This is a genomic window from Natronococcus occultus SP4 (genome assembly GCF_000328685.1).
Taxonomy (GTDB): Archaea; Halobacteriota; Halobacteria; order Halobacteriales; family Natrialbaceae; genus Natronococcus; species Natronococcus occultus.
In genome coordinates, this window is the sequence record NC_019974.1 from 3,565,200 (window position 1) to 3,618,792 (window position 53,593).

Annotated in this window: 62 protein-coding genes, 1 tRNA gene and 1 pseudogene (2 of these 64 only partly in view); 35 read left to right on the forward strand and 29 right to left on the reverse strand. The window is 65.5% G+C overall.

Annotated elements, in window-relative coordinates:
* From NATOC_RS17335 to NATOC_RS17355, 5 genes are all read left to right on the forward strand, one after another.
* Positions 1 to 317: the end of a sodium/proline symporter gene (locus NATOC_RS17335; protein ID WP_015322776.1), read on the forward strand. 1,282 nt of this gene lie to the left of the window's left edge; only the last 317 of its 1,599 coding nucleotides appear in the window; its start codon lies off the left edge, out of view; the stop codon is at positions 315 to 317.
* Positions 317 to 781 carry a hypothetical protein gene (locus tag NATOC_RS17340; protein WP_015322777.1) on the forward strand — a complete coding sequence of 155 codons (465 nt, stop codon included), beginning with the start codon at positions 317 to 319 and terminating at the stop codon, positions 779 to 781. Before NATOC_RS17335 ends, NATOC_RS17340 begins: the two co-directional genes overlap by 1 nt.
* A gap of 95 nt (positions 782 to 876) precedes the next feature.
* On the forward strand, positions 877 to 1,863 hold the full coding sequence (locus tag NATOC_RS17345) for a bile acid:sodium symporter (RefSeq protein ID WP_015322778.1): 987 nt from the start codon (positions 877 to 879) through the stop codon (positions 1,861 to 1,863).
* 101 nt (positions 1,864 to 1,964) lie between these two features.
* The gene (gene cmk, locus NATOC_RS17350; RefSeq protein ID WP_015322779.1) at positions 1,965 to 2,576 is read left to right on the forward strand and encodes a (d)CMP kinase; all 612 of its coding nucleotides are present in this window, start codon (positions 1,965 to 1,967) and stop codon (positions 2,574 to 2,576) included.
* 433 nt (positions 2,577 to 3,009) lie between these two features.
* The gene (locus tag NATOC_RS17355) at positions 3,010 to 4,710 is read left to right on the forward strand and encodes an acyl-CoA synthetase (RefSeq protein WP_015322780.1); all 1,701 of its coding nucleotides are present in this window, start codon (positions 3,010 to 3,012) and stop codon (positions 4,708 to 4,710) included.
* Between the two features lie 25 nt (positions 4,711 to 4,735).
* On the opposite strand, the gene guaB is transcribed toward NATOC_RS17355, so the two are convergent.
* Positions 4,736 to 6,235: an IMP dehydrogenase gene (guaB, locus tag NATOC_RS17360; protein ID WP_015322781.1), complete on the reverse strand. Its 1,500-nt coding sequence runs from the start codon at positions 6,233 to 6,235 to the stop codon at positions 4,736 to 4,738.
* 429 nt (positions 6,236 to 6,664) lie between these two features.
* Here guaB and NATOC_RS17365 point away from each other — a divergent pair, with 429 nt between their 5' ends.
* From NATOC_RS17365 to NATOC_RS17385, 7 genes are all read left to right on the forward strand, one after another.
* On the forward strand, positions 6,665 to 7,657 hold the full coding sequence (locus tag NATOC_RS17365; RefSeq protein ID WP_015322782.1) for a DUF5794 domain-containing protein: 993 nt from the start codon (positions 6,665 to 6,667) through the stop codon (positions 7,655 to 7,657).
* 44 nt (positions 7,658 to 7,701) lie between these two features.
* A tRNA-Trp gene (locus tag NATOC_RS17370) sits at positions 7,702 to 7,876 on the forward strand.
* Positions 7,877 to 8,283: 407 nt separating this feature from the next.
* Positions 8,284 to 8,883 (forward strand): hypothetical protein, encoded by a 600-nt coding sequence (locus NATOC_RS22020; RefSeq protein WP_015322783.1) that lies wholly within the window; start codon positions 8,284 to 8,286, stop codon positions 8,881 to 8,883.
* Between the two features lie 94 nt (positions 8,884 to 8,977).
* A complete protein-coding gene (locus NATOC_RS17375; RefSeq protein ID WP_015322784.1) occupies positions 8,978 to 10,072 on the forward strand; it encodes a hypothetical protein in 1,095 nt (364 codons plus the stop codon).
* Positions 10,069 to 11,196, forward strand: a complete 1,128-nt coding sequence (locus NATOC_RS17380; protein ID WP_015322785.1) for a hypothetical protein — start codon at positions 10,069 to 10,071, stop codon at positions 11,194 to 11,196. The genes NATOC_RS17375 and NATOC_RS17380 overlap by 4 nt, the downstream gene beginning before the upstream one ends.
* A gap of 485 nt (positions 11,197 to 11,681) precedes the next feature.
* Complete coding sequence (locus tag NATOC_RS22495) at positions 11,682 to 11,834, forward strand: hypothetical protein (RefSeq protein WP_015322787.1); 153 nt, start codon at positions 11,682 to 11,684, stop codon at positions 11,832 to 11,834.
* Between the two features lie 60 nt (positions 11,835 to 11,894).
* Entirely contained in the window at positions 11,895 to 12,125 is a 231-nt protein-coding gene (locus tag NATOC_RS17385) for a hypothetical protein (RefSeq protein ID WP_015322788.1), read from the forward strand.
* A 130-nt stretch (positions 12,126 to 12,255) separates the two neighbouring features.
* Here the strand turns inward: NATOC_RS17385 and NATOC_RS17390 are convergent, their stop codons facing one another.
* Entirely contained in the window at positions 12,256 to 12,459 is a 204-nt protein-coding gene (locus NATOC_RS17390) for a hypothetical protein (RefSeq protein WP_015322789.1), read from the reverse strand.
* A gap of 156 nt (positions 12,460 to 12,615) precedes the next feature.
* Here NATOC_RS17390 and NATOC_RS21345 point away from each other — a divergent pair, with 156 nt between their 5' ends.
* From NATOC_RS21345 to NATOC_RS17405, 3 genes are all read left to right on the forward strand, one after another.
* Entirely contained in the window at positions 12,616 to 15,054 is a 2,439-nt protein-coding gene (locus tag NATOC_RS21345) for an ATP-binding protein (RefSeq protein WP_015322790.1), read from the forward strand.
* A 45-nt stretch (positions 15,055 to 15,099) separates the two neighbouring features.
* On the forward strand, positions 15,100 to 15,879 hold the full coding sequence (locus NATOC_RS17400) for an enoyl-CoA hydratase/isomerase family protein (protein WP_015322791.1): 780 nt from the start codon (positions 15,100 to 15,102) through the stop codon (positions 15,877 to 15,879).
* Positions 15,880 to 16,045: 166 nt separating this feature from the next.
* Positions 16,046 to 18,298, forward strand: coding sequence for a catalase (locus NATOC_RS17405; protein ID WP_015322792.1), 2,253 nt, complete (start codon positions 16,046 to 16,048; stop codon positions 18,296 to 18,298).
* A 474-nt stretch (positions 18,299 to 18,772) separates the two neighbouring features.
* On the opposite strand, the gene NATOC_RS17410 is transcribed toward NATOC_RS17405, so the two are convergent.
* Positions 18,773 to 19,222, reverse strand: coding sequence for a hypothetical protein (locus tag NATOC_RS17410; RefSeq protein WP_015322793.1), 450 nt, complete (start codon positions 19,220 to 19,222; stop codon positions 18,773 to 18,775).
* 137 nt (positions 19,223 to 19,359) lie between these two features.
* Here NATOC_RS17410 and NATOC_RS17415 point away from each other — a divergent pair, with 137 nt between their 5' ends.
* Positions 19,360 to 20,091: a GNAT family N-acetyltransferase gene (locus NATOC_RS17415; RefSeq protein WP_015322794.1), complete on the forward strand. Its 732-nt coding sequence runs from the start codon at positions 19,360 to 19,362 to the stop codon at positions 20,089 to 20,091.
* 18 nt (positions 20,092 to 20,109) lie between these two features.
* Here the strand turns inward: NATOC_RS17415 and NATOC_RS17420 are convergent, their stop codons facing one another.
* Positions 20,110 to 20,520, reverse strand: a complete 411-nt coding sequence (locus NATOC_RS17420; RefSeq protein ID WP_015322795.1) for a DUF2267 domain-containing protein — start codon at positions 20,518 to 20,520, stop codon at positions 20,110 to 20,112.
* A 139-nt stretch (positions 20,521 to 20,659) separates the two neighbouring features.
* On the opposite strand from NATOC_RS17420, the gene NATOC_RS17425 reads away from it, so the two are divergent.
* Entirely contained in the window at positions 20,660 to 21,838 is a 1,179-nt protein-coding gene (locus NATOC_RS17425) for a redox-regulated ATPase YchF (RefSeq protein WP_015322796.1), read from the forward strand.
* A gap of 21 nt (positions 21,839 to 21,859) precedes the next feature.
* On the opposite strand, the gene NATOC_RS22500 is transcribed toward NATOC_RS17425, so the two are convergent.
* Complete coding sequence (locus NATOC_RS22500; RefSeq protein WP_015322797.1) at positions 21,860 to 22,000, reverse strand: hypothetical protein; 141 nt, start codon at positions 21,998 to 22,000, stop codon at positions 21,860 to 21,862.
* A gap of 443 nt (positions 22,001 to 22,443) precedes the next feature.
* Between NATOC_RS22500 and NATOC_RS17430 the strand changes: the two genes are divergently transcribed.
* Both NATOC_RS17430 and NATOC_RS17435 read left to right on the forward strand, forming a co-directional pair.
* Positions 22,444 to 23,103, forward strand: a complete 660-nt coding sequence (locus tag NATOC_RS17430; protein ID WP_015322798.1) for a hypothetical protein — start codon at positions 22,444 to 22,446, stop codon at positions 23,101 to 23,103.
* 148 nt (positions 23,104 to 23,251) lie between these two features.
* Complete coding sequence (locus NATOC_RS17435; RefSeq protein WP_015322799.1) at positions 23,252 to 23,518, forward strand: hypothetical protein; 267 nt, start codon at positions 23,252 to 23,254, stop codon at positions 23,516 to 23,518.
* A 72-nt stretch (positions 23,519 to 23,590) separates the two neighbouring features.
* On the opposite strand, the gene NATOC_RS17440 is transcribed toward NATOC_RS17435, so the two are convergent.
* On the reverse strand, positions 23,591 to 24,235 hold the full coding sequence (locus NATOC_RS17440; protein WP_015322800.1) for a LysE family translocator: 645 nt from the start codon (positions 24,233 to 24,235) through the stop codon (positions 23,591 to 23,593).
* A gap of 6 nt (positions 24,236 to 24,241) precedes the next feature.
* Entirely contained in the window at positions 24,242 to 25,102 is an 861-nt protein-coding gene (locus tag NATOC_RS17445; RefSeq protein ID WP_015322801.1) for a UbiA family prenyltransferase, read from the reverse strand.
* Between the two features lie 166 nt (positions 25,103 to 25,268).
* Here NATOC_RS17445 and NATOC_RS17450 point away from each other — a divergent pair, with 166 nt between their 5' ends.
* Positions 25,269 to 26,960, forward strand: coding sequence for a thiamine pyrophosphate-binding protein (locus NATOC_RS17450; protein ID WP_015322802.1), 1,692 nt, complete (start codon positions 25,269 to 25,271; stop codon positions 26,958 to 26,960).
* 57 nt (positions 26,961 to 27,017) lie between these two features.
* Positions 27,018 to 27,347, forward strand: coding sequence for a hypothetical protein (locus NATOC_RS17455; protein ID WP_015322803.1), 330 nt, complete (start codon positions 27,018 to 27,020; stop codon positions 27,345 to 27,347).
* A 45-nt stretch (positions 27,348 to 27,392) separates the two neighbouring features.
* Here the strand turns inward: NATOC_RS17455 and NATOC_RS17460 are convergent, their stop codons facing one another.
* The gene (locus NATOC_RS17460) at positions 27,393 to 28,739 is read right to left on the reverse strand and encodes a sulfatase family protein (RefSeq protein WP_015322804.1); all 1,347 of its coding nucleotides are present in this window, start codon (positions 28,737 to 28,739) and stop codon (positions 27,393 to 27,395) included.
* 146 nt (positions 28,740 to 28,885) lie between these two features.
* On the opposite strand from NATOC_RS17460, the gene NATOC_RS17465 reads away from it, so the two are divergent.
* On the forward strand, positions 28,886 to 29,893 hold the full coding sequence (locus NATOC_RS17465) for a TIGR04024 family LLM class F420-dependent oxidoreductase (protein ID WP_049888963.1): 1,008 nt from the start codon (positions 28,886 to 28,888) through the stop codon (positions 29,891 to 29,893).
* On the opposite strand, the gene NATOC_RS17470 is transcribed toward NATOC_RS17465, so the two are convergent.
* The 3 genes from NATOC_RS17470 to NATOC_RS17480 all read right to left on the reverse strand — a co-directional run bounded on the left by NATOC_RS17470 (position 29,885) and on the right by NATOC_RS17480 (position 32,811).
* Positions 29,885 to 30,748, reverse strand: a complete 864-nt coding sequence (locus NATOC_RS17470; RefSeq protein WP_015322806.1) for a methyltransferase domain-containing protein — start codon at positions 30,746 to 30,748, stop codon at positions 29,885 to 29,887. The two genes, NATOC_RS17465 and NATOC_RS17470, sit on opposite strands and share 9 nt — an antisense overlap.
* Positions 30,749 to 30,937: 189 nt before the next feature.
* Entirely contained in the window at positions 30,938 to 31,786 is an 849-nt protein-coding gene (locus NATOC_RS17475; protein WP_015322807.1) for a helix-turn-helix transcriptional regulator, read from the reverse strand.
* 59 nt (positions 31,787 to 31,845) lie between these two features.
* Positions 31,846 to 32,811 (reverse strand): NADPH:quinone reductase, encoded by a 966-nt coding sequence (locus tag NATOC_RS17480; RefSeq protein WP_049888965.1) that lies wholly within the window; start codon positions 32,809 to 32,811, stop codon positions 31,846 to 31,848.
* Positions 32,812 to 32,996: 185 nt separating this feature from the next.
* Here NATOC_RS17480 and NATOC_RS22025 point away from each other — a divergent pair, with 185 nt between their 5' ends.
* Positions 32,997 to 33,170: a hypothetical protein gene (locus NATOC_RS22025; RefSeq protein WP_015322809.1), complete on the forward strand. Its 174-nt coding sequence runs from the start codon at positions 32,997 to 32,999 to the stop codon at positions 33,168 to 33,170.
* Position 33,171: 1 nt separating this feature from the next.
* Here NATOC_RS22025 and NATOC_RS17485 read toward each other — a convergent pair whose 3' ends face one another.
* Entirely contained in the window at positions 33,172 to 34,293 is a 1,122-nt protein-coding gene (locus tag NATOC_RS17485; protein ID WP_015322810.1) for a pyridoxal phosphate-dependent aminotransferase, read from the reverse strand.
* A 166-nt stretch (positions 34,294 to 34,459) separates the two neighbouring features.
* Between NATOC_RS17485 and NATOC_RS17490 the strand changes: the two genes are divergently transcribed.
* The 3 genes from NATOC_RS17490 (at position 34,460) to NATOC_RS22030 (ending at position 35,525) form a co-directional block, all read left to right on the forward strand.
* Positions 34,460 to 34,918: a universal stress protein gene (locus NATOC_RS17490; protein WP_015322811.1), complete on the forward strand. Its 459-nt coding sequence runs from the start codon at positions 34,460 to 34,462 to the stop codon at positions 34,916 to 34,918.
* Positions 34,919 to 35,001: 83 nt separating this feature from the next.
* Positions 35,002 to 35,391, forward strand: a complete 390-nt coding sequence (locus tag NATOC_RS17495; RefSeq protein ID WP_015322812.1) for a DUF2267 domain-containing protein — start codon at positions 35,002 to 35,004, stop codon at positions 35,389 to 35,391.
* Positions 35,388 to 35,525: a hypothetical protein gene (locus NATOC_RS22030; protein ID WP_157224652.1), complete on the forward strand. Its 138-nt coding sequence runs from the start codon at positions 35,388 to 35,390 to the stop codon at positions 35,523 to 35,525. Before NATOC_RS17495 ends, NATOC_RS22030 begins: the two co-directional genes overlap by 4 nt.
* On the opposite strand, the gene NATOC_RS17500 is transcribed toward NATOC_RS22030, so the two are convergent.
* Positions 35,506 to 36,381, reverse strand: a complete 876-nt coding sequence (locus NATOC_RS17500) for a universal stress protein (RefSeq protein WP_015322813.1) — start codon at positions 36,379 to 36,381, stop codon at positions 35,506 to 35,508. The genes NATOC_RS22030 and NATOC_RS17500 overlap by 20 nt on opposite strands.
* 233 nt (positions 36,382 to 36,614) lie before the next feature.
* Here NATOC_RS17500 and NATOC_RS17505 point away from each other — a divergent pair, with 233 nt between their 5' ends.
* Complete coding sequence (locus NATOC_RS17505; RefSeq protein WP_015322814.1) at positions 36,615 to 37,364, forward strand: sugar phosphate isomerase/epimerase family protein; 750 nt, start codon at positions 36,615 to 36,617, stop codon at positions 37,362 to 37,364.
* A 63-nt stretch (positions 37,365 to 37,427) separates the two neighbouring features.
* Complete coding sequence (locus tag NATOC_RS17510) at positions 37,428 to 37,838, forward strand: hypothetical protein (protein WP_015322815.1); 411 nt, start codon at positions 37,428 to 37,430, stop codon at positions 37,836 to 37,838.
* On the opposite strand, the gene NATOC_RS17515 is transcribed toward NATOC_RS17510, so the two are convergent.
* Both NATOC_RS17515 and NATOC_RS17520 read right to left on the reverse strand, forming a co-directional pair.
* The gene (locus NATOC_RS17515; RefSeq protein ID WP_015322816.1) at positions 37,820 to 38,266 is read right to left on the reverse strand and encodes a universal stress protein; all 447 of its coding nucleotides are present in this window, start codon (positions 38,264 to 38,266) and stop codon (positions 37,820 to 37,822) included. The genes NATOC_RS17510 and NATOC_RS17515 overlap by 19 nt on opposite strands.
* A gap of 84 nt (positions 38,267 to 38,350) precedes the next feature.
* A complete protein-coding gene (locus NATOC_RS17520; RefSeq protein WP_015322817.1) occupies positions 38,351 to 39,919 on the reverse strand; it encodes an ABC1 kinase family protein in 1,569 nt (522 codons plus the stop codon).
* Between the two features lie 181 nt (positions 39,920 to 40,100).
* Between NATOC_RS17520 and NATOC_RS17525 the strand changes: the two genes are divergently transcribed.
* Positions 40,101 to 40,550, forward strand: coding sequence for a universal stress protein (locus tag NATOC_RS17525; RefSeq protein WP_049888966.1), 450 nt, complete (start codon positions 40,101 to 40,103; stop codon positions 40,548 to 40,550).
* Positions 40,551 to 40,652: 102 nt separating this feature from the next.
* Here the strand turns inward: NATOC_RS17525 and NATOC_RS22505 are convergent, their stop codons facing one another.
* Complete coding sequence (locus NATOC_RS22505; RefSeq protein ID WP_169330931.1) at positions 40,653 to 40,811, reverse strand: hypothetical protein; 159 nt, start codon at positions 40,809 to 40,811, stop codon at positions 40,653 to 40,655.
* 481 nt (positions 40,812 to 41,292) lie between these two features.
* On the opposite strand from NATOC_RS22505, the gene NATOC_RS17530 reads away from it, so the two are divergent.
* Positions 41,293 to 42,399 (forward strand): aminotransferase class V-fold PLP-dependent enzyme, encoded by a 1,107-nt coding sequence (locus NATOC_RS17530; RefSeq protein WP_015322819.1) that lies wholly within the window; start codon positions 41,293 to 41,295, stop codon positions 42,397 to 42,399.
* A gap of 3 nt (positions 42,400 to 42,402) precedes the next feature.
* Here NATOC_RS17530 and NATOC_RS23105 read toward each other — a convergent pair whose 3' ends face one another.
* The 3 genes from NATOC_RS23105 to NATOC_RS17540 all read right to left on the reverse strand — a co-directional run bounded on the left by NATOC_RS23105 (position 42,403) and on the right by NATOC_RS17540 (position 44,051).
* The gene (locus NATOC_RS23105) at positions 42,403 to 42,534 is read right to left on the reverse strand and encodes a hypothetical protein (protein WP_015322820.1); all 132 of its coding nucleotides are present in this window, start codon (positions 42,532 to 42,534) and stop codon (positions 42,403 to 42,405) included.
* 48 nt (positions 42,535 to 42,582) lie between these two features.
* A complete protein-coding gene (locus tag NATOC_RS17535; protein WP_015322821.1) occupies positions 42,583 to 43,467 on the reverse strand; it encodes a universal stress protein in 885 nt (294 codons plus the stop codon).
* Positions 43,468 to 43,616: 149 nt separating this feature from the next.
* Entirely contained in the window at positions 43,617 to 44,051 is a 435-nt protein-coding gene (locus NATOC_RS17540) for a universal stress protein (protein WP_015322822.1), read from the reverse strand.
* Positions 44,052 to 44,204: 153 nt separating this feature from the next.
* Here NATOC_RS17540 and NATOC_RS17545 point away from each other — a divergent pair, with 153 nt between their 5' ends.
* Positions 44,205 to 44,633 carry a universal stress protein gene (locus tag NATOC_RS17545; protein ID WP_015322823.1) on the forward strand — a complete coding sequence of 143 codons (429 nt, stop codon included), beginning with the start codon at positions 44,205 to 44,207 and terminating at the stop codon, positions 44,631 to 44,633.
* 6 nt (positions 44,634 to 44,639) lie between these two features.
* On the opposite strand, the gene NATOC_RS17550 is transcribed toward NATOC_RS17545, so the two are convergent.
* Positions 44,640 to 45,089: a pyridoxamine 5'-phosphate oxidase family protein gene (locus tag NATOC_RS17550; protein ID WP_015322824.1), complete on the reverse strand. Its 450-nt coding sequence runs from the start codon at positions 45,087 to 45,089 to the stop codon at positions 44,640 to 44,642.
* Positions 45,090 to 45,207: 118 nt separating this feature from the next.
* On the opposite strand from NATOC_RS17550, the gene NATOC_RS17555 reads away from it, so the two are divergent.
* Positions 45,208 to 45,693 (forward strand): universal stress protein, encoded by a 486-nt coding sequence (locus tag NATOC_RS17555; RefSeq protein WP_015322825.1) that lies wholly within the window; start codon positions 45,208 to 45,210, stop codon positions 45,691 to 45,693.
* Here NATOC_RS17555 and NATOC_RS17560 read toward each other — a convergent pair.
* Both NATOC_RS17560 and NATOC_RS17565 read right to left on the reverse strand, forming a co-directional pair.
* The gene (locus tag NATOC_RS17560; RefSeq protein WP_015322826.1) at positions 45,678 to 46,511 is read right to left on the reverse strand and encodes a universal stress protein; all 834 of its coding nucleotides are present in this window, start codon (positions 46,509 to 46,511) and stop codon (positions 45,678 to 45,680) included. The genes NATOC_RS17555 and NATOC_RS17560 overlap by 16 nt on opposite strands.
* Before the next feature lie 93 nt (positions 46,512 to 46,604).
* Positions 46,605 to 47,468, reverse strand: coding sequence for a universal stress protein (locus NATOC_RS17565; RefSeq protein WP_015322827.1), 864 nt, complete (start codon positions 47,466 to 47,468; stop codon positions 46,605 to 46,607).
* A gap of 112 nt (positions 47,469 to 47,580) precedes the next feature.
* Here NATOC_RS17565 and NATOC_RS17570 point away from each other — a divergent pair, with 112 nt between their 5' ends.
* Positions 47,581 to 48,030: a hypothetical protein gene (locus NATOC_RS17570; protein ID WP_169330932.1), complete on the forward strand. Its 450-nt coding sequence runs from the start codon at positions 47,581 to 47,583 to the stop codon at positions 48,028 to 48,030.
* A 78-nt stretch (positions 48,031 to 48,108) separates the two neighbouring features.
* On the opposite strand, the pseudogene NATOC_RS22920 reads toward NATOC_RS17570, so the two are convergent.
* The 7 genes and pseudogenes from NATOC_RS22920 to NATOC_RS17600 form a co-directional block, all read right to left on the reverse strand.
* A pseudogene (locus tag NATOC_RS22920) lies at positions 48,109 to 48,309 on the reverse strand (PKD domain-containing protein); the annotation flags it as partial.
* A 99-nt stretch (positions 48,310 to 48,408) separates the two neighbouring features.
* Positions 48,409 to 48,870, reverse strand: coding sequence for a pyridoxamine 5'-phosphate oxidase family protein (locus NATOC_RS17575; RefSeq protein WP_015322828.1), 462 nt, complete (start codon positions 48,868 to 48,870; stop codon positions 48,409 to 48,411).
* A gap of 61 nt (positions 48,871 to 48,931) precedes the next feature.
* Positions 48,932 to 49,717: an ABC transporter permease subunit gene (locus tag NATOC_RS17580; protein ID WP_015322829.1), complete on the reverse strand. Its 786-nt coding sequence runs from the start codon at positions 49,715 to 49,717 to the stop codon at positions 48,932 to 48,934.
* Complete coding sequence (locus NATOC_RS17585; RefSeq protein ID WP_015322830.1) at positions 49,710 to 50,630, reverse strand: ABC transporter ATP-binding protein; 921 nt, start codon at positions 50,628 to 50,630, stop codon at positions 49,710 to 49,712. The genes NATOC_RS17580 and NATOC_RS17585 overlap by 8 nt, the downstream gene beginning before the upstream one ends.
* A gap of 259 nt (positions 50,631 to 50,889) precedes the next feature.
* A complete protein-coding gene (locus NATOC_RS17590) occupies positions 50,890 to 51,117 on the reverse strand; it encodes a HalOD1 output domain-containing protein (protein ID WP_015322831.1) in 228 nt (75 codons plus the stop codon).
* Positions 51,117 to 51,698 carry a DsrE/DsrF/DrsH-like family protein gene (locus NATOC_RS17595; protein WP_015322832.1) on the reverse strand — a complete coding sequence of 194 codons (582 nt, stop codon included), beginning with the start codon at positions 51,696 to 51,698 and terminating at the stop codon, positions 51,117 to 51,119. The genes NATOC_RS17590 and NATOC_RS17595 overlap by 1 nt, the downstream gene beginning before the upstream one ends.
* A 1-nt stretch (position 51,699) precedes the next feature.
* Positions 51,700 to 51,945 carry a sulfurtransferase TusA family protein gene (locus tag NATOC_RS17600; protein ID WP_015322833.1) on the reverse strand — a complete coding sequence of 82 codons (246 nt, stop codon included), beginning with the start codon at positions 51,943 to 51,945 and terminating at the stop codon, positions 51,700 to 51,702.
* 250 nt (positions 51,946 to 52,195) lie between these two features.
* Between NATOC_RS17600 and NATOC_RS17605 the strand changes: the two genes are divergently transcribed.
* Entirely contained in the window at positions 52,196 to 53,389 is a 1,194-nt protein-coding gene (locus NATOC_RS17605; RefSeq protein WP_015322834.1) for an MBL fold metallo-hydrolase, read from the forward strand.
* 17 nt (positions 53,390 to 53,406) lie between these two features.
* A protein-coding gene (locus NATOC_RS17610) for a YeeE/YedE family protein (RefSeq protein WP_015322835.1) crosses the window boundary here: on the forward strand, positions 53,407 to 53,593 show its start. It continues 371 nt past the right edge of the window; the window shows 187 of its 558 coding nt (coding positions 1-187); it begins with the start codon at positions 53,407 to 53,409; the stop codon falls past the right edge of the window.

The window sequence follows — 53,593 nt, forward strand, 5'->3', positions numbered from 1 at the left end:
CCGCGTTCGTCCCGATCGTCGTCTTCGGGTTGAACTGGAAGGGAGCGACGAAGGAAGGGGCGATCGCCGCCCTCGTCGTCGGCATGCTGTACAACATCATCTACAACGTCGTGCCCGAGGCCGCGGCGATCGTCGACGCGGGCTGGCTCAACTGGATCAGCGAGAACGTCGTGATGGCGACCTACCCGTACCCCGCCGAAGTTCCCGCCGAGGCCATCTCCTTGCTCGTGACGATGGCCGTCTTCGTCTTCGTCTCGATCGCGACCCAGCGGGGTCGTGAGCTACCTGCCGACCTCCACGCCCTGTTCGAGCGCTGATGACCGACGAGGACTCGATCGCACGACTCACAAACTGGCTGCGCCGGCGCCCGAACTCGATCGAGTTCTGGGAACTGGTGCTCACCGACGAGCAGCTGCTCTGTTGTTTCGTCGGCGAGTCCTACCGCTCGATGCTGTTGCGGGCCGACATGGGCGAACGGGACCGCGCGCTGGTCGCGGACACCACCCCCGCGGAGCTGGAGGGTCTCGACGAGCGCAACTTCTCGATCCCGCTCGAGGCCCTCGAGTCGATCCGACTCGTCGTCGGGACGCGGCTCAGGCGAGCGACCCTCGAGATCGAGTGGGACGACGACGAGAAACAGCCCCACCTCGAGAAGGGGCGCCTGACCCTGTACGCCGGCCGCGACGCCGACTCCCAGCGCGACCTCGTCGCGGGGCTGGCCGACGAGCCCGCGCTTGCCGGCGTCGATGTCGCGGTCGACTCGCGGCGTCTCCCCTTCTGAGCGGGGACGTCCTCGTCGTCGCTCGGGGGACGTAACACCTCTCTCGGATCGGAGCCCCCGCGGACTGTCCCGATTTAAAATCGGATACTGTCCGCTTGAAAAGATATATAGCCGTCGTCTGGATATCCGAGTTCATCATCCGAAACGCCGCCTATCTCGGACAGCTCTTCCGATCGCAACGTTCGCTTCTCGTCGTCATCGGCGCCACCCTCGCCGGCGTCGCCTACCCCGCCCTCGCAGCACCGATCGAACCCCTGCTCCCGGCGTTCGTCGCCGGGTTAGTGTTCACCGCGTTCTACGGGTTCAGCCTCGGCGACACCACGGTCCGTTCGGTCTCCGTGCCGGTGATCGGCTCGCTGGTCTGTCTCTACTTGCTCGTCCCGATCACCCTGTACCCGATCGCCGCGGCGACCCTCTCGGGGGAGTTGCTGCTCGGCGTCCTGGTCGTCCTCTCCGCTCCGGTCGCGGCCGGCAGCTCGATCATCTGGACGCGACTCGGCGGCGGGAACACGCTCTCGGCGACGGTGACGGTGTTGGCCTCGATGCTGCTGGCCCCGCTCGCGATGCCGTCGCTGATCTCGCTGTTTGCCGACTCCGGCGTCGACGTCGCCGCTGCCGACCTCGTCGTCGAACTCGGCGCAATCGTGCTAGTGGCCGGGCTGCTCGCCTCTTTCGTCCCCGCCGACGCCGTCTCGGACGATCAGCTCGATACGTTCTCCGTCGCGACGATCGGCGCCCTGATCTACGCGAGCGTCGGTAGCTCGCCGCTGTCGGTCGAGCCGATCCAGCTCGCGGTCGTTGCCGGAATCGCGATCGCAGCGCTCGGCCTCAGCGCGGCCGTCGCCGCAGGACTGTACGCTCGCGGCGTCCGGAGCGACGACTGTATCACCGTGCTGTTCTCGGGCTCGATGAAAAACATGAGCGTCGCCGTCATGATCGGAGCGGTGCTCGGTGGCGGGACGATCGTCGCCGCCATCACCGCCTTCCACGTCGTCCAGCAGGTCGTCAGCAGCTCGATCGTCGGGCGCCTCGGGCCCGCGGGCGGCTCGGAGCCCGTTGCGACGACCCAGCCCGGCGATTAAGTGGCGCCCGACCACCGCGGATCGGATCGGATCGGATCGGCACCGCCGTCCTCGGCGCGTGAGACGCGGAGGTTTTTCACGGTGAAGAATGAGAATCCGGTATGTCCACGGGTGCGACCACAACCGTCGAGATCGACACAACACTGTTCATCACCGTCTCCGGACCGCCGGGCTGTGGCGCGACGACGCTCTGTGAACGCCTCTCCGACGCGATCGGCTGTCCGTACGTCTCCGGGGGCGACATCTTCCGGGAGCTCGCCGAGGACCGGGGGCTGAACCTCAACCAGCTGACCGCCGAGGCCGACGCCGACGACGAGATCGACCGGGCGATCGACGGGCGCCTCCAGTCGATCGCCGAGAAGTGGGGTACCGCGAACAAACCATTCATCCTCGAATCCCGGCTCGCGGGCTGGATCGCGGGCGATCGCGCGGACCTGCGGATCTGGCTCGACGCCCCCGAGGACGTCCGCCTCGAACGGATCGAGGACCGCATCGAGACCGAGCCCGAGATGCGGGTCCGGGAGGTCAGCGAGGCCGGACGCTACGAGTCCTACTACGAGATCGACATCGACGAGCGGGAGTTCTACGACCTCCAGCTCAACACCGCCCGCTGGGGGAAAGAGGGCGTGTTCCAGGTCATCCGGGCCGCCATCGAGGAGTACGACCCCGACGCCGATACGGGAGCGTTCCCGACGCCGGAGCTGGATCCGTAGTCGCTTTCGGGCACCTTCCGAAACGATACTGGGTGATCGAACCGGGATCGATCGGCAAAGCGGTCACAGTTCTCGTTATCGCCAGCTGAGAGCTTTCGCGGCTGGTTCTCGAGGAGCAGCCCACGAGGCGTTTCGAACACACGAACCGATTCGATCGAAAAATCGACGATCGGTACGAAGTCGACGCCAGTTCATCCCGGCGTGGGCGCGCCAGGACCAGTCGGCTTTTCGTCCTCGTCACGATCGTCGCGATGAAGGATCGCATCACGGACACGGTCGAACGCCGATCGGTCTGTGCGGACGATGGAGCGGTGCATAGCCCATACTCATGTTATCACCTGACACACTTGGATCTGGCGGGAACGTCGGCGTTGACCCGACGAGTCGCGTTCGGCGGTAGTTCTTTCATGCCATCCGCTCTCGTATGACATGAATGACGTACTTCGTCACGCTCGAGGGAGAGACGTACGAGGACGCCGTCGACGCCTTCTCGTGGGATCTCCCGGAGGAGTTCAACGCGGCCGTCGATCTGGTCGGCAAACACGACGGCGACCGGGTCGCGCTCCACCAGGCGTTCCCGGACGGACGACGCGAGAGCTACAGCTTTTCGGACCTCGATCGGCGCTCAAACGCGGTGGCGAACGTCCTCGAGCAACGCGGGGTCGAGTTCGGTGACCGAGTCGCGGTCGTCCTCTCCCAGAAACCCGCGAACGTCCTGACCCATCTGGCCTGCTGGAAAGTCGGGGCGGTCTCGCTGCCGCTGTCGGTACTTTTCGGCACCGACGCGCTTCGCTACCGGCTGACCGACAGCGAGGCCCGCGTCGCGGTCGTCGACGCCGCCCAGTGGGAGACGATCCGGGAGATCGCACCCGACTGTCCCGAGCTCGAGGACGTGCTGGTGGTCGACGCCGACGCCGAACTCGATCCGGACGCGCTCGAGGGCGCGACCGCCTCGCGGTTCGACGCGGCGGTCGATCGCGAGGACGTCGACTACGAGGTCGCGTCGACGGACGTCGACACGCCGGCGATAATCATGTACACCAGCGGGAGCACCGGCGAGCCGAAGGGCGTGGTCCACAGCCACGGCGTCTGGCTGGGACACTGTCCGGCCTTCTCGATGTACTTCGAGCGCGAGGTGCGGGCCGACGACGCCGTCTACTGGACGCCCGCGGACTGGGCCTGGATCGGGGCGCTGGGGGATCTGGTCTTTCCGGCCTGGCACTACGGTCGGCCCGTGGTCGGCTCGCCGATGGGGTCGTTCGATCCCGAGGCGGCCCTCGAGCTGGCCGCCGAGTTCGACGTCACCCACACCTTCCTCCCGCCGACGGCGATCCGGATGTTGATGGACGTCGACGATCCCGCCGACCGCTACGAGCTCTCCCTGCGGGTGATCTGCTCCGGGGGCGAGCCGCTGACACCGGAGATCCTCGAGTGGGCCGACGCCGAACTCGAGGGGACGGTCGTCAACGAGCTGTACGGCCAGACGGAGGCGAACCTGCTCGTCACGAACTGTCGAGAGTGGTTCCCCGCGCGTGCGGGGAGTATGGGAAAACCGGTACCCGGACGCGATATCGCGCTGGTCGACCCCGAGACGGGCGAGCGCGTCGAGGCGGGATCGGTCGGCGAGATCGCGGTTCGGCGCGGCGAGGACCCCGTCGTCTTCGATCGCTACTGGAACGCACCCGAACGGACCGAGCGCGCAACCCTCGAAAGAGGCGGCGACGAGCAACGCAGTGCGGAGCAATCTGTATCGGATGGCGAGGCCTGGCACCTGACCGGGGATCTCGCCGAGCGCGACGCCGAGGGCTACCTCTGGTTCAAGTCCCGCGACGACGACCTCATCATCACCAGCGGCTATCGGGTCGGTCCCCGGGAGGTCGAGGACGCCGTCCTCGAACATCCGTCGGTCGCCCAGGTCGGCGTCGTCGGCGTCCCCGACGACCGGCGCGGCGAGATCATCAAGGCGGTCGTCCAGCCCGCGGCGGGGACGGAGGGCTCCGAGGCGCTACGCGAGGAGATCCGCGAGCTGGTCCGGGATCGATTGGCCGAGTACGAGTACCCCCGCGAGATCGAGTTCCGCGAGGCGTTACCGCAGACGACGACGGGAAAGATCAGACGCTCCGAACTCGAATGAGAGTCGCAGTTGCGGTGGCTCGTAGTTACTCGTCGGGCGAGTAGTTGGGCGCCTCGTCGGTGATGACGACGTCGTGGGCGTGGCTCTCAGCCTGGCCGGCCGAGGACACCCGGACGAACTCGCTGCGCTCCTTGAACTCGGGGATCGTCGGCGCGCCGACGTACCCCATCCCCGACTGCATCCCGCCAGCGAGCTGGTGGAGCTCGGACTTGAGGGTGCCCTTGTACGGCGTCGCGGCCTCGACGCCCTCGGGGACGTAGTCGTCTTCCTCCTCGGGCTCTTCCTTGAGGTAGCGGTCGCTATCGCCGGATTTCATCGCGCCGACCGACCCCATGCCGCGGTACTGCTTGTACTTCTTGCCGTTCATCGTGACGACGCGGCCGGGGGCCTCGTCGGTCCCGGCGAAGTACGAACCCAGCATGACGGCGTCGGCGCCGGCGGCGACCGCCTTGATCGCGTCGCCGGAGTAGCGGATGCCGCCGTCCGCGATGACGGGGATGCCGTGCTCGCTGGCGACGTCTGCGACCTGCGCGACCGCGGTGATCTGGGGCATGCCGGCACCGGAGACGACCCGTGTCGTACAGATCGAGCCGGGACCGATGCCGACCTTGATCCCGTCGGCAAAGTCGACCAGCTCCGCGGCGGCCTCGCGGGTACCGACGTTGCCGACGACGACGTCGGCCTCGACGGACTCCTTGATCTCGCGGGCGCCCTCGATGACGTTGCGGTTGTGCGCGTGGGCGGTGTCGATAAACAGGATGTCGGCGCCGGCCTCGTCGGCTGCCTCGGCGCGCTCGTCCTCGAATGGGCTGACGGCGACGCCACAACACAGCTGGCCGTCCTCGTCCCGGACCGCCTCCTTGTACTCGCGGCGCTGGAGGATGCCCTGCATCGTCACCAGGCCAACGAGCAGATTCTCGTCGTCGACGACCGGGACGCGCTCGATCTTGTGATCGTACATCAGATCGAACGCCTCGCGGGGGTCGACGTCCTCGTGGACGGTGATGACCTCGTCGGTCATCGCCTCGGTGACGGGGTCGTCCTCGTTGACCTCGAGGTGCGGGCGGATGTCGGTACTCGAGATGATCCCCAGCACTTCTCCGCGCGTGTTGACGACGGGGGCGCCGCCGACGCCCTGGCGAGCCATCTGGTCGTCGATCTCGCGAACGGTCATCTCGGGGTCGGCCGTGACGACGTCCTCGTAGGGGATGACGAGTTCGTCGGCGCGTTTGACCCGGCCGATCTCCTCGACCATCTCGTCGACGTTCATATTGCGGTGGATGACGCCGAGCCCGCCGTGGCGGGCCATCGCGATGGCCATATCGCTCTCGGTGACGGTGTCCATCGCGGCCGACAGAATGGGGACCGAGAGCTCGACCGAGCGGGAGACGTGTGAGGAGAGATCGGCGTCGTCGGGTTCGACATGACTCTCCTTCGGTCGGAGGAGGACGTCGTCGAACGTTAGCGCTTCCGGTACCTGCAGTTTCGAAGAGTACGGCTCGTGCTCGGGAGCGTCGTTCGCCATGTCAACCGTCCGGAAGCGCCAGCAAAAAGCGTTGCGAGACGGGCGGAGGTTGCGAAGGCCTCCCGGGGGAGATCACGGGACGTGCTGCCACACGCGTGTAAAACCACACAGTCCGGGAACGTTCACCACAGTTCCAGATGAGTGCACCTTTGTCAGTATCTGGCGGTTATTGGCTGAGATACGCCGAGTTGTGTAATCGCTTCTCACGCAACGTTTATTGAGGGGCCAGTTGATCGTACGTGTATGAACGCTGTGAGTTTCAGCGACTCCCGAACCGTCGGCCAGACGAGCGGTGCTGCCGTCGCTGCCAAAATTTTCGGGAACTTTAAACTCACAGCACGAGGCCTTCCGTCCGAGTGGCTCGCGGTGGAGCGCTCTCACTCGTCACAGTACCCACAGGCCTCGGGTCACGGCCATCGATCCTAAGCGATGAGCACGTCCCAACACCCGGTCGCCCTCCGGCTCGAGAGCCTCGTGGGCGGCGATACGAAGCTGTTAGCACTCGTGATGATGCTCCCGCTGATCGACGGGATCTTCCCGGCGTTGATCCTCGCGGGAGCGCTCGACGACCCGCTCGGTGCCGTCCAGATCGGGCTGTTGATCTTCGGCGGAAGCGCCACCGTCGCGGTGATCCTCGCCGAGATGAGCGGGACGCCCCGCGAGCAGATCACGGTCGTGTTGCTGGTCGGAATCCCGCTGATCGTCCTCGCGGCTATCCAGGCGGCGCTGGCACCGGCGATCGACACCGTCCTCAACGAGGCGGTCTTCGAGCGGTTCGCGGCGATCGTCATCCTCGCGATCGCGGCCAAAACCGCGAGCGCGACGATCGGCGAGTATCTGCCCAGTCCCGCCGTGATCGTCGGCCTGGGGCTGCTGGCGAGTCTCGAACCCTCGGGTGCGGCGTTCATCGTGATGGACGACCCCGCACTGGTCGCGAACGCGACGCTCGCGGCGGTCGTCGGCGTCGCCTTCGCGCTCGGGGTCGCCATCAGCGGCCCGTACCTGCGCGAGTACATGGACATCGACAGGTTTCGGTTCGGCAGCGCCGTCGCGCTGGGGCTGTTGCCCCTGTCGCTTTTGGGGATGGCCTTCGGTCAGGCGCCGCTCGCGGCGCTGCTGGTCGCGGCCGTCTTCGCCATCGACATCCCGCTGGACCGCGAGGACGAGGACGTCTCCACCCCGTCGCAGTCGACCGAGAGCTCGCCGCGGTTCTCGACGCCGTCCCCGTCGCCGTCGGCGTCACCGGAGTCGGCGCCCGCAGTCGGCACGGGGCCGCTGTTCAACCCCGGCGGTTCGAGTTCGGGTTCGAGCGGCGATCGGAGCGCCTCGACCGACGGTGGCCAGAACGAATCCGAGGACGACGCCGACGAGGAGGAGGACAGTCTGGGTGACGACGACGAGGAACGCGCCCCCTGGCTCTAACGAATCGAAACCACTTTAGGGCGTATCCCCCAACGTAGAAGCGAGGGGTCGTGGCCAAGCCAGGCATGGCGACTGACTCCAGAGGCACCGCGCCCGGGACGACACTCCAGACTGATATACTGATCGGACACCTGATCAGTGTCCGTGTGATGACCCTCTGGAGTTCCGAGGCGCACCGGAGATATCAGTCGATCGGGGGTTCAAATCCCTCCGACCCCATATTCTCGCGACGAACAACACCGTGAGTCGCGAGTATTGGATGAGGTGGGATTTGAAGCAGGGAGCAGCTTTGCTGCGACCGAGGTTCAAATCCCTCCGACCCCATTCCTCTGCCGCGAACAAGTTCGCGAGCGGCAGGTATGGACGAGGAGGGTTTGAACGAGACCGAGGTTCTGCGAACGGAGTGAGCAGGTTCTCGGGCGTGGTTCAAATCCTTCTGACCCTCTCGAAGTTCTTGGCGATGTCTTCTTTTGTGTTCGGAAATACCGCGACGAACGTTGTGTGTTTGTCGAGAGTGCCGAGTACCTCTATTCTACGCAATTTCCAGCTGTTTTACCCAAAGCAGTAATCAATCAGCTACTCTGAACCAGTCATCTCATATATCAGGGGAATAATCTTTAATCTATATGAATGGATTTGGCGAGTACTTCGCAGTTAGTCTCTTTCAGCAGGAGGTAGAGTTATCAAGCCCTATACTATCGTTGTTCGTGGGTGTTGGTGTCTCGTTTCTTTCTGCAATTCTGGTATACTCTGCCAGACAGGTTTGGGAAAAGAAGAAACTGCACAGGGCACTGCTGACGGAAGTTGAGGCAATGGAGGGAATCGAGATTTGTGCAGATCAAATGGAACGGATTGACTCACCGCCGGCACGCCAACTTTCCGCTGATGACGTCCCTGCTGAAGATTCAATCCCGACAACTGTGTACAGCACTACAGCATCACGAATCGGCCTCCTCGGGGGTAGAATAGGCGGAGATGAACTAACTGGTGTAGTCAAATTCTACTCAAAAGTTCTCAGATACAAGTCCATAATCAAGGAGATTGGAAGTCATGGCCGGCCGGTATCAACCAGCAATGACGAGAATGGTAATGGTGGGGTATCAATTCCAGTCTCAGATAGTGATCAGGAGGATTTATACAATAATATTGGATCATTAAGTAAGGTTCGTAATAGGATTATCCAAAAGCAGTCGTTTGACGTTGATTATCCGGAAGAGTTGAAATAGGGACAACCCGCAAGAACTAACTGAATCGTGATCATGTACTTATATATGGCCAAGTATTCGCTTTCTTCCTCTTCCACTCGGAGGTGCAAGACTCGTGGATGATACGACTGGTGACTTCTTAGGATTAAGTGGCTTAGAATTCGAGTCGCGAGAATCTTTCATTAGTTATCTTGATCAGCAGTATCGACAGAAGAAACTCACGCGCAATTTTAACATTATTGCTGCTGTGAATAATTTAGACGATCCTGCCAGGTTTGCTCCATTACTCAAACAACGATTTAATGTTCTTGAGGAAAGTGGCAACCTGATACGAATCCATACGACGGTTGATGACGAACCTGTATACAGTTATATTTATCTTGATGAGACTGCACCGATCTTCTTGACGAATGCAAACAAAACCAATCAGATTCCGCCAACCATCATTCAGTTCCTTCAAGAAACCCAAAACGTAGGTCGGCTAATGCTGTCGAAGAGAGAGATTGATGAAACACGGAAAAAAATCGTCTCCAAGTACGAGAACGTCATGGTTCCTTTCTTCAGTGCTCGTCGATCCGCTGACGAACCGATCACAGCGAAACGAAGACCGAACACAAAGCGTTCAATTCAATACAGGGCCAATGACGGGCTAGAAACATACCGAGAGATGCGTTATAATTACGGAGTTCTTCCGTCAATTATGACCTTTGAATGTCCCAACCGGTTCAAGTTCAAAATTAAAAACGACGGGACTTTCGTTCATTCAGGGGGTAGTCTTCAGATGCTGTGGGAGTGTCTGAAAGACGAAATTGAACGGATTGAAGAGGTTGTTCGATACGCAAATACTGGTTCATACGAAGAAACAGAGAGTGCCTTCCTCGGAGAAGATGAACAGTTCGCAGTGAGCAAGCCTTGGGCAGTGGAAGTTGAAGAGGGAATCTCAACGGAGCCTATCAGGACACTGCCGACTCAATTGAATGATTCCTTCTGGGAGTTCAGCGTAGCCGATTACTATTCGCAACCGGAAATTAGATCCTTTGAGGCAGAGGTGATTGACGATACAACTCAGGAGCGAACGACAATGAAAACAAAGGGTGATGATATTCGGATCTTCCCTAGAGAATTCACTGATGTAGATCAGTCAATTCGGTTGTATAATTTCATCAGCGATCACTTCGATACCGATTGTACTCCGAAACAAGTTGCATGAAAGGTCCAGAAAATTACGACGACGGATACTATCAGCAACTTGGACCACAAGACAAAGCGGATTTTGAGAAACTCTTTCGGAAAAAAGCGAACACAATCGACGAAGATCGTGCACGAGAGAGTTACGAGCAATCGTTCCAGTCGAACTTTGAAGAAGAGTATCGACTGTTCCGCGATGTCGTGAATGCCTTTTCTTCTGGAAAAGCTGGGTTTGAGGCAACTATTGTTGATCCATTATATGAATTTGGAGATACGAACGCAGAGGTATTACTGGCAAAACCTCAGTCAAATACTGTTCACTTATGTTTTGTCTCCTGTCGAGTTGGCGGTCACAACTACACGGATTGGATGGCTGGTGTAAATGAGACGTATCGTTTAGCAAATAATACAGAAATGGTAGAAGATCTAAAAACACATATCAATTGTACTGGATTGAATTTAGGAACGGTCCAGTATGTGACGCTCACACGAGATATTGACATTCCAGATGCAGATGTAAATATACTAAAGTCTGGTGCTGATCCAGAGTACTATGCTATTTGGAAGCTAATCCGTTCAGCAGAATATAATGAGAAAGAGGAGAAAATGGAGGAAGCTAAGACAATAAAGTACCACGATGGTACAATGTCTGTTCCTGATTTTCAGAATATTTGCCAGCAGGGGATTGATCCGAAAGCTGCTGAGAATGATGATATCAAGTATTCTCTCACATTACATTCAGTATTTCCACTAGGAGAAGTTTGTCTTGATCTATATTTAGACAAATTAGGTGATGAGGAGAACCCTAAGGAATTCTATGAGGAAGAGTTTGAGGAAGCGTTCTTAGACAATGTCTACTTTGGAAATGATCGAGGAGCGATGACATCTATAGCGGAGGATAAGGTGGATACCTTACTGAACTTTGGACTCGAACATGGGGTTTTGAAAGAAAACTCAGATATTGTTGATGAGCGTGATTATAAGATCATGTGGGGATCAGAAGACCCAGGTGCTATCAAATCAATGGTGCGAGAGAAATTTATTGATTCAAAGGTGCCAGACGAAACCGGGGAAATGGCGTTTTCGCGTGCGAAGGAAGACTTTGAGGAAAGTGAACACTCTCTTGATGACTTTGACGAGGATTGACTCAGCATTTAATGAGACTATCAGAAACCATTCTGAATGACAAAGAGAAGCTTCACGGATAGAGCCAGCTCCAGCCTCCTTGGGTTACACGTCGACAAATTCAGTTCCTCGAATATGCACATGAGACGCGAACCACATATGCACATTTCGAACTGACCTGTCGCTCGATACACCACTCTTTTACCACGGGGTGAAAGGATCACAGATTTAGGAACGAAATAGCTGATCAATGGGTCACGGCCGGAATGAGTGCCTGCGAGGAGATCCCTCACTTCATCGGAACTGGCCACCAGATCATCAAGCGCGACGACCTTCTGCTCGAACAGCGCCGAAAGATCGTCCAGATGCTACCAGCGAAGTAGTGAGCCAATGTGGAGACCATCAGAGAGATCGAAACAGTAGCCAGCTACCCGTTTTCGAACAGCTAAGACTCGTTCTGTTCGAATCACCAGTAACGTTTTGCGACCAACACCTAATCACAGGGCATGAGCCTCACTATCGACGACTTCGTCGAGTTCGTGGCCGAGGACACAGCGGACGACGAGGCAGTCCCACTGGGCGACGCCCTCGCTGAGCTGGCCGTCGACGTCGAGGCCGACGCCGTCGAGGACGTCCGAGACGGTCGCGACCGGATATGAGGCACCCGTTCCGGATGCTCGACCCAAAACACTGACCATCTTCACTCCTAGCCACCAAACATGAGCTGGGACGTCGACTACGAAAACGAGGACTCGATCGCACTCGCCCACGAGGACGGCTTCGCCTGTTTCGCCAAGCGGGGCCAGGAGCGGGACGGTCACACGGAGTGGACCATCGAGCTGATCGACACCGACGACGGCACCGAACTGGTGCGAGAGACCCACCTGATCTCCAACGAGCAACACCTGTGGTCGGTCATCGAGAACTACACCGACCTGTATCCGGCCTGAGCGAGGACGCGATCGCGAACCGAACGGTGGGACGTCCTGGTGGCGATCGACGGGCCCGTCCTCGTGACGAGGACGCGGTGGCGGCGATCGCTCTCGGGGCGCCACCCCAGACCGCAGCTCCCGAACACACTCAGTCCGCGTCGACCGAGACGCGCTCGACGTTCGTCGATCCGCAGGCGGAACAGCGCTGCTCGGCAGACTCCGTCAGGATCGAGCCACAGTCCTTGCAGGTGCCACGGCTCGTGTCGCCGATACGGGTTCCACAGAGCGAACAGACCCGTCTGGTCGCCCGGAACTGCGCCCCACAGTCCTGGCATGCGTAGATGCTTTTCATGACCGGCCTAGCTAGGTAGTTGGTGGCGCGTCACAAGGAAATTTCGCCCGCCAGTTCACCGCTCCAACACTTTCTTTGTTTCCTATTGGTTCAAATGTTATAGATCTGTGAAAATTGCAGAGTGTTTATGTTTATTGGCGTGGAATTACGTCTGAGATGGCGCCATCAACTCGCCGGGGGAGCGAATCGACGGCCGCCACCGACCGGTACGAGGCCGTCGCCGATCTCGCCCAACAGGCCCTCGCTGACGAGGACGTCGAGTCCCTCCTGCAGTCGACGACGAGCGCCGCCGCGACCGTGATCGACGCGCGATCGCTGGCGATCCTCGAGCGACGTCCGGAAAACGAACGCGCGACGGTCCGCAGTCACGTCGGCTACCACGCCGCCCGCGGCGACGGGGGAACGGTCGCCGCGACGGCCGACAGCTGGGTGGGGACCGTCCTCGAACGAGCCGACCCCGTCCGGAGCGACGAGTCGATCGACACGCCGACCCCCACGGGCGAGGCTCGACACAGCGTCGGTGTTCGGATCGACGTCGACGGCGAACCGTGGGGGATTCTCGAAGCTCACGCGAACGAGCCCGGAGCCGTTACCGACGCCGACGTCGCCTTCCTCGAACGGATCGTCGACGTCCTCGAGAGCGCGATCGAGCCCGCGTCCGCGCCGACCGACGACGCGGGTTCGGCCGCCGACGAAACGGATCGGCTCCACCGGGCGGTCGAGACCGCCCGGGAGGGGATCGCCGTCTTCGAACCCGGCGGGGAGTTCGCCTACACCAACGAGGCCTACGCCGAGCTGTACGGCTACGATCCCGCGGAGATAGAGGGGATGCACTGGGAGCAGGTCCACCCGCCGGGGATGGTCACCCGGATCTACCGGGAGGTGTTCCCCCAGCTCTCGACGACCGGGACCTGGTCGGGGAAGACGGTCGGCCTGCGCGCGGACGAAACGCGGTTTCTCAAGGAGCATAGCCTCTCGGCGACGACTGATGGGGGGATCATCTCGGTCGTCTGCGACGTCGCCGAGCGGCGCCGTCTCGAGTCCGAGTTCGAGGAGATCTACGGCCGGATCACCGACGCGGTCGTCGGTCTCGACGTAGACTGGACGTTCACTCACGTCAACGACCGCGCCGCGGAGCTGATCGGGCTCACGGATCGGGAGGTGCTCGGGCGGTCGTTCTGGACGGTGTTTCCCGACGTCGGCGAGGACGTCGCGGAAGAGTTTCGGACCGCGATGGCGACCCAGGAGCCGACCGCCTTCGAGGAGTACGTCCCCGTCCTCGAGTCGTGGCTGGAGGTCAGCGTCTACCCCTCCGAGACCGGGCTCTCGGTCTACCTGCGTGATATCACCGAACGCAAGACCGCCGAGCGCGAGCTCCGGGAGAGCAACCGGGCGCTGCGCCGGCTCTACGAGATCACCGCCGACACCGAGCGCTCGTTCGAACAGAAGGTGACCCGCCTGCTCGAGCTGGGCCGCGAGCGACTCGGGCTCGAGGCCGGGTTCGTCGCCGACATCGATCCCGAGACGGACCGCTTCGAGGTCGTCCACGCGACAGGCGACGACAGGATCTCCCCGGGAACGTCGGCACCGCTCTCGGAGACCTACTGTCGCCAGACTGTCGAGACGATGGAGCCGTTCGTGCTCACGGACGCGCCTGCTCAGGGGTGGGCCGACGATCGGGCGTACGAACGGTGGGGGTTCGACACCTACGTCGGCTGCGAGATTCCGGTGACCGGCGGCACACAGACGGTCTGTTTCGCCGCCGACGATGCCCGATCGGAGCCGCTGACCCCCGCCGAACGGGGGTTCGTCGAACTCGCCACCCAGTGGCTCAGCTACGAACTCGAGCGACGGCGCTACCAGGCCGAGCTCGAGGACGTGATCGACGAGCTGGAGGCCTCGAACGAGCGGTTAGAGCAGTTCGCCTACGCCGCCTCCCACGACCTCCAGGAGCCGCTGCGGATGATCACCAGCTATCTCGGGCTGATCGAGAGCCGGTACGGCGACCGCCTGGACGCCGAGGGCGAAGAGTTCATCGCGTACGCGGTCGACGGCGCCGAACGGATGCGCGAGATGATCGACGGGCTGCTCGAGTACTCCCGGGTCGACACCCGCGGGGACCCGTTCGAGCCCGTCGATCTCGAGGACGTCCTCGAGGCGGTCCGGTCGGACATTCGGGTTCAGATCGCGGAGAGCGACGCCGAGATCGACGTCGCCCCGCTGCCGACGGTGGAGGGCGATACCGGACAGCTCCGCCAGCTGTTCCAGAACCTGCTCTCGAACGCGATCAAGTACTCCGGCGAGGAGCCACCCCGAATCGAGATCGCGGCCGAGCACTCGCGGATAGACGGCCGGTGGCAGATCGCCGTCAGCGACGACGGCGTCGGCATCGACCCTGACGAGGCCGATCGCATCTTCGACGTCTTCCAGCGCCTGCACGGTCGCGACGAGCCGGGAACCGGGATCGGGCTGGCACTGTGTCGCCGGATCGTCGAGCGCCACGGCGGCGAGATCGGCGTCGCCTCCGAACCCGGCGAGGGGTCGACGTTTACCGTGACGCTGCCACCCGCCGGGAACGCGACGGCCGGTCCGTAGCCGACTGTCGCCGGGTTTTTATCGCGGTTCGTCGAACGCGAGACTATGAGCCGAGATACCGTTCGACTCAGCTGGAACGAGGACGAGACCGTCGCGACGCTGGCCGTCGACCGCCCCGAGGCGCTCAACGCCCTGAACGTCGCGACCCTCGAGGGGATCGGCGACGCCGTCGCAGAGGCCGAGGACGAGGGCGCACGAGCGCTCGTGCTCACCGGTGCGGGCGACGACGCCTTCATCGCGGGCGCTGACATCGACTACATGCAGGACCTCTCGAGCCCGGAGGCCCAGGCGTGGGGCGAGCTCGGTCACTCCGTCGCCGACGCCCTCGAGACGTTCCCGGCGCCGACGATCGCGGCGATCAACGGCTACGCCTTCGGCGGGGGCTGTGAGCTGGCGCTGGCCTGCGATCTGCGGGTCGCAAGCGAGTCGACGCTGATCGGCAACACCGAAATCGACCTCGGAATCATCCCGGGCTGGGGCGGGACCCAGCGTCTGCCGCGGCTGGTCGGCGACGAGACGGCCCGGCGCCTGATCTTCCTCGGCGAGCGACTCGACGCCGAGAGCGCCGCCGAGGCCGGACTCGTCGGCGAGGTCGTTCCCGACGCGGACCTCGAGGCGACCGTCACCGAACTGGCCGACCGCCTCGCGGCGAAACCGGCAGACGCCATGCAGGCCGCCAAGCAGTCGCTCAACCAGTTCGGCGAGGGGCCCCGATCGAGCGGGCTGGCCTACGAGAAACGCGCGTTCGCCAGCCTGTTCGGTACCCCAGACCAGCGCGAGGGGATGGCGGCGTTCCTCGAGGACCGCGAGCCGGAGTTCCGGTAACGCCCACTCGAGGAACTCTATGCCACCCTCGCGGGAAGTACGGGGGGATTCGTTTCCGATCCGGACCGGTTGCAAGCACATGTCTGGGTGACGCTTACACGCGTGTCTGTTGACCCGGGAAACGGTGACCGACTCGGACGACTCTCCGCGGTCCCGCTTCCCTATTATGACAGCAGACAACTCTTCCGACGAGCGAGAACCGGAGACGACCGGCGGCGAGCGTGAGCCTCGAACCGACGGTTCGGGAACCGATCCCGGATCGACGGGGACGAGCGACGACGCCGGCGGGGAGATCGACGAGAACAGCAAACACGAGCAGCTTGAGGAGGTGCGGGAGAACTCGGACGGTGAGCACCTGACGACCGACCACGGTGTCAAGGTCAGCGATACGGACAACTCCCTGAAGGCGGGCGAGCGCGGCCCGACGATCATGGAGGACTTCCACTTCCGGGAGAAGATGACCCAGTTCGACCACGAGTCGATCCCCGAACGGGTCGTCCACGCCCGGGGCACGGGCGCCCACGGCTACTTCCAGCCCTACGAGGATCCCGATCTCGGCGAGTACGACGACATCTCCGAGCTAACGAAGGCTTCCCTCTTCCAGGATCCCGACAAGAAGACCCCCGTATTCACCCGATTCTCGACGGTCGTCGGCTCCCGGGGCTCGTCCGACACCGTCCGGGACGTTCGCGGGTTCGCGACGAAGTTCTACACCGAGGACGGCAACTGGGATCTCGTCGGGAACAACATGCCACCCTTCTTCATCCAGGACGCGATGGAGTTCCCCGATCTGGTCCACGCGATCAAACCCGAACCCGACGACGGGATTCCGCAAGCCTCGGCGGCCCACGACACGTTCTGGGACTTCGCCTCGCTGAAGCCCGAGATCACACACATGATTATGTGGGTGCTCTCGGGGCGGGCGCTGCCGCGGGCCTACCGTATGATGCAGGGCTTTGGCGTCCACACGTTCCGGCTCGTCAACGACGACGGCGAGTCGGTGTTCGTCAAGTTCCACTGGACGCCCAAGCTCGGCACCCACCAGCTCGTCTGGGACGAGACGACGAAGCTCTGGGGGAAGAGCTCGGATTTCAACCGGAAGGGGCTCTACGACGTCATCGAGGAGGGGTACGACCCCGAGTGGGAACTGGGCGTCCAGATCTTCGACGAGGAGCAGGCCGCAGAGTTCGACTTCGACGTCCTCGACCCGACGAAGATCGTCCCCGAGACCGAGGTTCCGGTCCGGCCGATCGGGAAGATGGTCCTCAACGAAACCCCCGATAACTTCTTCGCGGAGGTCGAGCAGGTCGCGTTCCACCCGGGCAACGTCGTCCCTGGAATCGACTTCTCGAACGACCCGCTCCTGCAGGGACGGCTGTTCTCCTATCAGGACACCCAGCTCAACCGCTTCGGCGGCGCCAACTGGGACGAGATCCCGATCAACCGCCCGATCGCCGAGCGACACAACAATCAGCGCGCCGGCTTCATGCGCCAGGAGATCAACGAGGGGAAAGTCTCCTACAAGCCCAACTCGATCGGCGACGACGATCCCCAGGAGGCCCCCGCCGAGGAGGGCGGCTACGAACACTACGCGGAGAAAGTCGACGGCCAGAAGATCCGTAACCGAAGCGACAGCTTCGAGAATCACTTCACGCAGGCGCGGCTGTTCTGGAACTCCATGTCCGAGCCCGAAAAACAGAACATCGTCGACGCCGCCCACTTCGAGCTCGGCAAGGTCGAGCGCGTGGAGATCCGCGAGCGGATGGTCTACGACCTCTTCAACAACGTCGACCACGAGTTCGCCAAACGCGTCGCCGAGGGGATCGGCGTCGAGCCCCCCGAGGAACCCGGCGACGAGATGCCCACCCACGACCGGGAGGATCCCTCGCTCAGCATGGAGAACCGAACGCCAGACACGATCGAGACCCGCAAGATCGCGATGCTGATCGACGACGGGTTCGACGACGAGCACGTCTCGAAACTCCGGTCGGCTCTTGAGGAGGAGGGCGCCCGGGTCAAGATCATCTCGAAAGTCCTTGGCGAGAAGTCCGGCGTCGACGGCGAGACGGTCGAACCCGACAAACACCACGTCGCGGCGGCTTCCGTCTCGTTCGACGCGGTCGTCATCCCCGGCGGCGACGAGAGCGTTGACGCCATGCGCGGGCAGGGCGATCCGAAACACTTCGTCGCCGAGGCGTTCAAACACTACAAGCCGATCGCCGCGGTCGGCGAGGGAACGGAACTGTTCGAAGCGGTCGACTTGCCCGACACCGAGATCGCCGACGAGGGCGACCTCGTATCCGACGCCGGCGTCGTCACCTGTCGGAGCGACGACCTCGAGTCGTTCGCCGAGGCGTTCGTCGACGCGATCGCCCAGCACCGCCACTGGGACCGCGATCCGGAGGAAGTCCCGGCCTGAGACGGCCGCTATCTGCCAGCTCCGGGACGCCCTGGGCGGGTTCCAGGGAAAGTCGTCGACCACCGGACTGGCGACTCGTCGCTGCGGTCGGCAAGGCGGATCGACCACGGCGTGAACGGCGCCCCGAGCCGACCACGCATGGCAACTTTCGGGAGGAGCGCCCGACCGCAATACTCCGAACCTTTCATTTTTTGCTTCCAGAATGGGGGATCTTGCGGATATTGGGCCGGTTCGGACGGATATCGCATCAACAAGTAGCTTTAATAATTGACAGAGCAATAATCGGACGTCGGCGTCGACGCCGACCGACAGCGCGCTCGGTAGCGAGTGCCGGTGGATGACTCATGCTCAACTCGCCTTCGGCGATCACCCGTGGCTGTGTGATCGCGTTGTCGTGAGCCGGACCGCGGCCTTGCCTCGATGCGGTCCGGCATCGTTCTTCGACGAACGGACCGACGATTCTCGAAAGACGCCTTACTCGGTTCGAGAGCGACGCCCCCCGTACTCCTCGAGAGAGTCACGGAGCGCCTTGTGAGCGTGAAACGCGACCGAGAAGTCCTGTGGGCTGGGGATTGCACACGCGAGCCAGCCGACCGTCGCCGCGGTGACGACGGGCGGTCCGTCGGTCGCGTACCCGGTCGCGACGAGACCGAGCGCCGGCACCGCGAGCGCCAGCGGTGCGAGCGCGGCGGCACGGAGGACCCAGGGGGAGTCACGTCCCGTCGGCCGGGGCTGGACGACCGCCCACGGGCGGCTTCGGAGCAGCCCGAGGACGCCCCGCTTGCGGTTCGGCAGGTACGAGATCGTGTAATCGACAGCGCCGAACCGGAGGACACACGCGTGGGACCACTCGTGGGCGATCAGTCCGAGCGCGAGCGCGACGACGAGGACGCTACAGGCGACGAGGAGTTCCAGGCCGACCATCGCCTACCGCCGTCCGGACGCCGGCCAAGCGTTCGGACCCCCTCTTTTTTGTAGACTGTTAATAACCGAACCCATCTCTCAACGTGCGAGTAGCAGGCTCGCCAAACGTTAAGTGTTTTGGGGTGGTGTACGATAACATGGTTCACCGTGACCCCCTCGAGTTCGGCCACGACGACCGCAAACGGATCTACGAACACGTCGAGCGCCACGGGGCCGTCGACCCCGAGGAGGCGCGGACGGAGCTTGGCATCGAGCCCGGCGGGTTTCGCCACCACGTGGCGATCCTGAAGCGGGACGGACGCCTCGAGGAGAAAGACGGCACCCTCCGGGTGACGATCGACGCCGGCGCCGAGGAGGAGTACCGCTCCGACGACCTCGAGTTCCACATCCGACCCGCCAGACAGGAGGACCTCGCCGGGATCGTCGGCGCGATCCGGCAGGTCGCCGAAGAACGGACCTACATCGAGGCCGAGAGCGTCGCCGACGAGATCGACCACCAGGAGGCGCTGCTCAGACACAACGAACTGGAGGCCCGGATGTTCTTCGTCGCGACCGTCGACAGCGACGTCGTCGGCTGGGTCCACCTCCACGCCCCGGAGCTCGAGAAACTCTCTCACACCGCCGAGCTGACCGTCGGCGTCCTCGACGGCTACCAGGGCCACGGCATCGGCTCACATCTGCTCGCCCGCGGGCTCGAGTGGGCAGCAACGAACGGCTACGAGAAAGTCTACCAGAGCGTCCCCTCGAGCAACGAGGACGCCATCGCGTTCCTCGAGGGCCACGACTGGGAGACCGAGGCGATCCGGGAGGACCACTACAAGCTCAACGGCGACTACGTCGACGAAGTGATGATGGCCGTCGAACTCTGAGACCGACGTTCGAGCCGATCAGGCCGGGCTGCCGTCGCTTTCCGCGACCTCGAAGAGGTCCTCGTACCCCTTGTCGGTCGGGAGCTGGGTCTTGACGTCCTCGAGTGCGTCTCCGGTTACCGCCTCTTCGAGAACGTCGACGACGACCCGTGCGTGGAAGGCGGCGTCGGCGGCGTCCGCGCCGTCGATCTCCTCGCGGTCGCCGACGCGGTCGACGAACTCCCCGTGGCCGAACCGTTCGGCGTCGTCGACGTCCTCGAGGAACCGGGCGAGCTCGTCGGGAAGCTGTGCAGCCAGGTTCTCAGCCTGCCCGGGATCGATCCGCTCGGACAGTGTGGTCAGCGTCGCCCGGGAGACGCTGAGCGCGGCCTCTCGGGAGTCGAGCTGTGCTCGCTGTTGGACTTCGCCGATGAAGTCGTCGTACTGCATATCCGCGGGTTGACTGGCCGTCGTCATCAGCCTGGAGCCTTCAGCTGAAGGTGTCTCGCTCGTCGGGTGCGTCGGTGCCGAGAGCCGCCGAAGAGCCGGAATCGAAAGACAGTTTGAACGGACGGTGCTACGGGGAGGCATGCTCTCGATCGCGCTTGCCGGAAAGCCAAACGCCGGCAAGTCCACGTTCTACACCGCGGCGACGATGGCGGAGGTCGACGTCGCCAACTACCCGTTCACGACGATCGACGCCAACCGGGGGGTGAGCTACGCTCGAACGGAGTGTCCCTGCCTCGAGCGCGAGCAGCGTTGCAACGCCGACAACTGCGAGGACGGCAAGCGCTACGTCCCGGTCGAGCTGATCGACGTGGCGGGGCTCGTTCCCGGCGCCCACGAGGGGAAGGGCCTCGGGAACCAGTTCCTCGACGAGCTCACGAACGCCGACGTGATCGTCAACGTGATCGACGCCTCCGGCGGCACGAACGAGAAGGGCGAACCCGTCGACATCGGCGAGCACGATCCCCTCGAGGACATCGACTTCGTCGAGGAGGAGATGGACCTCTGGCTGGCCGACATCGTCGATCGCAACTGGGAGTCGATCGAGCGCAAGTCCCGATCGCCCGACTTCGACGTCGACGAGGCGCTCTCGGAGATGCTCACTGGCTTCGGTGCCTCGCCGACCGAGGTCGCCCGCACCCTGCGGGAGATCGACTACCCCGAGGACCCCCGCGAGTGGACCGACGACCACCGCGAGGCGCTGGCCCGCGAGCTCCGCGGACGGACCAAGCCGATCGTCGTCGCGGCGAACAAGATCGACGTCGCTCCCGAGGAGAACGTCGAGAAGCTCCTCGAGCTCGACAAGCCCGTGATCCCGACGACGGCAGAGGGCGAACTCGCCTTGCGCCGGGCCGCGGATAACGGCCTCGTCGACTACGACCCCGGTGACGAGACCGTCGAGATCGGCGCCGAGGTCAGCGACGCCCAGCGCGAGGCACTGGCCGAACTCGCCGGGACGATGGACGAGTACGGCGGGACCGGCGTCCAGCACGCGCTCGATTATGCGGTGTACGACCTGCTCGAGCACCTCACGGCTTACCCCGTCGAGGACGCCGCGAAGTGGTCCGACGGCAGCGGGAACGTCCTCCCCGACGCCCACCTGCTCCCCCAGGGGTCGACCCCGGTCGATCTGGCCTACGCCGTCCACTCCGATATCGGCGACGGCTACCTCCACGCCGTCGACGCCAAGTCGAACCGCGAGATCGGCGAGGAGTACGAGCTCGAGGAGGGTGACGTGATCAAGATCGTGAGTACGAATTGATAACGCAGAAGTCGTAGCGTGTTACTCGTTTTTGAGCGCGTCGTAGATGTCTCGATTTGCGTCCCGGTCAGCTGCTGCTACCCGCCGGACGAGTTCACCTCGGATATCCTCCATCACCTCATCGAGTGGAGTATCGGACTCTGAACCTTCCTCGGTCGCCATAGTTGTTGTATCGTCCCGACTGCGGTTACTCGTTCGGGTTCGACGAATCACCGGTCAGTTCGTCCAGCCCGTATTCGTAGTTCCGGGACAGGTGATGGCCGTCGCGGATCGTGACGAAGCCGATTCGCTCGCCGTCGTGAACGACGAGACAGTTCGTGACGTTCTCGCTCTTGAGCTGGCCACGGTAGCCATCCTCGATGGTTTCGTCGGTTGCGTCACGCCGAGGTCTTCAGATCGGCGCACTCCTCGGCTCCCTTCGCGAGGACGTCCCACCGTCGGCGAGCACTTCGAGGTCGTCCGCGCTGGCTTGGACGAGCACCATACGGAACCTCCACAACGCTGTGGATGGGTGCGTTCAGCACGTGCTGGCGGCGGTGTGCAGGAGGGAATATCAAAATCACGAAAATAATATCTGGGAGCAGTCTCTCGTCGAGAGACGAGAGATGCCCTCCAGTTCGAGCGACACCGACGTTCCGACGGCGATATCCGCGCTCGCCCGACGGTACCGACGGTTCGATCGGCTACTCAGTATCGCGCTTGCGGGAGTCGTCGTACTCGCTAGCATCGTCGTCGTCGCTGCTCTGTCGCTGCTTCCGTCAGTTCTCGTCCTCGTGGTCCTGCTCTCGCTTCTCGGCGTTCCCGTCTTCAGCGTGAGTGGGACGATCACGCTCGTGACCGACGAGGACGCGGACGCAGTTCGTCGTGACTTCGAGAGCACGACTCCGCCCGTCCTCGCGTTCCAGTGGGCGAGCGCAGACGAGATTCGTACGACACCGAACGGGACGGAGTACGACTTCTCGTCCCTGTTCGGCCTCCGGTCGATCACGATGGTGACCGAAGCCGACTCCGACGCCGATCGTAACGTGATCGAACTAGCCAGTCAGTCGGGCGGCCGAGAGTGGGGGACGTACACCGTCTCGATCGCTGATGACGGTGAATCGACGAGAGTCGACATCGAGCTAGAATCGGATCGACGGTTCGAACTGGCGCGACTCACGCAGCTGGTTGCCGCCTCGCGCTACCAGGACGAAATCTTGGCGGAGCAGGGATACACCGTGCGAGACCGGGACCGATCCGTATCGATCTCCGTGAACCGAGGGTAGTCGAGGACGAAGCAGGGACGTTCGATCCTCGACTATCGGTCCCCGCCACAGCGGGCGGTGTCCTCGCAGCTCGAGCCGAGTCTCCCGTAGTGCCCGTACTGACTGACCGTTCAGGTTATACCGCTCGGGGCCGTACCGCCGGGTGACAATGGAAGGGGCCAATCCGGATCTGATGGAGGACATCGACCACGCTCGCACGGACATCCCCACGCATCTGTGGGGGGCGATCATCTCGGCTATCGTCTCGCTGCTGATCCCGATCGTCGGCGTCGTCGCGGTCTACAGCGGGTACAGAGTGTCAGAAGTGATGTCACGGCGCTGGTTCGGGCTGCTCTTCGCCGCCGTCGGCGGCGCGATGGCCGCGTTCTGGCTGCTCGGACTCGTTCTCTGGCAGCTGGGCTATCTCGGCGTCTGAGCTGTCGCATCGATCGCTCGAACGACTGCCTCTCGGATGCCCGTGTCTCGGGTTCGCGATCCGACGTCCTCGTCAGCCGACGCTCCCGACGAACAGCCGCACCCCGAGCCCGATCAGTACGAGCCCGGAGAGCCACCGAACGCCGCTCGCGATCCGCGGCCGGGTGAGCAACAGGCGACGCACGCCACTCGAAGCGACCGCGACCGTCCCCAGATACCCCATCGTGAGCGCGGCGTAGATCGCTCCGAGCGCCGAGAGCTGGACGGGGACGTGGGCGCTGCCGTCGACGAACTGCGGGAGGAAGGCCAGGAAAAACAGCGCGACCTGGGGATTTGCGACGTTGACGATCACGGCTTCCCGGAACGGACTGCCGTCGCCCGCGGGGCCGTCGTCGTCCGCGAACAGTTCGGTCTCGCGGATCGTGCGGACGCCCAGGTAGAGCAGATAGGCCGCACCGACGTAGGTAACGGCGGCGAACGCGAGCTCGGAGGCCCGGAAGATCGCTGCGAGTCCCACGGCCGCAGCGAGGGTGTGGACGAGGACGCCGACGCTGATCCCCGCCGCCGAGGCCAGCCCGCTCTCGCGGCCGTCGCCGACGCTGCGGGTCAGCACGTAGACGGTGTCGGGGCCGGGCGAGAGGATCATCGCACCCGCTGCCAGGAGGTAGACGGCGAGCAGCGTCGGATCGAGCAGGACGGTACGAAGCGCCTCGAGCATTGGGTTTCAGCCGAGTCGGGCCAGCGGTTCGAACCAGACGGCCGCGACCAGGACAGCCAGAAAGACGTACGACCCCCGGATAAGTAGCATGGTCGCGAGTTTCGGGGGCGCCCGCCGGGCGACGGCAGCGACGACGGCAAAGGCGAGCGCGGCCACCACCGCCCCGGGCGGGAAGACTCCAACGGCGGCGAGGACGACGACAACGAGCAGGGCGGCGACCATGAGCCCGTAGGCCACGGCATCGGCACGCTCCGGGCCGACGGCGACGGCGACGGTGCGCTTGCGTATCGACCGGTCGTAGTCGTAGTCCGTGGCGTCGTCGATCACCTTGATCCCCGAGAGCAACGCGAGAAAGACGACCGCGAAGCCGACGGGAACGGCCGCGAACGCCTCCGCCTGGACGTAGAACCCCCCGAGGACCGAGAGCGCGATCCCCAGCGGGTAGCCCGTCGTCGCCGTCACCGGGTTCATGTCGAGCTGGGGGGCGTGGTAGTAGGCGATCAGCCACGTCGGGAGGGTAAGCGCGGCGGCGACCCAGTCGACCAGGACGAACAGCGCGAGCGAACAGGCGACGAACGCCGTCGTCGAGGCCACCAGCCCGAGCCGACAGCCCTGCTCGGTCAGCGGGTGGTCGTCGTCCTCGCCGCGCAGGTAGAAGTCGACGTAGCCGTCCTTGACGTGGGCCGTGTACACCGCGGCGAACATCGCGAGGACGTGCAGCGTCGCGACTCCCGGTTCGAACGTTCCGGCGAGCACCGCGCCGAACAGCGAGGCGGCGAGTGGCGGGAGCATGAACACGGGATGGACCTGTGACCCGAAGGCGCGAGCCGTCGCCCCGACGCCGGACCCGTGTCTCGCGAGGGACATGGTTCGGGTGACGACGGACCGACGTAAAATACCGCGGGTAGCGGGGAGTTTGGATGGCTCTCGCCGGCGACGAACGACCGCGCCTCACTCGCCGAGAAGCGACGCCCCCAACGCGGGCGGCGCTGCCGGGGGCACCTTCATGATCGATCACGTTCCAGGGAGGAGTATGAGCGACGAGTACACCGGCGCCGATCTCTTCGTCGACGCCCTCGAATCCTACGGGGTCGATTACGTCTTCGGCAACCCCGGGACGACGGAGCTGCCGATCGTCGACGCGATCGGAGCGAGCGGGCTGGAGTACGTCCTCGGGCTCCACGAGGACGTCGCGGTCGGGATGGCCTCGGGGTACGCCCAGACCCGACGCTACCACGCCCACCACGACGAGTCGATCACCCCAGTCGGGGTGGCGAACCTCCACATCGCGCCCGGACTCGCACACGGGTTGGGCAACCTCTACGCCGCCACAATCGCCGGCGCACCGGTGGTCGTCACGGCGGGCAACCACAGCACCGACTTCCGCCACGAGGAGCCGATCCTGTCGGGCGATCTGGTGGAGATGGCCACGGAGTTCTGCAAGTGGTCCGACGAGGTAAGAGACGTCGCGGCGCTGCCGACGATGCTGCGACGAGCGTTCCGGGTCGCGCTGACGCCGCCGACCGGACCCGTCTTCCTCGCCTTGCCCCTCGACGTCGCGCTCGCGGAGACCGACGGCGAGCCCGAGCGGCTCGGGTCGATCCCCAACGCTGGAAGCGGTGATCCGGGCCAGCTCGAGCGCGCGGCCGACCTGCTCGCCGAGGCCGACGAGCCCGTGTTAGTCGTCGGCGACGGAATTGCTCGCTCTGGCGCCGACGCCGTCGCGGCCGCGGTCGAGCTCGCCGAGGCGACGGGGGCCCGGGTTCACGGCGAGATCCTCTCGGCCGAGGTCGACTTCCCGACCGACCACGAGCAGTGGGTCTCCTCCATCCCGCCCGACGAGGACCTCGCGGCGACCGCGATGGACACCGACACGCTGGCGTTCGTCGGCTGTTCGACGAACACCACCCTGACCCGCCACGAGGACGCGCTGGTCGACCCCGAGACGACCTGCATCCACGTCGGCGACGACCCCTGGCAGCTGGGCAAGAACCAGCCCGCAGACGCCGCCGTCGTCGGCGACCCGGGGCTGGCGATGGAGGGGATCACCGAACGCGTGCGAAAACGGATCTCCGAGGACGTCCTCGAGGAACGGCTCGAGCGAGTGCGGACGGTCACGGAGGCGGTCCAGGCTCGAACGGCCGAGATCGGCGAGGGGAAGGCGACCGACGATCCGCGCGCCTCGAAGGCCCGACTGGTCGAGGCGATGCACGACGTCGCGGGCGACGCCTACGTCGTCGACGAGGGGATCACGGCGAAGTACGCGATGCTCGAGCGCTGGGATCTCGCACCGGAGCAGTACATCTCGAACAAGGGCGGCGGACTCGGCTACGGGCTCCCCGCCTCCGTGGGTGCGGCGCTGGCCGAGAGCCAGCGCGCCGAGCCCCGCGACGTGATCGGCTTTATCGGCGACGGCTCCTACCTCTACTACCCTAACGCCGTCTACAGCGCGGCCCGGTACGACCTCGATCTCACCGTCGTCGTTCCCGACAACCGCAACTACCGGATCCTGAAGGACAACACGCTCAAAATTATGGGCGGCGAGGAAGCGGACTACGACTTTACCGGGATGGAGTTCGATCCCCCGGTCGACATCCCCAAAAACGCCGAGAGCCACGGCGCCCGCGGCCACCTCGTCGAGACGCCCGACGAGATCGAGGACGTCCTCGCGGACGCGCTCGATCGCGAGGGGCCCGACGTGATCGACGTGCTGGTCCACGACTGACGGGTGACCGATCGCTCGTCGTCCTCGAAGGTGGAGCTGTCTCGGTTCGGGACAACGATGACGGTGTTCGGGCCCGTCCGGTCGCCCGTGACCGACGTGTCTGACGATCGCTCCGACGGGTCGTTCGAGGAGCGCCTCGAGGCGCTTCGTGACCATCTCGAGGCGACCGCGGAGCTGCCGATCGATCCGCGGACGAACCGCTGGCTCGGCGAGGCCGAGGCCGTCGCCCGGGACGCGACCGCGGACGATATCGATCCGGAGACGGCCCGAAAACGCGTGCGACAGGTCCAGCGGCTGCTGTCCGAGGCCGACGACCCCGACCACGAGGACGCGGTCGCCCACCTCGAGGCGGCCCGCGAGCTGTGTGCGGACGTGCTGTCGTCGTGACCGACGCGAGCGGTGACGCTCCCGGCCGTGCACCGGCACCGCCGCTCACGACGGCTCGTGGGGCCAGGAGTGGATCTCGTCGTCGTCGCCGGGACGGACGGGGCCGTCGAGCAGCGGATCGTCGGTGGCGTCCATCCACTCGTACAGTTGCCGGGACAGATCGGCGCGGGCCTCCCGGTAGCGCGGCTCGAGGGCCACGTTCTCGTCCTCCTGGGGCGCGTTGCGGAGGTCGTACAGCTCCTCGTACGGGCGGTACGGGACGGCGTAGGTTTCGCGGACCTCGCGGCCGGCCTCGCTGGCGAAGATGTCCTTCGTGAGATACGCTTTCGGCAGGTGCCAGAAGTTTCGGACGTACTTGTACCGATCCGTACGGATCGCCCGAACTGGGTTGTACGTGTCGTGCCAGGTCATCTCGGCGAACACCCGTTCGCGGGGCTCGTACTCGTCGTCGGTCAACAGCGGGAGGAAGCTCCGGCCGTCGAGACGGTCCGGCACGTCGACGTCGAGGTACTCGAGCAGCGTCGGGAGGACGTCGACGTTGCTGACGAGCTCCTCGGAGCGCCGCCCCTCCGGAACGCCGGGACCGCGAAGCGCCAGCACCGCCTCGATCCCGGGGTCGTAACAGCTCCCCTTCGCGAGGGGAAAGGCGATCCCGTGTTCGGTCGTGAAGATCACGAGCGTCTCGTCGGCGAGGTCCGCGTCCTCGAGCGCCGAGAGGACCGTTTCGACGCCGTCGTCGATCGCCCGAACCATGCCGCGCATCTCCGCCAGATCCCGCCTGATCCCCCGTCGGTCGGGGAGGTAGGTCAGCGGCCGCACCTCGTCGGGGTCGTCCGTCTCGTAGTGGTCGGCGTCGAAGCCGAACCGTCCGGTCTCCTCCTCGACCCGGTGGCACTCGAAGAAGCCGATCGAGGCGAAAAACGGCTCCTCGAACGCCTCCCGCTCGAAAAACGAGGCGACGACCGAGGAGACGGTTCGCGCCCGGTTCGCCTGGTGAACCGCCGGAGAGACGCCCGGGTACAGATTGCCTTCCGAGTGGATGTGGTCGTACCGGAGCTTGTCCGTGTCCTGTGTGATGTGTTGCAGGCCGAACAGGTGGGTCTCGTAGCCGACGTCGCTGAGGTAGTGCGGGAGGATCCGTTCGTCGTCGCCGAGCTCCCAGTTCGCGTGTGCCAGCCCCATGAGCCCGTTGACGTGTGGGTACCGGCCCGTCATGAGACTGCCCCGGCTCGGCGTGCACTGGGGCGCCGTCACGAAGTGGTTCTCGAACAGCGTGCCCTCGGCTGCGAGCCGGTCGATCGCCGGCGTCTCGACGTCGACCCCGTAACAGCCGAGGTATCGGCCGAGGTCGTGACAGTGAATCAGGAGCACGTTCGGTCGGGTCCCGCTCATGAGGACGACGGTACCACGACCCGCAGGATAAGTATGCGATGGCTACGGCCCCGGAGATCGAACCGACCGACCGGACCGTTAAGCCAATAGGTAACGCGGTCGGTGGTGACAGGTATGCAACGAGGACGACCGCGGAGGCGAGCGACGTGAACGCACAGCTGGATCTGCTCGTTCGGCTCGGCGACTACGATCGGCCACAGGACGTCGCCGACCGCGCCGTCAGGGCCGAGGAGCTCGGGTTCGACCGGATCACGACGGGCGAGACGACGGGCTGGAACATCGTCCCGGCGCTGACGCTGATCGCCGACCGAACCGACGAGCTCGGGATCTCGAACGACGTCGTCTCCCCGTTCGGGCGATCGCCGGCGCTGCTGGCCCAGACCGCGCTGGCGCTGCACGACGCCTCCGGGGGGCGATACCGGCTCGGTCTCGGTCCGAGCTCGCCCGCGATCACCGAACGCTGGCACGGCGAGTCGTTCGACCGTCCGCTGCGGCGTACTCGGGAGGCCATCGAGATTGTCAGGGCAATCTACGAGGACGGCACCCCCGCCTACGAGGGCGATATCTTCGAGATCGCCGGGCTCAACTACGAGCGCGAACTCCCCGAGCGTCCGCCCCCGATCGACGTCGCCACCCTGGGACCGACGGCCACCGAGATGGCGGGGCGGTTCGGCGACGGCTGGGCACCCCAGCTGTTCACGGCGTCGGGCCTGGCGGATCGACTCGAGGACCTCCACCGCGGTGCCGAGCTGGCCGACAGGGATCCCGACGAGCTGCGCGTGAGCCCGATCGTCCGCGGAATCGCCTCCGAAGACCGCGAGCAGGCCCGCGAGCGCGCCCGCAAGACCGTCGCCTTCATGCTCGGCGCCTACGGCCCCTACTACGGCGACTCCGTGGCCGAGCAGGGCTACCCCGATGTCGTCGCCGACGTTCGCGACGCCTGGGCGGATCGGGACACGGACGCGATGGCCGCACGGCTTCCCGACGACGTCCTCGACGAGCTGGCGCCCGCGGGAACGCCCGACGAGGTTCGCGAGTGGGTCCGGGAGTACGCCGCGATCGACGGCGTCGACGCCGTCCGGTTCGGGTTCGTCGACGGGATGGACGATGCCGAAAAGGAGACGACGATGGCAGCGCTCGCCGAGCTACGCTAGTTCGGCCCGCAGCGAGACGCTCCCGACGCCGTACTGCTGACAGACGCTGCGTGCCCGGGTCGAGACGAACTCGTACCAGGGGTTCTCCCTGATCCGGACGTTCCGAAAGCCCGCCGACGCGAGGACGTCGGGGACGGTAGCGAGCTCCATCGCACCCCCGATCCCGATCGCGCGCAGCTCCGGGTCTCGCCGGAGCTGGGCCGGCAGGCGACGCTCACAGACCAGCTCGGAGATCGCCAGGCGCCCACCGGACGCCAGGACGCGACTCGCCTCCGCGAGGACGCGCTCGGGGTGAGCAGCGAGGACGAGCGTCCCGTTCGAGAGGACGACGTCGACCGCGCCGTCGGCAAGCGGGAGCGCCTCGATCGTCCCCCGCTGGAACGTGGCGTTCGTCACGCCCGCGTCCTCGCGGAGCCGTCGGGCTCGAGTCAGCTGCGCTTCGACGCGTTCGACGCCGAGCGCGCGTCCGCGGTCGCCGACCCTGAGCGCGGCGACGAACGCGTCCGTTCCGGAGCCGCTACCGAGATCGAGAACGGCGTCCCCGGCACCGAGTCCGGCCAGATCGTGGTGGTAGCCGACGCCGGTAAACGAGCGGAGGACGGTCTCCGGAACCCGTTCGAGGTCGGCGGGCGGGTAGCCGAGCCGCGAGGCCAGCTCGCGGCCCGTCTCGAAGTGGGTCACCTCCGTCGGCGTCGCCGCGACCGTCCGGTAGACGCCGTCGACTGCACGCTGCAACTCCCGTCCGTCGAGCGCGGTCGCCGTCGGTACGGGGCTCGCTCCGCGGTGATCGGTCAGTCCGCGGGCGAGCCGTCGGTCGCGATCGGCGGTGTTCGTGAGACGTTCGTGGTCACGCATCCCGGTCGACGTACGCTCGATCGGCGTATGTACGTACCCGGTGCGTGTCGGGCGTCCGACGACGACCGTGCAGCCGGTGATTCCGTGTGCAGTTCGCGGGTCCGGATCGCTCGCTGCCCGCGGATCGACCACCGCACGTCCGAGTCGGGACACGCCTGCCGCTCCCGCCCCGGTCGGCGAGGCGCTCGCCTACTCGAGCGGGGTCTCGGCCTGGAAGGGACGGGCCTCTCGGCGGTAGGCGGCGTAGGTCGACTCCGCCCACTCGCGGACCGTCCGATCGTCGGTGTCGATCAGGATCCGAACGGTCCCGCTGTCGGTGTGGTAGCCACAGATCGCGATCCGATCGTCGAAGAGGCTGAGCCCGTACTCCGGCAGCCCGTCGTGGACGAGGACGGTGAGGTTTCCGCTCGCGAACATACGCTCGGACCGTTCGGGGTAGGTCCGTCGGATGTAGCGCGCGACCGACGGGGGGTCGACGACCTCGGTCGTCATCCCGCCGGCGACCTGATCGGTGAGTTCGTCCCGGCAGAGTTCGAACAGGGCCAGCTCGAAACCGACGAACCGGAACCGGTCGGTCTCCCGGAGCAGCGATCGGAACCGATTCACCGGGCGGTACGGATCGTCGACGGCGGCGACGGTGACGACCGCCCTCGAGAGCGACTCGAGGGGAAGCTCCCGGGTCTCGGCCGGAAACCACCGCCAGACGTCCCGCAGCTTCAGTTCGGTCTCGACGCGCTCGAGCAGCTCCCGCATCCCCGTCGCGACGAACCCGCCGAGCCGGGTCGTCTCGTACCCCTCGTCGGTCGGTTCGATCCAGCCCCGCTCCTCGAACGCACGCAGCGTGCGACCGACCGTCGACCGCGAGACGTCGGTCAGATCGCGGAGTTCGGCCCGGGTTCGGGGCCCGTCCGCAAGTGCAGCGAGCGCGACCGTTCGGTGGGGCGATCGCACGAGATACGCCACGTCGTCGATCGCTTCCGTACTGCTCACCCCCGTTTTCCGTTCGCGGTCGCCGCTCTCGCTCGAGTGTGGGTCCATGCCAATCGTACGCACGCAGCGGTAATAGTAGTGGGGTCGGTGCGTCGATTCCGACCGAGCTACGGCTCGATGACGAGCTTGCCGAACACGCTCTCGTTCATCACGTCCCGTTGGGCCTGCGCGGCGTCGGCGAGGTCGTAGCTGCGATCGATCTCGATCGTGAGCCGGTCGGTCTCCATGAGGTGGGCGACCCCCCGCAGCGGCACGCGCAGGTCGGGCGTGTTGAACATGCTCATGAACTGGTAGCTGACGTCCTTCGAGCGGGCCGCGCCGTCGTTCGTGAACGCGGGATCGGGGCTGTTCTCGCCGATCCCGACGACCCGTCCGCCCTGGGCCGCGACGTCGGCGTCGAACTGGAGGTAGTCGTCTAGCCGATGATCGAGGATCGCGTCGACGCCCCCGTCGCTTGCCTCGCGGACGGCGTCGGCGAGGTCCTCGCGGCCGTAGTCGAGCACGACGTCGGCGCCCAGCTCCGCGAGCGCGTCGTGGTACTGCTCGGAGGCGGTCGTCAGAACCCGGGCGCTGACGGCGTCAGCGACCTGGACGGCCGCGTGACCGACGCCGCCGGAGCCGCCGTGGACGAGACACGCCTCGGCCGGCTCGAGGTCGGCGTGGTCGATCAGCGCACGCCAGGCGGTGACGCCGACGACGCCGGCAGCCCCGGCCTCGCTGGCGTCGACGCTGTCGGGGAGGGCGACGACCCGGTCCGTCGGAACCGTCGCGTACTCGGCGTAAGAGCCCTGGTACGCTCCGTTCCCGATCCCCGTCCCGTAGACGCGGTCGCCTTCCGTGAACGTCTCGACGTCCTCGCCCGTCGCGGCGACGGTGCCCGCGACGTCGACCCCCGGCGTGAACGGCGGGCCGACGGATTCGTAAGAGCCATCGCGGAAGTAGGTGTCGACGGGGTTGACGCCCGCCGCCTCGACCTCGACGAGCAGCTCCCCGGTTTCTGGTTCGGGTCGGTCGACCTCTTCGACCTGCAGTACGTCCGGACCGCCGTACTCCGAGAGTCGTACAGCGCGCATGACGTACGGGGACACGAAGCGTACCGCCATAAACGTGGAGATCGACCGCGGCGGTTGCCGGTGGAAAATCATCATTTTGAAACCGTCGAACCCCTTGTCGGCACTCGGTTCCGGCGAATCCGATCGGTCGTCGACCGCCGAGGACGGCCCGCGTCGGCAGCGACCTGCCCGCGAGTGACGCCCCGATGATCGAACTCCAGTGGCTCGTCGGCGCCGTGATCGTCGTTCCGCTGGGAGCCGCGGTGCTCTCGGTGCTGGCCGACGCCCGGCTCGAGGACGTCGGCTGGCCGATCGCCGCGGCGTCGCTGTCGGTGACGTTCGTCCTCGCGGTCGCGCTGGTGGTGGCGCTGACGCTGTGAGTCAGCGCACGGCCCGCGTCGCGTCGCCGATGATCTCGAGGGCCTCCTTCAGCTCCTCCGTACTCGTCGCGTAGGAAAGGCGGGCGTACCCCTCACCGTTCGCGCCGAAGGCGTCGCCGGGGACGACGACCACGTCGCGGTCCAGCACCTCCTCACACCAGCCCTCGGGGACCTTCGGCATGACGTAGAACGCTCCGGACGGCGTGGGAACCTCGAGACCCGCGTCCTCGAGGCCGTCGACGACCAGATCACGGCGCTCTTCGAAGGCCGAGACCATCTCCTCGACGGGCTCCTGGGGACCCGTCAGCGCGGCCTCGGCGGCGTACTGGGCAGGCGCGGAGGCGCAGGCCTGGGCGTACTGGTGGACCCGCAGCATCCGTTCGATCCGACGATTGGAGCCCAGGACCCAGCCAAGCCGCCAGCCCGTCATCGAGTACGTCTTCGAGCAGGCGCTGACGACGACGACGTTGTCGGTCTCGGCGAACTTCAGCGGCGAGTGGTGCTCGCCCTCGAAGACGATCCGTTCGTAGACCTCGTCGGAGAGACAGAGGACGTCGTGCTCGTCGGCGATACGGGCGAACTCGCGCATATCGGCCTCGCTCTGGACCGCGCCCGTCGGGTTCGCGGGGCTGTTGACGACGAACGCCGCGGTCTCGTCGGTGATCGCGTCCTCGACGGTCGCGGGGTCGAGCGTCAGGTCGTCCCGAAGCCCGACGGGTTTCGGCGTCCCGCCCGCGATGTTCGTCAGCGCGTCGTAGGAGACGAATCCGGGATCGGGGAAGATCACTTCCTCGCCGGGGTCGACGTGGGCCTCGAGGGCGAGGTGCAGGGCCTCGCTCCCCCCCGACGTGGCGATGATATCGGCGGGGTCGACGCCGATCCCGTAGTCCCGGTCGTACTTCGCCGCAATCGCCTCGCGGAGCGACTGCGTTCCCTTGTTCGAGGTGTAGGCGTCCGTCCGCCCGGCCTCGATCGCCTCCATCGCCCCGCGGCGGGCGTGGGCCGGCGTCGGGAAATCCGGCTGGCCGATGCCGAGGTTGATCGCGTCCTCGCCGGCGGCCTCGAACACTTCGCGGATACCGCTGATCGACACCTGCTCGACCCGGGCTGCAAACTCGGTCATAGCTACACCGGTGTTGGCGATCCCGATAACTCTTGATGTGTTACCGCCTCGCTCCCCCTCGGACGAGCGTCGATGGCGCGTCGACCACGAGGTGACGACGCCCGCGATCGACGGCGTCGACCAGGGCAAACCGTTAGGTCCGCGAGCGTAGTAGCGGCCGTAACGGATGTCCCCGTCCGACGACTCCCCCGCGCCGATCCGCTCGATCCTCGCGCCGACCGACGGGAGCGACGCCGCCACGGCCGCCCTCGAGCGCGCGCTGGAGCTCGCCGCGTCGCTCGAGGCGACCGTTCACGTGCTCTCGGTCGTCGACACGACGTCGAACCCCATGCAGTTCGGCGTCTCGGAGGTTGCCGACCTCGACCGGACAGCAACGGAACTCGTCGAGGACGTCGCCGACGCCTGCGACGACGGGCCGATTCCTGCGATCGAGGGTGCGGTCCGCCGAGGTCGTCCGGCGCCGACGATCCTCGACTACGCCGCGGAGAACGGGATCGACCTGCTCGTCGTCGGACGGACGGGACGGGGCGTCGTCGCGAAGACGCTGCTCGGCAGCACTGCCGACCGACTGGTCCGACAGGCACCGATTCCGGTCGTCGTCGTTCCCGACGGCGGGGCCGAGTAGTTTTATCCCGCTTCGCGGTGTACTGTCGGCGGATCGACACCTCGGGCGTTCAGCTCGAGGAACCGTCGTCAGCCCGTCAGAGTATGAACTACAAGGAATTCATCGGACAGGTCCAGCACAGACTCGAGTACGCACAGTTCGGCCAGGCCGTCCGGGCGACGCGGGCGGTGTTGACGACGCTCGGCGAGCGGCTCCCGGAAGGGGAGGCGACCGATCTCGCCAGCCCGCTGCCGATGGAGATCGACCGCTACCTGTCGGCGGCCCAGCACGGCCAGCGGTTCGACTACCAGGAGTTTCTCGATCGGGTCGCCGAACGCGAGGGCGTCGATCGTGCCGACGCCAACTACCACGCCCAGCAGCTGATGGTCGTCGTCGCCGAGGACGTCCCCCCAGGTAACATCGAGAAGGTCCGCAACAACTTGCCCGAGGAGTTCGACCCGCTGTTCGAACTGGTCGATGCCGCCGAGGAGTGACCGAGACGCCGCTGGAGGCCGGCTTCCGCGTCTGCGAGCGCCGTGACTGGACCGTCGGAGGGCTGCCCGTCGAGATCGTTCTGTGTCGGCCGCAGGGACGGGAGGAAGCGGACGTCAGGCGGGTGCCCCCCTGACCAGCGTAACCGTCACCGGCGAGCGGCGGGCGACCCGCTCGGCGACCGACCCCGTGAACAGCCGCGCCGCGAGCGAGCGCCCGTGGCTGCCCATGACGAGCTGGTCGTATTCGTCGGCCCGATCGACGATCTCAGTCGCCGGCGAACCGGGGGCGGTTTCGGTCTCGATCGTCGCGTCGCGCCCGCCGGCAAGCGCTGTCGCCGACTCGAGGATCTCCTCGGCGCGGCGCTGGCGGTCCTCGAGGATCGGCTCGAGGTAGGTTCCGTGAACCTCCGCTCGGGGCCGATCGAACGGCAGGTCGAGCGCGTAGACGGCGGTGTAGTCGGCGTCGGGAAACGTCTCGAGGGCGTACGCGAGCGCCGCCTCGGCCTGCTCGGAGCCGTCGAGGGGAACCAGGATCTCGCCGGGAAGGTCGCGCTCGGCGAGCGCCGCCGTCGGCTCGGGAACGACCGTCGTCGAGACCGGCGCCCGGCGGATGACCGCCTCGCTCACGCGGCCGAGAAACGGGCGCGTGATGGGCGATTCGCCGTGGCTCCCGAGGACGACGTGGTCGACGTCCTCCTCGTCGGCGACCGCAAGGATCTCGGTGTGGGGCGTCCCCGTTCGGAGGACGGTCCGCAGCTCGCGGCCACGGTCGTCGGCGCGCTCGGTTGCGCGTTCGAGAGTCCGCTCGCCGCGCTCGGTCGCCCGTTCGAGGGGTGATTCGGCCGATCCGACGGTCGCGGCGTGATCGTGGCTGGGGTCGGCGACGAACAGGGCGATCGGCACAGCGTCGGGAAACGACGCGAAGCAGTACTCGAGGCCGGCGAATCCCCGGTCCGATCCGTCGACGGGGACGAGAACAGTTGTTGGCATACGATGTGGAAAGCGAGCGTCGCCCGCTCGGGTCGGCGTCCCACGCCGACGATCATAAAACGATCCGGGTGTGTCATCGGCGCGGCGATCCGACGGGCTCGAGGTCGAACCGAACCCGTCGCCGTTCGAGACGGTCGATCTGCGCCGAGGACGGACGGACGGACCGATCCCCCGCCGTCCGTTCGCGTGAGCGACAACGGCGGAACTATGTGGATCCGGACCCGTGTCCGGGTATGGAGCTCGGGCTCACCGTCGGTGACTCACTCGAGCGTGCCGAGCGAACGATCGAGGGGTTCGACCTGATCGAGCTGTCGATCGGCGAGGGAGCGGATCCGAACGAGTTCGACGTCGACCGCCTCGAGCGAGTCCTCGACGAGGCGGACGCCGATCTCTGCGTGCACCTTCCGTTCAAGCAGGTCGTCGTGACCCCGGTCGAAGGGATCAACGACGCGATCCTCGAGTATCAGCGGGAGCTGCTCGAGTGGGCGGGGTCCGTCGGCGCCCGAAAGGCGGTGCTCCACGGAACGGCGCGAAACCCCCACGACACCGACCTCCGACCCGTGTTCGCCGACCAGCTAGCGGCGATCGCCGACGCCGGAGCCGACGCGGGCGTCGAACTCGTCGTCGAGAACGTCGGTCACCAGAAGCGCGGCCTGCCGCTGTCGGTGCTTGGCGACCTGGCCCGGGAGACCGAAACGTCGGTCTGTTTCGACGTCGGTCACGCCTACATGGAGGACGGTGACGACGGCGTCGAGCGCTTCCTCTCGGGGTACGGCGACCTCGTCAGCCACCTCCACGTCCACGACGCCCGGAGCCGCGGCGACACCCACCTGCCGCTTGGGGCCGGCGAGATCGACTACGGGATCGTCGCCGACCGCCTCGAGGAGTTCGACGGCACCGTCGCGATCGAGGTCTTTACCGACGATACCGCCCTGCTGTCCGACACCGCAGAACGGACTCGCAGCTGGCTCGCGGACGGCTGAGCCGAGACTCGCCGGAAACTCGAACGATAGTTTGAACAGTTCAAGGAGCGAACAGTCGCGACGATGACCGCCCGAAGCGACTCGAGCGCCCTCCTCTTGCTCGCCGGAAGCCTGCTCGCGGTCGCGCTCGTTTACGGCGTGTTGGTACCGAGCGACGTCCTCGGCGGCGACGGCTCGCAGGCGGTGCTGTACGTCGTCGTCGGCTGGGTGCCGTTCACGCTCGTCTTCTACGCGCTGGGACGCGGGTTCTCCTCACCTGAGGCGCTGCCGAGCATGCGCAGCGCCGACGCCGGGCTCGCGCTCGTACTCGTCTTGCTCCTGCTCAGCCTCGGCCTCGAGGCCTGGGGGATCTCCCCCGAACAGCTGCCGGAGGCGTACGTCCTGCAGGCGATCGGGATCTTCGTCGGCCTCGCGCTGTTCGGCTGGGGGATCGGCCGTCGCTCGCGGGCGATCGGTCAGCGGGCCGACTCCTGATCCTCGCCGACGACGAGGACGTCGACGTCGCCCTCTCTGATGACGCCGTCGGTGACGCTGCCCAGCATCATCCGGCTGACCCCGCCCCGTCCCCGGGTTCCCATGACGACGGCGTCCGCGTCGACCTCGTCGACGCAGGTCAGCAGCTCCCGGACCGGGACGCCCTCGCGGATTTCGGCGTCGACGGTGAGACCGCGCTCGCGGGCCCGTTCGGCGATCTGTGCGACGAACTCCTCGGCCCGCTCGGCGAACGCCCCGGCGGCGCTGGCGTCGTCACCGGGGAGCCGAACGGAACCCAGCGGTCCCTGCTCGACGACACAGACGACGTGGACTGCGGCGTCGGTTGTCTCCGCGAGGTCGAACGCCCGCTCGGCGGCGTCCTCGGCGTACTCGCTGCCGTCAGTGGGGACCAGAATCCGATCGTACATGCCCGTCCGTTCTCCCGCGGGGTGGATAAGTCCGGGTGGCGTCGGCGAGCACCGAGAACCGCGAGCGAGCCGTCGACCCGGGACTCACCGCCGCGCCCGAACGTACTGGACGGTCGCGACGACCGCGGCGAGCAACGACGGGAGCTCGTAGGGCTGGGTGTGCAGCGTCAACACTGCTGTCGCGACGAACAGCGCGCCCGCGAGGACGGCGTACCCGACCGCGGGATCGCTCCCGCTGGGTGGATCGACGGGGTCGGTCCTGACGACGAGTTCGCCCCGCTCGAGCTGTCCGAAGACGGAATCGAACCGGGCCGGTGCCCGTGCGAGGACGGGCGCCGACTCCCGCAGGTCGGTTCGGGTCTCTGCGAGCAGCGCCTCGAGTTCGCTCTCGATGAACCCGTGGTCGACGAGAAACGACCGCGTCGCCCCGAGAAAGTCGAACTCGGGGTCGAGGCTCCGACAGACCCCCTCGCCGACGGTGCCGGCTCTGACGAGCAACATCACGTTCGGCGGAATCCGAAACGGAAAGTCCTGCAGCATCGACAGCAGTTCGGTGATGATCGCCCGCCAGGTGATCTCCGAGCGGCCCTCGAGATTCTCGATCACCAGCTCGAGGACGCGACGAACGGCGGTGCGGTCGACGGTCGGCTCGAGCACCTCGAGCGCGATGAGCGTGTTCAACAGGCCGTCGACGTCCCGGCGGACGAGCGTGCGATACAGGTTCGTGATGTCCTCTTGCTCCTGGGACGTGAGCCGCTGGCTCATCCCGTAGTCGTAGATGACGAGCCGCCCGCCGTCGGTCACCGCGAGGTTCCCCGGGTGTGGATCGGCGTGGAACACGCCGTCGACCAGCCCCATCTTCAGGTAGGTCCGGGCGATCAGGGTGGCCATCTCGGTCCGCCCGACGCCGACCGCCTCGAGGGCGTCCTCGTCGGTGATCTTCCGTCCCTCGACGTACTCCATGGCGATCACGCGGTCGGAGCAGAGCTCCGCGTGGGGTTCGGGGATGACGACCCGATCGTCGTCGGCGAAGTTGTCGCCGATCTCGGCCATGATCGCTGCCTCGCGCTCGAAGTCCAGCTCCTCGAGGATGATCTCCTCGAAGTCGTCGGCGACGTTCTCCAGCGAGTAGCGCTGGCGCTCGTCGGCGAACGTCGCGATCAGCGGGACGATCCCCCTGATGACCCGCAGGTCGCGCTCGATCATCGAGACCAGCCCCGGACGACGGACCTTCAGCGCGATCCGCTCGCCCTCGTACTCGGCGGTGTAGACGAACGCGAGCGAGCCGCCCGCGACGGGCTCGGCCGTTTCGAGGTCGAGCACCTCGCCGAGTTCGTCCTCGAGGACGGCCTCGGGATCGCCGCCGACGTCCTCGGGGACCTCGTTTTGCAGGGTCGCGAACGCCTCGACGTACGTCGGGGGGACGACGTCCGGGCGCGTCGACAGCACCTGGCCGACCTTGATGAACGCGGGGCCGAGATCGAGCATCGTCTCGGTGAGCCGCTCGGCCCGCTCGCGGTGGGTCGCCGTCGACACCCGACGGGGCGGGCCAAAGAGGAGGAACCGCCGTCGATCCCGGAGCAGGGCGATCGCGACGGGGAGAAATCGGAGCAGGACCTGTATGTACCGCAGATAGTAGCCGTAGCCGGTCATCGCTCGAGCGCGCCGTCGACGATCGTCTCGCTGTCCATAGCTGGACTTGGAAGCCCGACTACAAATACATCAGTGATCTGGCAGCCGAACCGATCGTCCGCGAGCCGTTCGGTGGTCCCGTTTTCCCAGCACCCTGGAAATCGGCCCCGGTAATATGGCGATCGACCTCGTTCCGGGAGATATGTACGATCGACTACTGCTGCCGACCGACATGAGCGCGGGAATCGACAACGCGATCGATCACGCGATCGACGCGGCCCAGCGGTACGACGCCGAACTCCACGTCCTGTACGTCGTCGACGCCGACGCCTACAGCTCCTACCCCGGCGACGAGTACGTCCACGAGTTCGAGGGTCTCGAGAGCGCTCTCGAACAGGCGGGTCGGGACGCAGTTGAAGAGATCGCCGACGAAGCCGACGGAGCCGGCGTGGAGACGACCGAGGTAATCCGCCACGGCGTTCCCCACGAGGAGATCCTCAAGTACGGCGACGAGGCCGACATCGGACTCACGGTGGTCGGCTCGAAGAACCGCTCGGGCGAGTACCGACGGCTGCTGGGAAGCGTCGCAGAGCGGGTCGTGAACATGTCCGAGCGCCCGGTGACGGTCGTCAAGTCCCCGGTCGACGAGTAGCGAGGAGCGACCGTATCAGTAGAGAGTAGTACACTTCCTTCATTCATATTTTATCGTGAATCCGTGTTCAGTACAGGTGAAAGACAGAGCAAGCAATAATAATCAAGTCCCTATAATCACAAACACTACAATATAAGAAATCATTCCAAAGAGGGCGGTGGCTCCCATCCAGACAGCAACTATTAGCGCTGCCTGTTTTCCAGTCATATCCTCTCCTTCAAGGAATTCACTAAATTGTGACAGCATCTCAGGGGAACCCATCATGGTGATTCAACGGATTGGTTGAATAACAACGCCCAGAGACGCTCGAAGTGACTGGCATAGAACGGTGGGGTGTTCCCGGCGGGGAGGTAGAATCTTGGTTCAGTGTCGCTGCCTTGGTCATCGACACGGTATCTCTGTGCCATACTAACATGTACCGGCCGTGCCCGCATTGGTCTCTCTCTTAATCGAATAATCCATTTATATCGGGTCTGTGAGTGGCGTGACCAAAACACACTGTGTATTCAGCACGGCTTTGCCAACATCACCGATAGCTGATAGAAGTAACAGCGTTACGTTCGCACTCTGTACGTAACGACTCGAGCAGTTCGGATTCGCAACTCAAAGTAGATAAAGGAAATCGTACTCCCAGCGACTGCTCTCGACCGCTGCCCGAGGACGGACCACGAGAACGATCCCGGTGTTCGCGTTCGGCCGTCGAGCCGAACGCTTAGGGATCGGCGAGCCGACGATTTGGTATATGGATCACGAACGGCTACGGGCGGATATCCCCGCACTCGAGCGTGCCAGCTACTTCAACACTGGTGCGGGGGGTCCGAGCCCTCAACGGGTCGTCGAGGCGGCCGAATCGGCACTGGAGTCCCACGAGTACGAGGCGCCCGTCGAGGACGGAATGTACGTCGCGGCCGGGGAGAGCCACGACGCGACGAAACCCGCCGTCGCCGACTTGCTTGGCGCGAGCGAGGACGAGGTCGCACTTACCCAGAGCACGACCGACGGGATCAACCGGATCGCCGGCGCGGTCGACTGGAGCGAAGACGACGTCGTCGTCCGGACCGACCTCGAACACCCTGCGGGCATCCTCCCCTGGCGCCGGCTCGAGCGAGAGTACGGCGTCGAGGTGCGCGTCCTCGAGACCGAGGACGGACGGCTCGATCTCGACGACGTCAAGGCGGCCCTCGGGGACGCGACGCTGTTTGAGTTCAGCTCGATCACCTGGACCCACGGGACCCGGCTTCCGGTCGGCGAACTCGTCGATATCGCCCGGGACGCGGGCGCGGCGACGCTCGTCGACGCCGTCCAGTCGCCCGGCCAGACGGCCGTTGACGTCCGGGAGTGGGACGCCGACTTCGTCGTCGGCGCGGGCCACAAGTGGCTGCTCGGACCGTTCGGTGCGGGCTTTCTGTACGTCCGCGAGGGGATCGAGGACGCCTACGTTCCGAGCGCGATCGGCTACCGGAGCGTCGTCGACCCCAACGCTCCCGACTACGAGTACGCGCCCGGCGCGGGACGGTTCGAGGTCGGGACGACCACGCCCGCGACCGACGCCGGGCTCCGAGAGGCGATCGCGCTCCACCGGGAGCTGGGCGCCGACGCGATCGAATCCCGCATCGAGACGCTGACCGATCGCCTCAAAGCGGGGTTATCCGAGGAGCGACTGTTGAGTCCTCGTTCCTTCGAATCCGGGCTCGTGACCGTCGACGTCGACGATCCCGAGGCGACCGTCGAACGGCTCGCCGATCGGGATATCGTCGTTCGCTCGCTGCCGTACCCGGAGGCGATCCGAATCTCGGTCCACGCGTTCAACACGCGCGAGGAGATCGACGGCCTGCTCGAGGCGCTGTAGCGGTCACCCGAGGACGGCGTCGTCGGGGAACGTCTCGAGGGCGGTCTCGAAGAGGACGAGTCGTCGTAGGACGCGGTCGTCCATCGCTATCAGTGACGCGACGCCGTCCCGTCGCAGAGTGGTATTCACTGTCATCGCGGCCGATACGTTCGTTCGCGGTCGCTGACGTCCGCGTGGCCGGAGTCAGCGCCGAAGCGTCGACGCGAGTCGGCTCAGCCGGGACGGGACGGGCTCGTGGCGTTTCGCCAGCACGATCGTTCCCGCGGCGTGTCTCCCGACCCCTTCCGAGATCGTCCCCAGGAGCTTGCGTTCGAGGAACCCGCCGCGAGAGACGCCGAGCACCGTCAGGTCGTGCTCAACCGTTCGGTCGGTGATCGCCCCCGCGACGTCGTCGGCCTCGAGGAGCTCCCGTTCGACCTGATCGACGTCCTCGAACGCTCCGGCTCGCTCGGCGAGGACGGCACGGGCCTCCTCCCGGGAGAGCTCCGAGTCCTCGGACTCGAGGACGTGCAACAGCGTCGCCGCGGCGTCGTTCGCGCGGGCGATCGAGGCGCCCGCTTCGGCGGCGAACTCGTCGTGAGGACCGCCGACGACCGGGACGAGTACCGACTCGACGTCGGGCCGGGGCGTCTGGATGCGCTGGACGAGGACGTCACGGCCGGCGTCCCGAAGCACGGTGTCGAGGTGAGAGCCGAGGACGACGTTCTCCCGTGGCGGACGGCCGCGCCACCCCAGCAGGACCGCCTCGGCGTCGTACTTTTCGGCGGCGCCGACGATCCCCGTCGCGACGCCGCGGGCCATCCGGATACGCCTGTCGACGGGTACCCCCTGAGCGTCGACAGCCTGCACGGCGTCGTCGAGCATCGCCTCGGTTTCGTCCTCGAGGAGATACCGGTATCCGTCCTGCAGCGACAGCTGCGGCGGAACGGCGAGAACGTACACAAACAGGATGCGGTACGAGCGGTCGGTCGCGACGTCGATCGCGGTCCCGAGCTGTCGCTCTGCTGTCTCGGCGTTCGCGACCGGAACGAGCAGGGTCCCCTCCGCGCTCGAGGTGTCATCAGGCATGGCAACGCTCGACTCTACACGGACCCGCGGTATTACCGTTTTCCTGTCGCCCACGGACAGTAATCCGACGTTCGTCCGGAGACCGTTCGCTAGCGACTCGAGGAGCGCAGGCCTCCGTCCGAGGGACCGATTCTAGACGAACCGACGAACTACCGAACGATCGTCACCGGAACCGGCGCCCGACGGGTAACCCGCTCTGCCACGCTGCCGATCAGGATCCGCGAGACCCCCTCCCGGCCGTGGCTGCCGATAACGACGTGGTCGACGTCCTCGGTCTTTGCGTACTCGAGGATCGTCCGGGAGGCGCCGCCGACCTCGACGGCGGTCTCGAACTCGGTCGACTCGAGGACGCCGGCCGCCCGGAGCCGTTCGCGGGCGTCCTCGCAGAGTTCCTCGCCGCGCTCGCGGGCGTGGTCGAACGCCACGGGGTCGTAGTAGCCGCCCTCCGCGCCCGCGTACGATCCAGCCGAGGGGTCGACGACGTGGAGGACGGTGATCCGATCGCCCGCGTAGTTCTCGACGGCGTGATCGAGTGCGGCCCACGACGGCTCGGAGCCGTCTAGCGGAACGAGCACGTGACTCATACCCGGAACGACGGGAGCCGGACGGAAATCGTTTCGTGCGGTTCCCGGGACGGGAGAATCGGACGAGTCGGGGTGCGAGCCGACAGTTCGCTCGAGAAAACTGTCACCGAACGATGAACTACGGTTATGTGACCACCCGGCGTACGTCCGACGATGTTCGACAGGATCCTCGTTCCGGTAGACGGCTCCGAGCACTCCCGGCGCGCGCTGACGACCGCCGCGACCGAGTTCGAGACCGACGAGATCGTCGCCCTGCACGTCCTCGATCCGTTCCGTGTCGCCTCGACGACCGAGGAGGCGGTCTGGAACAGCGACTACATGGACGAGCGAGAACGAGAGGCCGAGGAACTGCTCGCGGAGTACGCGGAGCTCGGCCGGGAGTTCGACGTCCCGATCCGGACCGAACTCGCGAAGGGATCGCCAGCGCGGGCGATCGTCGGCGCCGTCGGCGACTTCGACGTCGACCACGTCGTCGTCGGCAGTCGCGGCCGCTCGGGGATCGGCCGCGTGTTGCTCGGCAGCGTCGCCGAGAACGTCGCGCGGCGGGCACCCGTCTCCGTGACGATCGTCCGCGAGGAGTGACGGGAGCTACGGCTCCGTGGGAACCTCCTTGCGCCCCGACAGCGTCTCGGGATCGAGCTGGAAGTCCCGAAACTCCAGCCCCTCGCGGGGCGTTTCGAAGACGTCGACCTCGGGAATCTCGATCCCCCACATCCCCTGGACCGTCGTCGAGTCGTACGACGCGTTCTCGACCGCCTCGAGCCGCCCCGTCGCGATCACGCTCCGCCAGCCGTCGTCAGTTTCCCGGTAGGTGACGAACGATACCGGTCGGTCGACGAGGTCGGCCTTTCTGCTTCCCGACGGTAGCGAGAGCCGGAAGTAAAACGCCTCGACGTCCGGGTTGTAGCCGTAGGAGACGGGTATCGAGGCGGGAACGGTGTCGGCGTCGGCGCCGAACGAGATGACGCCCGTCCCGCCCCGGTCGAGGAGCTCGTTTCGCTCGGATTCACTCAGCTGGAGCCGGCGTGAGTCTCGCATAGCCGACCCCACCACGTGAGCGAGGAAAACACCTCGTCTCGGAGATCCGAACGGTTCACTCGACGGGAACGCGGTCGCCCCCCTCGGGATTATTGTGTTCGCCGTCGACGGGAGGTGTATGACGTTCGTCGTCCCGTTCGACGGATCGGAGCTCGCGGCAGTCGCGCTCGTCCGTGCGGTCGAGTACGGAAGCGCCCTCGACGAGGACGTGACAGCTGTCAGCGTCGTCCCCGAGCGGAAACGCTACGCGAGGGAGAAGGGGTGGATCGACGACGAGGAGCCGTTCGATCCGGAACGCGTCGTCGCCGACCTCCGGGAGCGGGTGCTGGAGCTGGCGCCAGCGGCCTCGTTCGAGGCCGAGCGAATCAGGGAGTTTCCGCCCGAAGACCGCCTGGCGAACGACATCGAGCGGCTGGTGCTCGAGCAGGAGCCGAGTGTGGTCTTTCTGGGCAGTGACAACGTCGGCCGCGTCGTGACACCGCTGACGAGCGTCGGTGTCCACATCGCCGCCGAGGACGCCTACGACGTGTTCGTCGTCCGCCACCCGTCGCCGCCGATGGTCGCGGGGATCGAGTCCCATGAGTCGTTCTACGAGGAATCCTGATCGCCGACCGTCCGCACGGTCATCACCGGAACGCCCGCCGACGGTACCACGCGTTGGGAGACGCTGCCGACGACCAGTCGCTCGAGGTTCGACTTGCTCTCGGTGCCCATGACCAGCAGGTCGGTCTCCGTGGCGCGGTCGAGGATGACCTCGTCGGGGGCACCGTGAACGACCGTTCGCGACGCCTCGAGCCCGCGTTCGGCGGCTCGCTGTGTGACGGCCGCGGTTGTCTGCTCGCCGTGTTCCTCGAACCCCTCACGTAGCTCCGGCGTGTCGTCACTGACGTCGACGGCGTACAGCGCGTGCAACTCGGCGTCGAAGGCGTCCGCGACTCCGAGGGCGTGGTCGGTCGCGGCTTCCGAACCCGACCAGCCGTCGGTCGCCAGCAACACGCGCTCGACCGGTTCCGACCGTCCGTCCCACCCCGCGTTCGGCCCGACCGAGAGGACGGGTCGGCGAGCCTCCCGGATCACCTCGAGGGCGACACTGCCGAACAGTACCTGTCGGACGCCGGTCCGGCCGTGGGTGCCGACGACGACCAACCCCGCGTCGATCTCGTCGGCGGCGGTCCGGATCTCGCTCGCGGGGCGACCGGTGCGGACGATCGTCTCGGCCTCACAGCCCGCCTCGCGAGCGTCGGTCGCGATCGCCGCCGCGTCGGCCTCGCGGCGGTCGCGTTCGGCCGCGTCGCTTCCGTCCTCGGCTACCGACAGCACTCGTACCCGCGCTCCGAGCGTGCGAGCGAGCGAGACGCCAACCGTTCCCGCCGTCGCCGCGACGTCGCTCCCGTCGGTCGCGATGAGTACGTCCTCGTACATGGGCCGCGGTACGACGACCAGCGTCTTGAAGCTCCCTCTGCGTCGCGAGCGGGACCTGGCCCGACGACCACCCTGGGTGTGCCGCGGTCGTCGTCACCGAACCGTCAGAACCGGTCGCGTGGTCCGTCGCAGGACCCGGGCGGTCGTGCTCCCGAGGACGTCGCCCGTCGCGCCGCCACGTCCTCGCGTCCCCATCGCGACCAGATCGGCCTCGACCCCCTCGGTGTACTCGACGAGTTCTTCGTCGGGGACGCCCCGGAGGACGTCGGTCTTCACCGATAGCCCCCGCTCGCTGGCGTCCTCGGCGATCGACTCGACGGCGTTCCGTCCGCCCTCCTTCAGCAGGCCGACCATACTCCGGGTGGTGTCCTCGAGATCGTAGCTCGTCGTGTCGACCACGTAGGGAACGTACACCGAGGCGCCGTACGCTTCGGCGAGGTCGAGCGCGCGCTCGGCCGCCCGTTCCGCGGCGTCGCTCCCGTCGGTGGGAACGACGACACGATCGTAGGAGATCGCGTCGACGGCGGGGCCGTCCTCGTCGGGACGAACGGCTACCACGGGAGCGTCCGCCCGCGCGATCACGCGCTCGGCCGTGCTCCCGAGCCGGACGTCGGGTCGATCGCGGGTCGCCATCACGATCAGGTCGACGTCCTCGGCGGCCGCGTACTCGAGGACGACCCGATGCGGCGTCCCCTCGCGGACGGCGCGGCTCGCCTCCAGGTCGAGGTCGACAGCGCGGTCTCTGACCTGTGCGGTCGCTTGCCGACTTCGCTTTTCGGCCCGTCGCCGAAGTTCGTCGCGGCGCTCCTGGTCGAGCTCGACGGGTTCGCCCCCGGTTTCGACGACCGAGAGGGCGTGGACGGTCGCGTCGAACCGCCGCGCGAACGCGAGCGCCCGGTCGATCGCGCGTTCGGAACCTGGGCTACCGTCGATCGGAACGAGAATCGTCGAGTACATCCGAACCGCCACGGTGTACGTCGTCGAGACACAAGAAACGCTACCAGTCGATCGACGGTTCGTTCCCGTCCTGTCCCGGGCTATTTGCTCCGCGATCGAATCGGGGCTCACCATGTCTCACCCCAGGTTCGGCCACGTCGACCCCAACGACGACGAGCAAGGACGCCCCAGCAGCGACGTCGTCTACAAGCTCATCGCTGTCGAGCGCGACGGTGTCCTCGAGCCGAGCATGAAGCTCTCGCCCGGAAAGGTGACCTACCCCGGACAGAAGGAGCTCCACCGGATCGAACGGGACGGCGCGTACGTTCGTGACGTCCTCGCGAAACGCGACGAATCGGTCGCTGGCGAGTCACGTCTCGAGACGGTCGTCGAGGACGGCGCGATCGTCACGGAGTTTCCGTCGCTGTCGACGATCCGCGAGCGAACCCGACGGGAGCTCGAGCGCCTGCCCGAGCGCCACCGTCGGGTCAGGGAGCCGGACCGCTACGAGGTCCGGATCAGCACCGGACTCGAGGCGCTCAGACGGCGCACGGAACGGGAACTCACGGACCGCGAACAGTAGGGCGAGACCCACCACGACCAGTGTCCTCGGTCGCAGGGTCGTTCGCCCGAGATCGCCGGGACGGTGCGGTGTCGACGACTCGGATTCGATCTCGATGTCGCCGACCTGGGTCGACTCGTGGTACGTACAGATGTACGTCGTCATCTCCTCGGTCGCGGTGACACCCTCGAGGGTCGTCTCCTCGCCCTCCTCCTCGACGGCCTCGCTCTGGTAGTCGTCGATGATCTCGCCGTCCTCGTTCCGGATCTCCAGACTGTGGCGGATCCCGTCGGCGTTTACAGAGATTCGAGGAGAACGCCTACGACTTCAGTCGTGGGATGAATCCGACCAGACACGACACCATCCATCCTCCTCCGGACGGCCACCGACCCACGATAGCTACTGGATTCGTTGGCTTCCGGTCTTTCGACCGGTGACCTCCTCGATGTCGAGTTCGTACACCGACCACTCGAGTGCGTCGAGATCCTCGTCGAAGATCCGCGGTTTCCCGAACCGCTCGAGCATCGTCGCCTCGTCGAACGCCCCGAGTTCCTCGTCGGTCAGCTCGCGGATCGGGCCGACGGCGACGACGCTCCAGGAGTCGCCCGACGGCTCGTCGGCGTACAACAGGACGCAGGCCTCGGTCGTCGTCTCGAGGTACGACAGCTTCTTGCTCGCACCGTCGTCGGTGAGCCTGAAGTAGAGGGTCCCGTCCTCGTAGTCACACCCGACTGGGATCGCGTACGCCGCCCCGTCGTTTGCCAGCGCGAGGACGCCGGTGGCGGTCGTCTCGAGTGTCGCTTCGATCTCGGCCTCGTCCATTCCGAACGTGTACACGTACCCGATTCGATCGAGAGACATGCTCGATGTACGTGTGCCATGACTATGAATCGGCCCCCGAGAGTGTGTTTCTGCCGTGCGATCAGATATCCGAGCGGCGAAACACCAGCTGGCTGACGACGAGCAACGCGACGGTCATCCCGACGAGGACGGCGGCGCCGACGAGATCGTACGTCCCCTCGAGCAGGATCTCGTTGGGGTCATAGTACCGCATCGGCGCGATCGCACCGAACGCCTCGGCGTCGGTTTCGGCCAGCAACGACTCGGCGAGAAACAGCGCGAACGTGACCGCCAGCGCGACCCGCTGGGCGATCCCCACGCGGTCGAAGACGACCGAACACAGCAGTCCGATCCCGGCACAGGCAAAGAGGTAGGGGATCGACAGCAGGTGGGCGGCGACGATATCGCCGACGGCCAGCGGTTCGTCGATCAGTCGGCTACCGACGAGCAACACCGGCGGGGTCAGGAGGTTGACGACGAGGATCGGAACCGAGAGGGCGAAGAACTTCTCGGCGACGAGCCGGGCGCGGGAGATCGGCATCGCCAGCAGCGTATCCATCCGCCCCCGGTCGACGTCGTCGGCGATCGCGCCCGCGGCGGCGTAGGCGACGTACAGCCCGAGAAGGACGATCCAGCCGAACGTGTACAGCTCGAACGCGAGAAACCCCTCGAGCGACGCCATCGTCTCGATGCGAAACACCTGGAGCATCTCCTCGGGGTAGGCCTCGAGCAGCTCGTCCCCGCCGAGGGCGTCGCTAAAGGAGGGGTACACCCAGACGACCAGCGCCGCAAGCAGCGCCATTCCGATCGAGAGGTAGACGCTCCCCTTGAGCCGATTTCGACCCTCGTAGCGGGCGATCTCAAACATCGTCCTCACCACCGTAGAACCGCATGAAGACGTCCTCGAGGGGAGCTTCCTCGACCGCGAGGTCGATCAGCTCGTGGTCGGAAAGTCCCTCGAGGACGGCGTTGATGTCGCCAGTGAACGTAAAGACACACTCGGTAAACGCCGTCGACGGGTCGGCGTCGGCGTTCGAGACGCTCGTCTCGAGGTCGTGAACGCCCGCTCTCTCGAGGATGTCGATCGGGATCGGGTCGGCGCTGCGGATCCGGATCACCTTCCCGCTGCGTCGCAACAGGGCGTCGACGGGCTCGATCGTGACGAGTTCACCCTCGCGGATGATTCCGACCCGATCGCAGAGCCGGCGGACCTCGCTCAGGTTGTGCGAGGAGAAAAACACCGTCACGCCCTGCTGGCGTTCGGCCCGGAGGAAGTCGGCGAAGCGCTGTCGCATCAGCGGGTCGAGCCCGTTAGTCGGCTCGTCCAGGATCACCAGCTCGGGATCGTGCATGAACGCAGTCACGATGCCGAGCTTCCGGGCGTTTCCCTGCGAGTACTCGCGGACGCGGCGATCCAGCGGCGGATCGAACAGCTCGAGCAGTTCCTCGCGCCGGCTGTCGCCTTTGATCGAGGCGTGGAGATTGAGGATGGCGTTTCCCGTCATCCCCTCGTCGAACCCGGGCTCGTCCGAGAGGTAGCCGATCCGCCGTTTGGCCTCGAGCAGCGCGGACTCGTCGGTGACGTCGCGGCCGAGCACCTGGGCGGTGCCGGCGGTCGGCGAGATGAACCCGAGGAGCAGCCGGATCGTCGTCGTCTTCCCCGCGCCGTTGGGACCGAGGAAGCCGAAGATCTCGCCCGTTTCGACGGTAAAAGTCAACGCGTCGTTCGCGACGACCTCGTCGTACTCCTTGGTGAGCCCCTCGAGTTCGATCGCGGTCATACCGAACGGTACGGTTGCCGTGGATATAGTAGTGGACGAACAGTCTTGAGATCCGATACGATCGGGAGGCGGACGCGGGAGCGTTCTGCGATTCTTGCAACGTCGCGCCGGCCCCGGTTGCTCGCTGCGGGAGCGGGATCGCAACGAACCGAATCGTTCGTCGGTTCGTACGGACTGATATTTCGCCCCGTTTGCAAGGAGTACAATACCGAGAGGGAAGTCTCGCTCTCGGGCGTGTCGAGCGCGCGAAACGCTCCCGTTACAGAGATGGAAGAAGAAAGTCGACGAACGACAGCGAGCCCCGGTGCCGGGCGGAGTCGGCCGTCGGCGCGAACAGCCGGTCGAGCGCGGCGCCGTCGATGGCTTCGTACAGCGGCGTCTCGAGGTCGGTCGGGTCGACGCCCTCCGCGTCGGCGACCGCCTCGACGACGCGGACGCTGGGCGCACGAACCGCGGTCCCGCCGGAAGCCGCGTCCGATCCCGACATCAGATCAAGAGCTGGATGTCCGACTCGGCCATATGCTGGAGCGCCGTCGCCGCGCCGACGCCCGTTGTGACGCCGTCGTAGAAGTCGTCCTCGTCGTACTCCATCAGTTCGACGGTCATCTGACAGGCCTGCAGCTCGACGCCGCTTTCCAGCGAGAGCTCGATCAGTTCCTCGATCGTCGCGGTGCCGTTGTCGTCGATTCGCTTTCGCATCATCCGCGTCGCCATCGAATCCATCCCCGGCAGCGCAGCCAGCGCGTTCGGCAGCGGCATGTTGGGGTTACCGACCGCGCTCAGTTTGAGGTCCCGAGACTTCTCCTCATGGAGAATGTCGAGTCCCCAGAACGTGTGGAAGACGATGACCTCCCAGCCGAAGGCGGCCGCCGTGCTCGCGAGGATCAGCGGCGGGTACGCCATATCGAACGATCCCTTGGTCGCGACGATCGTCATCTTCTTCTGATCGTCCTCGACCTCGGTCTCGAGACCTGCGACTTTCTCCTCGAGCTCCGCGATCCGGGCCTCGAGATCGGCCTCACTCATCGGTTCGCCGTCCTCGGTTGGCGTGGTTGATTCCGTGCTCATCTCAGGCCGTCTTCTTCACGTAGTGGGTGTACAGCTCGTCGTCCTCGACCTGCTCGAGGAGTTCGACGCCGTTGGTGCCGTCGGCCCAGCCCTGGATGTCGCTCACGCTGCCCGAATCGGTCGCGACGACTTCGAGGACGTCACCCTCTTCGAGGTCGTCGATCGCCTGCTTGGTCTTGACGATGGGCATCGGGCAGGACTGTCCTTTCACGTCGAGGGTCTCTGTTGCGGTAGGGGTCGAGCTCATAATGATATCTATGCCCTGTATTGGAGCTGCTACACAATATCCTTTACGGTCGTAAAAGCGCACCGATGATTGTAGGTGACGCAAACATCCGTCCGCCGCCAACTCTGGCAGAACCGACTCCTATCCGATTATTCACCCTTTTCCGTCGTCAGGGAGGAGTCCGCGTTACGAGCCGGTCTTTGATATTGTGTAGAATTAGAAAAACTATGCGAATTCTTATGTGGGGTCGGACTGTACCGGATGTATAGAAATGGACGATATGGACTTTCCCACACCGGATGCGTCGGTCGAGTCGGTCGCGCCGAGCGAGCTGAAGGCTCGCATCGACGCGGGCGAGGACGTGACCCTTCTCGACGCCCGTATGGAGAGCGACTACGAGGAGTGGCGCATCGACGGCGATACCGTCGAATCGGTCAACATCCCCTACTTCGAGTTCCTCGACGAGGAGATCGACGCGGACGTCCTCGCGACGATTCCCGACGACCGCGAGGTGACGGTCCTCTGTGCGAAAGGTGGCGCCAGCGAGTTCGTCGCGGGCGCGCTGAAGGATCGCGGCTATGACGTAAACCACCTCGAAGAGGGGATGCACGGCTGGGCGCGGATCTACGAGGCCGTCGAGGTCGAGCGCTACGACGGCGCAGGGACGCTGCTGCAGTACCAGCGTCCGTCCTCGGGCTGTCTCGGCTACCTCGTCTACGACGACGGCGAGGCGGCCGTGATCGACCCGCTGCGCGCGTTCACGGAACGGTACCTGGACGATGCGGCTGCACTCGACGTCGAACTGCGATACGCCATCGACACGCACGTCCACGCGGACCACATCTCGGGCGTTCGCGAACTCACAGAGGAGGGCGTCGAGGGCGTCGTTCCCGACGCGGCGGTCGACCGCGGCGTCACCTACGCCGACGAGATGACCCTGGCCGAGGACGGCGACGAGTTTCAGGTCGGCTCGGCGACGATCGAGGCCGTCTACACGCCTGGTCATACCTCCGGGATGACCTCGTATCTGATCGACGGCAAGCTGCTCGCGACCGGCGACGGCCTGTTCGTCGAGAGCGTCGCCCGACCTGACTTAGAGGAGGGTGCCGAGGGCGCCGAGGACGCCGCCCGGAAGCTCTACGAGACGCTCCAGGAGCGCATGCTCACCCTACCCGAGGACACCCTGATCGGTGGCGCTCACTTCAGCGATTCGGCCGTGCCCGCCGAGGACGGCACCTACACGGCACCGATCGGCGAGCTTCGAGAGCAGATGGACGCCCTGACGATGGAGGAAGACGAGTTCGTCGAGTTGGTTCTCTCGGATATGCCGCCCCGTCCGGCCAACTACGAGGAGATCATCCAGACGAATCTCGGCCAGCAGTCGGTCGACGACGAAGAGGCGTTCGAACTCGAGCTCGGCCCGAACAACTGCGCCGCCAGCCAGGAGTCGCTGGCCGGTGACTAACCCACTCGACCAGCCGAATGGGAGCTGAACTCATCGCACCCGCACTGTACGAGACCCTGTTTCCCGCCGGGATCAGTCGGTACGCCGTCGGCGGACTGCTCGTCGGCCTCGGCGCCGTCGTCATCTACATCGGGACCGGCATTCCGGCCGGCGCGAGCACGTTCCTCGAGTCGACGCTGTCGTACGTCTCCGAGGAGTCGCGGT

Bases quoted from the DNA above. Each gene is read 5' to 3' on its own strand.
- NATOC_RS17340 (WP_015322777.1), top strand. From the start codon at position 317: ATGACCGACGAGGACTCGATCGCACGACTCACAAACTGGCTGCGCCGG.
- cmk (WP_015322779.1), top strand. From the start codon at position 1,965: ATGTCCACGGGTGCGACCACAACCGTCGAGATCGACACAACACTGTTC.
- NATOC_RS17355 (WP_015322780.1), top strand. From the start codon at position 3,010: ATGACGTACTTCGTCACGCTCGAGGGAGAGACGTACGAGGACGCCGTC.
- guaB (WP_015322781.1), bottom strand. From the start codon at position 6,235: ATGGCGAACGACGCTCCCGAGCACGAGCCGTACTCTTCGAAACTGCAG.
- NATOC_RS17365 (WP_015322782.1), top strand. From the start codon at position 6,665: ATGAGCACGTCCCAACACCCGGTCGCCCTCCGGCTCGAGAGCCTCGTG.
- NATOC_RS22020 (WP_015322783.1), top strand. From the start codon at position 8,284: ATGAATGGATTTGGCGAGTACTTCGCAGTTAGTCTCTTTCAGCAGGAG.
- NATOC_RS17380 (WP_015322785.1), top strand. From the start codon at position 10,069: ATGAAAGGTCCAGAAAATTACGACGACGGATACTATCAGCAACTTGGA.
- NATOC_RS22495 (WP_015322787.1), top strand. From the start codon at position 11,682: ATGAGCCTCACTATCGACGACTTCGTCGAGTTCGTGGCCGAGGACACA.
- NATOC_RS17385 (WP_015322788.1), top strand. From the start codon at position 11,895: ATGAGCTGGGACGTCGACTACGAAAACGAGGACTCGATCGCACTCGCC.
- NATOC_RS17390 (WP_015322789.1), bottom strand. From the start codon at position 12,459: ATGAAAAGCATCTACGCATGCCAGGACTGTGGGGCGCAGTTCCGGGCG.
- NATOC_RS21345 (WP_015322790.1), top strand. From the start codon at position 12,616: ATGGCGCCATCAACTCGCCGGGGGAGCGAATCGACGGCCGCCACCGAC.
- NATOC_RS17400 (WP_015322791.1), top strand. From the start codon at position 15,100: ATGAGCCGAGATACCGTTCGACTCAGCTGGAACGAGGACGAGACCGTC.
- NATOC_RS17405 (WP_015322792.1), top strand. From the start codon at position 16,046: ATGACAGCAGACAACTCTTCCGACGAGCGAGAACCGGAGACGACCGGC.
- NATOC_RS17410 (WP_015322793.1), bottom strand. From the start codon at position 19,222: ATGGTCGGCCTGGAACTCCTCGTCGCCTGTAGCGTCCTCGTCGTCGCG.
- NATOC_RS17415 (WP_015322794.1), top strand. From the start codon at position 19,360: ATGGTTCACCGTGACCCCCTCGAGTTCGGCCACGACGACCGCAAACGG.
- NATOC_RS17420 (WP_015322795.1), bottom strand. From the start codon at position 20,520: ATGCAGTACGACGACTTCATCGGCGAAGTCCAACAGCGAGCACAGCTC.
- NATOC_RS17425 (WP_015322796.1), top strand. From the start codon at position 20,660: ATGCTCTCGATCGCGCTTGCCGGAAAGCCAAACGCCGGCAAGTCCACG.
- NATOC_RS22500 (WP_015322797.1), bottom strand. From the start codon at position 22,000: ATGGCGACCGAGGAAGGTTCAGAGTCCGATACTCCACTCGATGAGGTG.
- NATOC_RS17430 (WP_015322798.1), top strand. From the start codon at position 22,444: ATGCCCTCCAGTTCGAGCGACACCGACGTTCCGACGGCGATATCCGCG.
- NATOC_RS17435 (WP_015322799.1), top strand. From the start codon at position 23,252: ATGGAAGGGGCCAATCCGGATCTGATGGAGGACATCGACCACGCTCGC.
- NATOC_RS17440 (WP_015322800.1), bottom strand. From the start codon at position 24,235: ATGCTCGAGGCGCTTCGTACCGTCCTGCTCGATCCGACGCTGCTCGCC.
- NATOC_RS17445 (WP_015322801.1), bottom strand. From the start codon at position 25,102: ATGTCCCTCGCGAGACACGGGTCCGGCGTCGGGGCGACGGCTCGCGCC.
- NATOC_RS17450 (WP_015322802.1), top strand. From the start codon at position 25,269: ATGAGCGACGAGTACACCGGCGCCGATCTCTTCGTCGACGCCCTCGAA.
- NATOC_RS17455 (WP_015322803.1), top strand. From the start codon at position 27,018: ATGACGGTGTTCGGGCCCGTCCGGTCGCCCGTGACCGACGTGTCTGAC.
- NATOC_RS17460 (WP_015322804.1), bottom strand. From the start codon at position 28,739: ATGAGCGGGACCCGACCGAACGTGCTCCTGATTCACTGTCACGACCTC.
- NATOC_RS17470 (WP_015322806.1), bottom strand. From the start codon at position 30,748: ATGCGTGACCACGAACGTCTCACGAACACCGCCGATCGCGACCGACGG.
- NATOC_RS17475 (WP_015322807.1), bottom strand. From the start codon at position 31,786: ATGGACCCACACTCGAGCGAGAGCGGCGACCGCGAACGGAAAACGGGG.
- NATOC_RS17480 (WP_049888965.1), bottom strand. From the start codon at position 32,811: ATGCGCGCTGTACGACTCTCGGAGTACGGCGGTCCGGACGTACTGCAG.
- NATOC_RS22025 (WP_015322809.1), top strand. From the start codon at position 32,997: ATGATCGAACTCCAGTGGCTCGTCGGCGCCGTGATCGTCGTTCCGCTG.
- NATOC_RS17485 (WP_015322810.1), bottom strand. From the start codon at position 34,293: ATGACCGAGTTTGCAGCCCGGGTCGAGCAGGTGTCGATCAGCGGTATC.
- NATOC_RS17490 (WP_015322811.1), top strand. From the start codon at position 34,460: ATGTCCCCGTCCGACGACTCCCCCGCGCCGATCCGCTCGATCCTCGCG.
- NATOC_RS17495 (WP_015322812.1), top strand. From the start codon at position 35,002: ATGAACTACAAGGAATTCATCGGACAGGTCCAGCACAGACTCGAGTAC.
- NATOC_RS17500 (WP_015322813.1), bottom strand. From the start codon at position 36,381: ATGCCAACAACTGTTCTCGTCCCCGTCGACGGATCGGACCGGGGATTC.
- NATOC_RS17505 (WP_015322814.1), top strand. From the start codon at position 36,615: ATGGAGCTCGGGCTCACCGTCGGTGACTCACTCGAGCGTGCCGAGCGA.
- NATOC_RS17510 (WP_015322815.1), top strand. From the start codon at position 37,428: ATGACCGCCCGAAGCGACTCGAGCGCCCTCCTCTTGCTCGCCGGAAGC.
- NATOC_RS17515 (WP_015322816.1), bottom strand. From the start codon at position 38,266: ATGTACGATCGGATTCTGGTCCCCACTGACGGCAGCGAGTACGCCGAG.
- NATOC_RS17520 (WP_015322817.1), bottom strand. From the start codon at position 39,919: ATGACCGGCTACGGCTACTATCTGCGGTACATACAGGTCCTGCTCCGA.
- NATOC_RS17525 (WP_049888966.1), top strand. From the start codon at position 40,101: ATGTACGATCGACTACTGCTGCCGACCGACATGAGCGCGGGAATCGAC.
- NATOC_RS22505 (WP_169330931.1), bottom strand. From the start codon at position 40,811: ATGGGTTCCCCTGAGATGCTGTCACAATTTAGTGAATTCCTTGAAGGA.
- NATOC_RS17530 (WP_015322819.1), top strand. From the start codon at position 41,293: ATGGATCACGAACGGCTACGGGCGGATATCCCCGCACTCGAGCGTGCC.
- NATOC_RS23105 (WP_015322820.1), bottom strand. From the start codon at position 42,534: ATGACAGTGAATACCACTCTGCGACGGGACGGCGTCGCGTCACTGATA.
- NATOC_RS17535 (WP_015322821.1), bottom strand. From the start codon at position 43,467: ATGCCTGATGACACCTCGAGCGCGGAGGGGACCCTGCTCGTTCCGGTC.
- NATOC_RS17540 (WP_015322822.1), bottom strand. From the start codon at position 44,051: ATGAGTCACGTGCTCGTTCCGCTAGACGGCTCCGAGCCGTCGTGGGCC.
- NATOC_RS17545 (WP_015322823.1), top strand. From the start codon at position 44,205: ATGTTCGACAGGATCCTCGTTCCGGTAGACGGCTCCGAGCACTCCCGG.
- NATOC_RS17550 (WP_015322824.1), bottom strand. From the start codon at position 45,089: ATGCGAGACTCACGCCGGCTCCAGCTGAGTGAATCCGAGCGAAACGAG.
- NATOC_RS17555 (WP_015322825.1), top strand. From the start codon at position 45,208: ATGACGTTCGTCGTCCCGTTCGACGGATCGGAGCTCGCGGCAGTCGCG.
- NATOC_RS17560 (WP_015322826.1), bottom strand. From the start codon at position 46,511: ATGTACGAGGACGTACTCATCGCGACCGACGGGAGCGACGTCGCGGCG.
- NATOC_RS17565 (WP_015322827.1), bottom strand. From the start codon at position 47,468: ATGTACTCGACGATTCTCGTTCCGATCGACGGTAGCCCAGGTTCCGAA.
- NATOC_RS17570 (WP_169330932.1), top strand. From the start codon at position 47,581: ATGTCTCACCCCAGGTTCGGCCACGTCGACCCCAACGACGACGAGCAA.
- NATOC_RS17575 (WP_015322828.1), bottom strand. From the start codon at position 48,870: ATGTCTCTCGATCGAATCGGGTACGTGTACACGTTCGGAATGGACGAG.
- NATOC_RS17580 (WP_015322829.1), bottom strand. From the start codon at position 49,717: ATGTTTGAGATCGCCCGCTACGAGGGTCGAAATCGGCTCAAGGGGAGC.
- NATOC_RS17585 (WP_015322830.1), bottom strand. From the start codon at position 50,630: ATGACCGCGATCGAACTCGAGGGGCTCACCAAGGAGTACGACGAGGTC.
- NATOC_RS17590 (WP_015322831.1), bottom strand. From the start codon at position 51,117: ATGTCGGGATCGGACGCGGCTTCCGGCGGGACCGCGGTTCGTGCGCCC.
- NATOC_RS17595 (WP_015322832.1), bottom strand. From the start codon at position 51,698: ATGAGCACGGAATCAACCACGCCAACCGAGGACGGCGAACCGATGAGT.
- NATOC_RS17600 (WP_015322833.1), bottom strand. From the start codon at position 51,945: ATGAGCTCGACCCCTACCGCAACAGAGACCCTCGACGTGAAAGGACAG.
- NATOC_RS17605 (WP_015322834.1), top strand. From the start codon at position 52,196: ATGGACGATATGGACTTTCCCACACCGGATGCGTCGGTCGAGTCGGTC.